The organism is Candidatus Nitrotoga sp. 1052, assembly GCF_927312905.1.
In the GTDB taxonomy this organism is placed as follows: Bacteria; Pseudomonadota; Gammaproteobacteria; order Burkholderiales; family Gallionellaceae; genus Nitrotoga.
Map to the genome: position 1 here is coordinate 1 of NZ_CAKMHQ010000078.1, position 51385 is coordinate 51385.

Consider the following 51385-nt stretch of genomic DNA (forward strand, 5'->3'; position numbering starts at 1 on the left):
ACCAGCGGACATTTCTACTTGGGAGAAACCGGACATTACTACTTTGGGCTAACATCAAATAATCTATATATTGTTTAATATGAATTATACTCTTACCATTCTCCGTCCCTGTATTCATTTGACTATCCAGATGATGGAAAGTGGATACCCGATCATACATAATAAGAATTTATATTTTGCCAGTTATTTTTTTGCGAATACTAATTTATGGGTTAAAATTATAATGCTGGAAACACTTAACTTAGGAGATAAAATAATGAAATTAAAGCTAGGGTTACCGATGGTTATGTTATTTGCATCAATCGGCTACGCCCATAATGTATTGGCGAACGATCACGAAATAAAAAAATCGCTGGAACAACGAGTTTATTTTATCGAACCAAAAGATGGCGCAGTAGTCGGCAACGAAGTAAAAGTTTTGATGGGTGTGCAAGGCATGGAGATCAAGCCTGCTGGCAACGTAGTAGAGAATACTGGACACCATCATTTGCTGATAGACGCATCGCAGCAGCTGAATGTCGGAGAAGCCGTTCCGACCGGAAGTGACAAGCATCTCCATTTCGGTAAAGGTCAAACGGAAACCTTGATCAAATTAGCTCCAGGTACGCATACGTTGACATTACAATTTGCTAATGGCGCGCATGTTTCTTATGGCGAAAAAATGCGTAGCACGATTAGCGTAACTGCAAAATAACACTGGTCTGCTCGTTCAAACGGCGGGTTCGAACCCCGCCGTTCATATCGCTTTGAACCTTACCGCGCTTCCCAGCATAGGGCGCTGCAACTCCGCTTGCGAGCGATGCAATTTGATAAATGCAGCCGCGTGCACCTATCATCGTTCCCGCCGCTGAAATCCCGCTTTGCTCTTCAGCTGTACCCATAAGGGCGTTGTACTATTCATTATGGTCCACACTGCCGACTGCAGCTCGCCGCTGCCGGGTATACAGTCCCTACACCCAGCGCAGTTCCTGGCTTAGTCACATAATCTGCAGCATTTTATGGTTGGCATTAATGCTTGTGAACGTTGGTAAGACTCCAACTGTGATGTTGATGCTCGGCCTTGTAAGCTAGCCAACCTCGGCAATCCGACCATCAGGATAACAATGGTGATCAGTACCTCGATCAAGCTGAAGCCAATATTTTTTTGCGATGAATCATCCGCATACTCCGTTCACTTGCTTATAAGCGCGCGGCATCCCGCTTAGTTCAATCTTGATGCAGCGAGCATTTGCAGTCAGCGATGTTGAGACGGCATCAAGCAAAAAAATAGGGGGGGACGTTGGGGACGTTATTCTGCCATTTTGAGCGTAAGTAACGCAGTTTGACGAGAGTAAATTCAAATTCAGTTAAGCGCAAGCTTCCCATGGTTGTTTTTACCACTTGGCGGTGGGGTCTTTGGGGCCGTCAACTCCCCAGCATTAATGAGCCATCACTGGTTTGTTGGCTGCTGCATGGGGTTGCTGTTATGATAAAACTTGGTGGGGTTATGATTCGAACGATTGCAAAACTGTAATGTTTGTGACTTCGGCGGGTGCCGACACCCCTAATGTAGTAAAATTCACATATGTCCTGGCATCCAGCAAGTGCTGTTTCTCGCGATTTGCTAAGTCCATCATGAATGATGGTGCGGCAGCACGAATGCCTTTGACGACATAATTTTGGTAGCCAGGTATAAGCAACAGCGGCAATTATGGCCATAATTAACATGGCGACTAACAGCTCAACCAAGCTGAATCCTTTGTTTGGCTTTCATTTCGTCCTCATTTTATTTAACCATAGTAAAGTACTCATCACTTGGATTTTTACATCCAACCGACTAGCGGAGCGGATGTTTTTACAAGTGGTACGTCGAGGCGGATTCAACCCGGATTGCTCGTCGGAAATAAACCTTTCTCAATTATCTGAGTTACAGCAATAGGAGTCATAGCTTGCTCGTCTAGTCAACTGAACAAAACAGAATGAAAAATGGAATGGCTTTAAACGTATATTTCTGGCAGCTTGACAGGTTTTTTGATTCTGAATTGTCGTAACAATTTTGATTGTTAATATTATTAACACGATTTTTAATATAACAATTAAATTGTAATCAATTAGTTATTATTCTATAAGGCTAACCGTTGGGAAATTTTTCAAGTGCACGCCAACAGTTTTATTATGTCAGGCATGATGGTGACCGTAGTCAGGGGCTGGATACTTGAATTCCGATTTTTTAATTATTGGAGGTGGAGTGGCCGGGTTGTCGACTGCGCAGCGTTTGCTGCAGCAAGGGGCGTTAGTGACCGTGCTGGAGCGCGGTGAGGTCGGCCAGGAAGCTTCTTGGGCAGGCGGCGGCATTTTGTCGCCACTGTGTCCGTGGAATTATCCCGATGAGGTTACGCGCCTGACCACCCGTGGCGCAGAACTGTTTTTGGCATGGGCAAAAGAATTGCATGCGGTTACTGGCATAGATCCGGAATATGAGACAAGCGGAATGCTGGTTTTGCCACCATTTGATGCGCAGGCGGCAGAGCAATGGTGCGCGGCGCATGGTGCTTATTCAATGCATCAAGTCCGTGCAACAGACTATAACCTGCTCGCGCAAGGTGATGCTCTGTATTTGCCGGAAGTCGCTCAGGTACGCAATCCCAGGTTATTGCACGCCTTGCGTCAGCATGTGGAATTGCTTGGGGGGCGTATCACCGAGCACTGTGCAGTAAGCGATATTGTGGTCAAAAATGGGCGAGTACAAACACTCATCACGTCCAGCGGCAAGTTTACCGCACAGAGCTATATCGTTACCGCCGGAGCGTGGAGCAAGGAAGTATTGGGACGACATGCGCTACTATTAGACATTAAGCCGATGCGCGGGCAGATGCTGTTGTTCAAGTTCGATGTGTCGCCGCTCCGTCATATCGTGTTGCAAGACGATTTGTATTTGATCCCGCGTCGCGATGGATATCTACTGATTGGTAGCACGCTGGAGGACGTAGGTTTTGACCAGCGCACCACCAGTGAGGCACGCGACATGTTGTGGCAACGTGCCCAAAAATTGTTGCCATCCCTGCGCGGCATGTCGTTGGTGCAACACTGGGCAGGTCTACGTCCTGCTTCGCCGCACAATATCCCCACCATCGGGCGGCACCCGCAGCTGGACAACCTTTACCTTAATAGCGGACATTTTCGTTATGGCGTGACCATGGCCCCGGCCAGCGTCGAAATTCTGTTAAATGAGATCACAGGTGCGCAACAACCATTCGATGTCACACCTTATCGGGCAGGGTGGGGCGCTTAAATAGGATTCCATCTTTATTATAAAAATACATTTTTAAAAAATATGCTTTGGAAGAGGTTAGTGTTTAATTTCACAAGTCAATAATAGTATTGCGCAGCTGGGCACCCTTGACTTCTCGCTTGTGCCAAACGAACGGCAATGCATTTTTATTGTACGTAGTCGTGAAGTTTTTAATGGCTTGCGTAAGCTTGTCGATACTCTCGAAGCTTGCTCCCTGCTATGATGAGACAAAGGGATTTCTGTTATGAACGCATTCATGCTGCAGCACGAACTCGCCATTCGCTTGGCCTGTTTCTTAGGAGTGTTCTGCAGCATGTCACTGTGGGAGCTTGCCGCGCCGCGGCGTCGGCTTACTGTGTCCAAGCTCTTGCGCTGGGCAAACAATCTTGCGCTGGTGGTGCTCAACAGCATTTTGTTGCGCGCGCTGTTTCCGGCTGCGGCGGTGGGGGTGGCAGCATTTGCCACCCAGCAGGGCTGGGGGCTGTTCAATTATTTCGCCGTCCCGTTGTGGATGGCCATGCTAGTCTCGGTCGTGTTTCTTGATTTCGTTATTTATCTCCAGCACGTGATGTTCCACGCCGTGCCGCTGCTGTGGCGCCTGCATCGCGTGCATCATGCCGATCTTGATATTGACGTAACGACGGGTACACGTTTTCACCCCATCGAGATCGTGCTGTCCATGCTTATCAAGGTTGCGGTAATTCTGGTGCTGGGCCCGCCCGTGGTGGCGGTAGTGATCTTCGAGGTGTTGCTCAACGCCACTTCCATGTTCAATCACGGCAATGTGCATATATCTCCGGCGCTGGACAGGGTGCTGCGCTTGCTTTTGGTGACGCCTGACATGCATCGCGTACACCATTCTATTGAGGAGGATGAAACCAATAGCAACTTCGCTTTTAATCTGTCTGCGTGGGATCGGCTCTTCGGCACCTACCGTGATCAACCGCGCGCGGGGCACGTGGGCATGACTATTGGCATTAGTACTTTTCGTGAGGCCAATCGCTGCGTTTGGCTGTGGGGCATCCTAGTGCTGCCATTCATCGGCAAGGTGACGGATTACGCCATCAATCGTCGGCGTTGGAAGAGTAACGATGCGTCATAAGGCGCGCTTTGTTCTGGCTTTTGCGTAGGCCACGGTGGTGCAGTCGAGTTACCACAAGCATTGCGGACATTATGTGTCAAATCAGTGCCAATTGCCGTAATCTTTATGATGGATATTCCTTCTTTGTGTAGTGGTAATATCATTACCACTTTGGTACCTAGATGCCGTTAGGGAAGCGGGAATATATTCCATAATTCCTCAGCGGAAATACGATAATCCTTCAGATTCATTTCATATTGGAAGAGGCTCGCGTTTGAGTTGATTGGGCGCTTAGGTTACAATATGCACCCTGCTTATTCGGCATAAGTTTAAGTAGCAGGAAATTCGCACACTCGTTCATGTTGGGGTGCCTGCAAGGGTCGATCTGACGAGTGGAAGACTTTAACCCTTAACACATGGAGTATTTATGGCTGTAATTATGCGTCAAATGCTGGAAGCGGGCGTCCATTTTGGACATCAAACTCGTTATTGGAATCCAAAAATGGCCCCTTTTATTTTCGGCCATCGCAACAAAATTCATATTATCAATCTAGAAAAAACCGTTGTTATGTATAACGACGCGTTGAAGTATGTGCGCAAGGTTGCTGCCAATAAGGGCACGATATTGTTTGTTGCGACTAAGCGTCAAGCGCGTGAAATTATTAAAGAAGAGGCTCTTCGTTGTGGCAGCCCTTTTGTTGATCACCGCTGGCTGGGCGGCATGCTCACTAATTTCAAGACGGTACAGCAATCCGTCAAGCGTCTGCATGAGCTGGAAGCTATGATGCTGGATAGCGTAGCCATGGAAAAAATTTCCAAGAAGGAAGGTCTGATGATGCAGCGCGAGCTGGAAAAGCTGGACCGAAGCCTTGGTGGCATCAAGAATATGCAGAATCTGCCTACTGCGATTTTTGTGATCGATGTTGGATACCAAAAAGGCGCCATCGTAGAAGCACAGAAATTGAATATTCCGGTGATTGGCGTGGTGGACACCAACCATAGCCCGCTAGGTGTGGATTATGTCATCCCGGGTAACGACGATTCCAGTCAGGCGATACGCCTGTATGCGCGCGGAATGGCCGACGCAGTGCTGGAAGGACGCGAACAGGCGCTTAACGAGATTGTGGCCCAGGTCGAAGAGCAGGCGGTGTAAGCATTTTTCGCTTGGCCAAAAGGGGCGAGAGCCCCTTTTTTTTAGGTTATGTTTTCAAGGAGTGGGAAATGGCGGAAATTACCGCAGGCATGGTGAAGGATCTGCGTGAGGCAACTGGTCTCGGCATGATGGATTGCAAGAAGGCGCTAGTTGAAACTAATGGCGACTTCAAGGCAGCTGAAGAACTGCTGCGCATTAAGAGTGGTGCCAAGGCTAGTAAGGCGGCTTCGCGTGTGGCGGCTGAAGGTTTGGTGAGTGCTTTTATTAGTGCTGATGGCAAAGTCGGTGCGCTGGTGGAAGTGAACTGCGAAACTGATTTTATGGCAAAGAATGATGACTTCATGGCATTTGCGAGTAATGTGGCGCAAGCCATTGCACAAAATAATCCAAGTGACACTGTGGCTCTGTCTTCAGTTGAATTGGCGGGTGGTGGTAGTGTGGAAGATGCGCGCAAGTCACTAATCATGAAGTTGGGTGAGAATGTCAGTGTGCGTCGTTTCGTGCGTTATAGCACAACGGGTAAGGTGGTGGCTTATTTGCACGGCAGCAAAATCGGTGTGCTTTTAGATATCAGCGGTGGTGACGATGCATTGGGTAAAGATTTGGCGATGCACATCGCTGCAAGCAAGCCGATTTGTGTTTCCAAAGAGCAAGTATCTCAGGAGTTGCTTGATACTGAACGCAAGGTATACACCGCACAAGCTGCGGAAAGCGGAAAGCCGGCCAACATTGTTGAAAAAATGGTGGAGGGACGTATTGCCAAGTACTTGGCCGAAGTTACTCTGTTGGGCCAACCTTTCGTGAAGGATACTGATATTTTGGTAGAAAAGTTATTGTCCACGCATGGTGTGAAGGTCAATGCGTTCCAGATGTTCGTGGTGGGTGAGGGTATAGAAAAGGCGGTAGTGGATTACGCTGCCGAAGTTGCTGCTGCCGCGAAGGTATAAGCAGATGCCAGCTGCTCCAGCATACAAGCGCATCCTGCTCAAGCTTTCCGGGGAAGCCCTGATGGGCGATGATAGCTATGGCATTAATCGTGCTGTGATTGAGCGCATCGTTAGCGAAATTGGCGAGGTGGTTGGGCTGGGTGTACAGGTGGCGGTGGTTATCGGCGGCGGCAATATATTCCGCGGAGTTGCGCCTGCCGCTGCCGGGATGGATCGCGCCACCGCCGACTATATGGGAATGTTGGCTACCGTGATGAACGCCATGGCCTTGCAAGATGCTATGAAGCGCTTCGGTTTGGATTGCCGTGTGCAGTCGGCCCTCAACCTGGAACAAGTGGCTGAACCATTTATACGAGGCAAGGCATTGCGCTATCTGGAGGATGGCAAAGTGGTGATATTTGCTGCCGGCACTGGAAATCCTTTTTTTACCACCGATACCGCCGCTGCCTTGCGTGGCGTGGAAATGGATGCGGAAGTTGTCATTAAGGCGACCAAGGTGGACGGGGTGTATACCGCCGACCCGAAACTGGATCCCGCCGCTATTCGTTATCAGAAATTGAGTTTTGATGAAGCAATTAACAAAAACCTTAAGGTAATGGATGCCACTGCATTGACCCTGTGCCGTGATCAGAGCTTACCGATCATTGTATTCAGCATCTTCAAGCATGACGCGCTGAAGCGCGTAGTGATGGGGCAGGATGAAGGGACGCTAGTACACTGTAATTGAAGGAGGAGAAATGTAATGATTTCTGATATCAAAAAAAATGCTGAACAGAAGATGAATAAGACGCTGGAAACGCTCAAGGTGGATTTTGGCAAGATTCGTACTGGTAGGGCACACACTGGTATTCTGGATCATGTGACTGTGGATTATTACGGCAGTCCTACACTGATTAGCCAAGTTGCTAATGTGACTCTGATTGATTCGCGCACCATCGGGGTACAACCGTGGGAAAAAAATATGATTGCCGCGGTGGAAAAAGCGATACGCGACGCTGATCTGGGACTGAACCCCGCGACCAATGGGGATTTAATCCGCGTACCCATGCCGATGTTGACCGAAGAGCGTCGCCGTGACTTGATCAAGGTAGTGCGTAGTGAGTCGGAGAGCGCTAAGGTGGCTATACGCAACATACGTCGCGATGCCAATGAGCATCTTAAGAGGTTGCTCAAAGATAAAGAAATCGGAGAGGACGATGAACGCCGTGGGCAGGATGAGGTACAGAAACTTACTGACCATTTCGTAGTAGAAGTAGACAAGCTGCTACAAATAAAAGAAATAGACCTGATGGCGGTTTAACTGCACTGCATATGGAGTGGTACACCATAAGAAGGCGAGCGCATTGTTCGCTTGTGCGACCAAAATGGTCGCTGTCCTCGCGAGATTGCTTCAGAGGTTCTTGATGGCGTTATTTCAAAGTCCCACTCGCACAGTCCCGGCTATCCCTCAAGTGCCACGCCATATTGCCATCATCATGGACGGTAATGGTCGCTGGGCGAAACAGCGCTTTCTGCCACGTATTGCCGGGCATCAACGCGGTGTGGAAACGGTACGCGAGATCGTGAAAGTCTGCCGCGAACTGGGAGTCGAATATCTGACCCTGTTTGCCTTTAGTAGTGAGAACTGGCGTCGCCCGGCAGACGAAGTTTCCTTTCTGATGCAGTTATTCCTGAAAATGCTTGAACGTGAAGTATTCAAGTTGCACGAAAATAACATTCGGCTAAAAATAATCGGTGATCGTAGCCGTTTCGATGCCAATCTTAATCAATGCATTTTGGACGCGGAACAATTGACTACAGGCAATGTTAGCTTGACGCTTACTGTTGCCGCCGACTACGGCGGACGCTGGGATATTATGCAAGCCATGCAGACGATGCTGCAAGCGCGCCCTGATCTGGCTGGCGGTTTTAATGAAGAAGACCTGGAAGCGTATCTTTCCATGCATTATGCGCCTGAGCCGGATTTATTTATCCGTACTGGCGGCGAACAACGCATCAGCAATTTCCTGCTCTGGCAACTGGCTTATACCGAGTTATATTTTACCGATACGCTATGGCCAGCCTTTAATGGCGAAGCATTGAAATTGGCTATCCAGTCTTACTATGCACGGGAGCGCCGCTTCGGTCGAACGAGTGAACAAGTTCGGAGCGAGCGAATGCAGGATGGGAAAACTAATGCTTAAGCAGCGTGTGATCACAGCCGTCATACTGCTGGCATTGTTCCTGTCAGCACTCTTTTTATTGCCCACTTTAGGGTGGGCTGCTCTGGTAATTATCATTGTGATGCAAGGATCATTGGAATGGGCGCACTTATCCAAACTGTCCAGAAAGACTGTCAATATTTATTTGTGGCTGACTCTGGTTGTGATGCTGGGTATCGTTTGGCTGGATACGCAATATCCCGGGCAGCTTGAGTCATTGCATTTGCTGATATATGGTATGTCGGCATTGTTATGGTTAATTGTGGTGCCACTTTGGCTGAAGGCCCGTTGGCAAGTGCGCCAACCGCTGTTGATGATGCTAACTGGTTGGACACTATTGATTCCGACTGGCTTGGCGATGATGGACTTGCGTATACAAAATCCCTGGTGGCTATTGGGAGTGATGGGGCTAGTATGGGTGGCAGACACAGCTGCTTATTTCAGTGGACGCAAATTTGGCAAGAACAAGCTTGCGCCCAATATTAGTCCCGGTAAGACTTGGGAAGGAGTATTCGGCGCACTGCTCGGAGTTACCGTGTATGTGTTGCTGATTGTTTGGACAAACGACCTTTTCACTAACTACGAAGCGCTGTCCGGCATGCTAATAGCGTCCTGGGGGTGGGTGGGCCTGGCAGTGATCGGTGATTTGTTCGAGTCGGCTATTAAGCGCCAAGCTGGAGTCAAGGACAGCAGCTCATTGCTTCCCGGTCATGGTGGCCTACTGGATCGCATTGATGCCCTGACCTCCACTTTGCCATTGGCTGCAATGGTGATTCTGCTCCAAAGGCTGGCATGAGAAGTATAAGCCATCTCACCATACTTGGTTCCACTGGTAGCATTGGGATCAGCACATTGGATGTAGTGGCGCGCCACCCTGAGCGCTACCGCATTATGGCACTCACTGCGCAGTGCCAAGACAATACTCTGTTTGAGCAATGCATTCGTTTTGCGCCACGCTATGCTGTATTGTTGGATGAGGGGGCAGCCATGCGTCTGGCGCAGCGTATCGCCGTAGCTGGCTTGGATGTGGAGGTTTTATGTGGTGTCGCGGCGCTGGAGCGGGTTGCGTCATTGCCGGAGGTGGATACGGTAATGGCAGCCATTGTCGGTGCAGCAGGGTTGCGTCCTACGCTGGCTGCTGCACGCGCAGGCAAGAAAATTCTGCTGGCGAACAAGGAAGCTCTGGTAATGGCGGGGCGAGTGTTCATGGATGTGGTACAAAAACACGGTGCCACTTTGTTGCCCATTGACAGTGAGCATAACGCCATCTTCCAGGCTTTGCCCCATAATTATTCCCGTCATCGCACGGATAGTTTAGCTGCCAGCGGGATAAGTAAAATTTTGCTCACTGCATCTGGCGGTCCTTTTCTCAATACTACTTTATCTGCATTACAACATGTCACGCCGGAACAGGCGTGTGCGCACCCTAATTGGGTAATGGGGCGCAAGATTTCGGTAGATTCCGCTACCATGATAAACAAGGGGCTGGAAGTCATTGAGGCACACTGGTTGTTCAACGCGCCAGCCGATGCGATTCAGGTCGTGGTGCATCCGCAAAGCATTATTCATTCGCTGGTGCAGTATGTGGATGGCTCGGTACTGGCGCAGCTGGGCAACCCGGACATGCGCACCCCGATTGCTTATGCGTTGGCTTATCCGGAACGCATTGAAGCTGGTGTCGAACCGTTGGATCTGCTCAGGGTAGCTACACTCGATTTTGTCGCGCCGGATTTTATTCGTTTCCCAGGCTTGGCTCTGGCCTATCAGGCTTTGCGCGCCGGCGGCACAGCACCTGCCGTGCTAAATGCAGCCAATGAAGTAGCCGTAGCCGCATTCCTGAACAAACAGATTCCTTTCCTTGCCATTCCACGTCTGATAGAAGATGTGCTAACTGGCTTGCCGGTAACCACGGTTAACACGCTGGAGGATGTGTTAAGTGCGGATGCCGCTGCACGCGCAGTAGCAAATGATTTAATGAAAAGTACGATTTGCTTATCATGATTACACTGCTGGCTTTCATTGTTGCTATAGCAATACTCGTAGTGATCCATGAGATGGGTCACTACTGGGTAGCACGATTGTGCGGAGTGAAGGTGTTGCGTTTTTCAGTCGGTTTCGGCAAGACAATTTACACCAAACGCTTTGAAAATAGTGAGACAGATTGGGTGATATCCGCTATTCCTTTAGGCGGTTATGTCAAGATGCTGGATGAGCGTGAAGGTGAGGTGGCAACGCATGAGCTGCATCTGGCATTTAATCGTCAGCCCGTGCTGCAGCGTATGGCTATCGTGGTGGCGGGGCCGGCGGCCAATCTGTTGTTGGCTATTATCCTATTTTGGGCGTTATTCATCTATGGCGTGCCGAGCCTTAAACCTGTGCTGGGCGAAGTATTACCGAATACCGCTGCAGCAGCAGCATCCATGCATGCGCAGGAAACCATCGTCAGCATTAATGAGCAAGCCATTCCGAGCTGGGAGCAAGTAAGCTGGGTATTATTGGATCTCGCTCTGCAAGGTGCTACCGAAGCACGCATAGAAGCGCGCACTGCACAAGGAGATATAGTTCGGCATGTGCTCAATTTAAAAGCGCTCACCTCTGGTGATATGGATGAAGATTTTTTACAATCTCTCGGTTTGCAACCTTATCAGCCGCTGGTGCGTCCCGTCATCGGAAAGTTGGTGGAAGGCGGGGTTGCCCAACGTGCAGGGTTACTCCCGGACGATAAAATTCTGCGTGTGGATGGGCAGAGCATAGAAGATTGGAAAGACTTGGTGAAGGCAGTGCGCGGTCATCCGGGACAGATACTGCAGTTGGAGATTGAACGAAGCGGCATGGTACTGGCTCTTGATCTCACACCTGAAGCAACCAGCGAAGCGAACATAACGGTAGGCAAGATTGGAGCTGCACCGCACATAGACCGGCGTGAGTTCGACGCCTTGTTGACTAAAGTGCATTATGCGCCGCTTGCAGCATTCGGACATGCCGTACGAAAAACTTGGGAAATTGCCAAGGTGAGTTTGAAGTCGCTGGGAAAAATGGTGGTAGGCGAAATGTCGCTGAAAAATCTGAGCGGGCCAATTACCATTGCCGATTATGCTGGACAGTCCGCACAGATGGGTGCGGTCGCGTACCTAAATTTCCTGGCGCTGATCAGTATTAGCCTCGGCGTGTTGAATTTGTTGCCCATCCCTTTATTGGATGGGGGGCATTTGCTGTATTATATGGCCGAGTTAATAAAGGGTAGTCCGATGTCCGAGAAGGCTTGGGGGGCCGGGCAAAAAATTGGTATTGCGCTGCTCGTTACCTTGATGGCTCTTGCGTTGTTTAACGACTTTAGCCGCCTGTTTTAGGTTGAAACAATACATGAAATTAAAAAATCTAGCGGGACTTATCCCGCTGTTATATGCCGCGTCCGCCATAGCCATCGAACCCTTCGTGGTTAAGGATATTCGTGTAGAAGGTATACAGCGTACTGAGGCAGGCACTGTATTTAGCTATTTACCGGTCAAGGTCGGTGACAAGCTGGATGATGAGCATGCTGCTGCGGCAATCCGTGCACTGTTCGCCACTGGCTTTTTCAAGGACGTGCGCCTTGAGATGCAACAGGGGGTGTTAATTGTACTGGTGCGCGAACGTCCGTCCATCGCCAGCATTGAAATTAACGGAGTGAAGGACTTTCCGAAAGACACGCTGCGCGACAATCTTAAGTCGGTGGGGCTGGCGGATGGTCGTATTTTCGACAAATCTGCCTTGGACAAAGCGGAGCAAGAACTCAAGCGTCAGTATGTAGCGCGCGGCAAATATGGGGTGAGTTTCAACACTACTGTCACCGAGTTAGAACGCAACCGTGTCGCTATTATCTTTAATGTGGTAGAGGGTGAAACTTCTAAAATAGGACAAATTAACATTATCGGTAACCAAGTTTTCAGCGAAAAAAAATTGAAGGGTTTGATGCAGCTTGATACTCCAAACTGGATAAGCTGGTTTACTAAAAATGATCAATACTCCAAGCAAAAACTGTCTGCTGATTTGGAAATTTTGCGTTCACTTTATCTTGACGCGGGCTATTTGGAGTTTTCCATAGACTCTACCCAAGTTTCTATCACACCGGACAAGAAGCACATTTACATCACCATTAATCTTAGCGAAGGCGCCAAGTACACAGTTTCTGATATTAAGGTATCTGGACCTGAGAATATCTTGCCGCATGTAGAGACGCGCAAACTGATTAAAATACAAGCGGGTGATGTGTTTTCTCGCAAGGAGCTGACCGACTCCAGCAAGAAAATAGGCGACCGCCTTGGCGAGGATGGTTACGCCTTCGCTAATGTCAATGCGGTACCGGATGTAGATAAAGAAAAGCATCAAGTGGGGTTCACCTTTGTGGTAGACCCTGGCTCGCGAGCCTATGTACGACACATCGACATTACAGGTAACACTAAAACTCGCGACGTTGTGATTCGACGTGAATTTCGTCAGATGGAGGGCGCGTGGTACTCCGCGTCTAAAATTAAGACATCCAAACAGAAGGTCGATCGCTTGGACTTCTTTAGTGAAGTAAATATTGAGACCATCCCGGTTCCTGGTACAAATGACCAGCTAGATGTTAGTCTGGCTGTTAAGGAAAAATCCACCGGGAACTTTTCGATCGGTGCCGGGATATCCAGTAACGTTGGTCTGGTGTTTACTGGATCGGTCACTCAACGAAATTTGTTCGGTACCGGCAACAATCTCTCTGCACAGATTAACACCGGCAGGGTTAACCAAGTGTATTCGGTATCTTATACCAACCCCTATTACACTGATAATGGAGTAAGCCGGGGTTTCGATATATATAAACGCAACGTGAACTCCACCTTCACGGCGATTAGCCCATACCTTTCCTCAACCATTGGTGGAGGAGTGCGTTTTGGCATACCAATCAGCGACTTCGAGAATACGCATTATGGTTTATCGGCGGAAAAAACTGAACTGACACTTACCGACGCCAGCTCGTCACAAATGAAAGAGTACGTCAGAATATTTGGACCTTCCACAAGTAACCTGACGGGTTCGGTGGGCTGGAGCCGGGATAACCGCGACAGTGCTATTTACACTACCGAGGGAACGACGCAGCGTGCATTTGTGGAAGTAACCGTGCCGATCTCCGATCAGCAGTATTACAAGCTCACCTATCAGAATCAGTGGTTCTATCCTATAAGTCAAAATTTTACTCTTATGCTAAATGGCGATGTGGGCTATGCGGATGGTTATAGCGACAAGCCGGTGCCATTCTTCAAGAATTTCTATGCTGGCGGGCCAGGTACAGTGCGTGGTTTTAAGCCATTTTCCTTGGGGCCGAAGGACAGTAATAATAACTCCTTGGGTGGCACGAGGCGCATAATCGGAAACGCTGAATTACTGTTTCCAGTGCCTGGAATGGGCAAGGACAGATCAGTGCGTATGAGTGCTTTTGTGGATGCGGGTGCGGTGTTTGGCCTAGGTATGTCAGGATCTGACAGCTTGCGTTACACTGTTGGCGTAGCTGTTACTTGGGTATCACCGATGGGTCCACTTAAAATTAGCGTGGGTGTGCCGCTAAACGACCAATTTGGTGACAAGTTACAACCATTCCAGTTCACGATGGGTTCGATGTTTTAAATTAAGTTAGGAGAAGAAAATGAAAATTTTGAGTATGAAGCTTATGCAGATATTGCTGTTGGTCGGCTGTACTCAAGCATTGGCGGCCGATTTTCGGGTCGGCATAGTGAATACCGAACGCATTTTGCGTGAATCTGTTCCTGCTGTGAAGGCCGAGAAAAAGATCGAGAAGGAGTTTTCTGGACGCGACCAGGAAATCAAGAAAGTCGCCAAGCAGGTGAAAGATGTCAAAACATTCATGGAAAAGGAAGGTCTGACCTTGCCAGATGCTGAGAAACGCAACAAAGAACGTGAACTGGCCAATCTCAACATGAATCTGCAACGCATGCAGCGTGGTTTCAGCGAAGATTTGAACCTGCGCAAGAATGAGGAAATGTCAGTGGTTCTGGAACATGCTAATAAGGCCATTCAAGCGCTTGCAGAAAAAGAAAAATATGACTTGATATTACAGGAGGCTGTATATCGCAACCCAAATATTGATATTACCGAAAAAGTCTTGAAATATATGGCAAATGATAAATAAAATTCTAAGTCCTGTTCAAATTGTATGAAGCGGGCAGATCATAGCCTTAAGGAAATTGCAGCGCGCTTTGGCGGTCGGCTGCTGGGAAATGCCGAGACAACCGTTAATCAAATAGCTACGCTGGAAAGCGCGCAGGCAGGCCAACTTACTTTTCTGGCAAGTGCAAAATATCGACCGCTCCTTGCTAATACCCGTGCCAGCGCAATAATCGTCGGTACAGCAGATGCGGAGACGACAGCACTACCACGCATCATTAGTGACAATCCTTATCTTTATTTTGCAAAGGTATCGGCGTTCCTGAATCCACTGGATTCGGTGGTTCCGGGCATCCATCCTAGTGCTGTGATTGAGGAAGGGGCTCAAATTGCCCCCAGTGCCTATATTGGTCCGAATGTGGTGATTGGCGCAGACTCCAGAATAGGAGCTGGTAGTGCGATTATGGCAGGATGCAGCATTGGTGCCAGGGTATCCATAGGGACCGATACTCGTCTATACCCGCGTGTGGTGGTATACAACAATTGCGTGCTTGGAAACAGGCTAATTGTGCACTCCGGTGTTGTGATTGGTGCAGATGGTTTTGGTCTGGCGATGGATGGAGGCCGTTGGCTAAAAATTCCGCAGATCGGAAGCGTAGTCATTGGTGATGATGTGGAAATCGGCGCGAATACCACTATTGATCGTGGCGCGCTGGATGACACGGTGATTGAGGAAGGAGTCAAGTTAGATAATCTAATTCAGATTGCGCACAATGTTCGCATTGGTGCACATACCGCCATTGCTGGATGTGTTGGCATTGCAGGTAGCGCGGTTATCGGGCGCCATTGTCGCATCGGTGGTGGAACCGGTATTTTGGGACATACACAGATATCGGATCATATCGAGATTTCTTCTTATACGATGATTGGAAAATCTATTCGGGAACCGGGTACCTATACTGGAATTTTCCCATTCAGTTCGCACAAAGTGTGGCAAAAAAATGCTGCTCAGCTGCGTCATCTGGATGAACTGGCAAATAAGATGAAAACCTTGCAGGATGAGGTTGAGACATTAAGGAAGGAACGTTCATGAGCACCGACACCCAGATGGACATCCATGAGGTTCTGGAATACTTGCCGCACCGTTATCCTTTTTTGCTAATTGATCGTGTACTGTCATACGAACCTGGCAAGGATATAGTGGCAGTGAAAAATGTCACGATCAATGAGCCTTTCTTTAGTGGGCATTTTCCGCACTACCCGGTCATGCCCGGAGTGTTGACTATCGAAGCGATGGCCCAGGCTGCGATTATCCTGGCATTCAAGACGTTAGATACCAAGCCGGACGACAAGTCAGTTTATTATTTTGTTGGTATTGATGGGGCGCGTTTCAAGAAGCCGGTAATTGCGGGTGACCAATTAATATTAAAGGCATCGTTCCTTCGTAATTTGCGCGGTCTGTGGAAGTTTTCTGCGACTGCAGAAGTCGACGGGCAGGTCGCAGCAGAGGCTCAGTTAATGTGTACTGTGCGTGAATTGTAATGCGTCATCCAACGGCTCTTATTCATCCAAATGCCAAATTGGCAAATTATGTTGAAGTGGGTGCGTATTCAATAATCGGCGAGCATGTCGAGATCGACGAAAACACTCAAATCGGCCCACATGTAGTGATCAGCGGACGTACCAGAATTGGCCAGAATAACCGAATTTTTCAATTTTGTTCACTAGGAGAAATTCCGCAAGACAAGAAATATGCTGGTGAGCCGACGCGACTGGAAATTGGTGATAACAATACCATACGCGAATTCTGCACCTTTAATATAGGCACCTCACAGGATGCTGGCGTGACGCGTATTGGGAACAATAACTGGATTATGGCTTATGTGCATTTGGCGCATGACTGTCAGATCGGAAGCCACACTATTTTTGCTAATAACGCAAGTCTGGCCGGGCATGTCAAGATTGCTGATTATGCAATACTGGGAGGTTTTTCCATGGTACACCAGTTCTGTCAAATTGGCATGCATGCAATTACTGGAATGGGAACAGTTATCTTGCAGGATGTTCCGCCTTATGTCACTGCCGCCGGCAACCCTGCTGCACCCCACGGTATTAATTCGGAAGGGTTGAAGCGGCGTGGTTTTTCAAGTGCAACGGTGATGGCGATTAAGCGCGCCTATAAGACCCTGTACAAATCCGGGTTGATGCTAGAGCAGGCTAAAGTTGCTATTGAAGAACAGGCAGCAGAATATCCAGATCTAAATGTACTGGTTGATTTCCTAGGTCGTTCGCAACGCGGCTTTATTCGTTAATCTCGTTACATGACACAGCAAGTGAAAGTGATCGGCATTGTTGCCGGTGAAGCTTCAGGTGATCTGCTCGCCAGTCATATGATGGAAGAGCTGAAACGGGCAGTGCCCGGTGTGAGATTCATCGGAATCGGTGGACCCAAGATGCAGGCAGTTGGTATGCATGTGTTATTCCCGCAGGAAAAACTTGCGGTGTTCGGTTATGTCGAAGTGCTGAAACATTATTGCGAAATAGCAAGTATACGTCGCAAGCTTCGAGCATATTTCTATGCTCATCCTCCAGATTTGTTCATTGGTATTGATGCGCCAGATTTTAATTTTGATCTAGAGTTGAAGCTCAAGGAACGCGGCATTCCCACCATACATTACGTTAGTCCATCTATTTGGGCATGGCGCGGCGACCGCATCCACAAGATTAAGCGTGCGATATCGCATATGCTGGCGTTATTTCCTTTTGAACCCCCGCTATATGAAAAAGCAGGCGTTGCAGTAACCTATGTCGGGCACCCTCTGGCCGATATGTTGCCAGAGGAACCCAATCGGGACGCAATGCGCAAGCTGATGAGTTTGCCTACTCAAATCAAAGTGTTTGCCTTCCTGCCAGGGAGCCGCCAGAGTGAAGTGCGAAATCTGGCTGTAACCTTTATTGATACCGCTAGAATTATTTTACAAAAACTGCCTGAATCAATCTTTCTTATACCATTGGCTACCATTGAAACGCGCCGTATTTTTGAGGAAATATTGAGGCATTGCGGGGGACAGGATTTGCCAATCAGGATCCAATTTGGTCATGCGCACGATGCGATAATCGCTGCAGATGTTGTGCTGGTTGCATCGGGTACCGCTACGCTCGAAGTTGCGCTACTCAAACGTCCCATGGTTATCACTTACAAGATGTCAGCCTTGTTATATTGGCTATTGAAACCCAAGGCATACCAACCATATTTCGGCCTTCCAAACATACTTGCAGGTAAATTTGTAGTGCCGGAGCTGTTGCAGAATGATGCAACACCGGAGAACCTTGCACAGGCGCTGCTAAACTGGTTATCTAACAAACAGGCAGTTACCGAACTAGAAGCAATCTTCACCAATATGTATTCCACGCTTAGGCAGGGTAATGCTCACAAGGCGGCGCAGGCTATCCTGCCATATCTGGGTATGCAAGAGGGCGTCAAGTGAAAAACAACCTGCTTATCTGTGGAGTGGATGAGTCCGGGCGCGGCCCGTTAGCAGGACCAGTCTATGCCGCTGCGGTAATATTGGACAACTGCCGACCAATAGAGGGACTGGACGATTCCAAGAAGCTCAGCGAGAAGCGTCGCAATTATCTTGCGTTGGAAATAAAGCAACATGCCTTGGCTTGGGCGATTGCAGAAGCTTCAGTCATAGAGATTGATTCAATCAATATTTTGCGTGCCAGTCTATTGGCTATGCGCCGTGCAATCGAAATGCTGCAAATCCGACCGCATGAGGTTTTGGTCGACGGCCTGTATTGCCCGGATACGGGGCTGCCGAGCCGTGCAATCGTGCGAGGGGATAGCAGTGTTGCGTCCATCTCGGCAGCCTCTATATTGGCCAAGACCGCGCGTGACGCATCCATGCTGTTGCTGCATGATATTTATCCACAATATGGTTTTGCCGCGCACAAGGGCTATCCCACCGAAGCACACCTGGCAGCATTAAGAATGCACGGCGTATCTGCCGAGCATAGAAGAAGTTTTCGACCCGTTCGGGAAATATTGCCGAAAATATGAGGTTAAGGTGGAACTTTTCAAACTTATCCATATTCTGGCGGTGGTAATTTGGGTCGGTGGTATGTTTTTTTCCTACATGGTACTGCGCCCTGGCGCTGCCGAAGTCTTGCAGCCACCAGAAAGACTGCGCCTGTGGGCTAAAGTATTTGCCCGTTTTTTTAATTGGGTGTGGTTGGCGGTGTTTCTGCTACTGGTAAGCGGTTTCTATATGATTCACCAGCTTGGCGGTATTGCTCATGTACCGCGTTATATTCATCTGATGTTGCTGTTTGGTATTGCAATGACACTAATTTTCATATATGTGTTTTTCGTCTGTAACATGCATTTTAATATCCAGATTGTGGCGCAGGATTGGCCCAAGGCAGGGGCGGTGCTGGCTACTATACGCAAGCTGGTAGGGTTAAATCTGGCTATCGGTTTGCTGACCATTGCTATAGTGATTTTGGGCAAAGCGATATAGCGCATGTAAATCCTATGTGAGAGTATAGAAAAGTTTAGCTATGAACCATCAGCAAAACTGGTAAGCGCGCTTCCACGACTATTGAATAATACTCTTTAAATTCGGCTTATTATTTTATTGTATTAGCTGAGGAATTAACATTCGACATGACATCTGTCGTTAAAATTATTCGCCATGAGTTTCGGGTAGAATAAACAACTTTATCAAATCCATTTAAAGGCATCTAATGTATAAAATCGCACCCAGTATTATTTCTGCCAATTTCGCCAAGCTCGGCGAAGAGATCATCAATGTCCTTGCCTCGGGGGGAGACATTATTCACCTAGAAGTAATGAATAAGCATTTCGTGCCAACATACAGAAATGGTTCGAAGGCATGCGCGGCTATTCGCCCTATTACTCAAGCGCCGATCGAGATACACCTGACGAGTGGGTACAATGTAGACAATTCATTGAATGACCTTGTACCGGAATATGCTAAGGCTGGCGCAAACATTATTACTTTTCATCCTGAAGCAGTTGATCGAGATGCATACAATCTACCGTCCTTTGAAAACATCGAGCGTATCGTTGATTTAATTCACGAAAACGGCTGCAAAGCAGGGTTGGCATTCAATGCAGGCACGCCTTTTAGCTATCTAGACCATGTTATAAGTAAGATCGACGTTGTCTTGATTATGTCTAAACAGACTGGCTTAATCAGTGGCCAGAAATTTATTCCGGAGGCGATTAATAAGGTGCGTACGGCACGCAAAAAAATCAATGATAGCGGGCGTAATATCATCCTGGAAGTCCACGGTGACGTGAATTTAGGTAACATCGCACAAATTGCTTTGGCTGGTGCCGATACTTTTGTGGTCGGTTCTGCTGTGTATGAAGCAGGCAATGAGACTGACCCAAATCGCTATGATTCCATTATCGCTGCCCTGCGCGCAGAGCTTGCCAAGGTTGGTTCATAAATGCTGCAAGTGCGTATCTTACGCAGAGTCTCGCTATTTTAATCAAATTAAACACGCCGTGTCCATGACAGTGTAACTAGCATGGCTCTGTCGTCGCATGTTGAGTGACATGCGACGATCCGCCGTGTCAATAATTTGGCTATTGGATGACTCGACTATGGTATTGGTTGGTAGTGAAATACGCGGTGGTAGGCGATGTGTATGATGGTTGATGCAGCATTCCGATGAAGAGTGATAGCAGTTAACTGCGCGATTTTTTCATTGCTTGCTGAGCCTCGCGTGAGGCATCGCGTTCTCGCTCGGTGTCTCGTTTGTCGTGTTGCTTTTTCCCTTTCGCAAGGCCGATATCCAATTTGACGAGACTGCCTTTAAAGTGCATGTTCAATGGCATAAGAGTGTAGCCAGCGCGCTGCACTTTGCTGATCAACTTATTGATTTCAGCTGCATGCAACAGTAGTTTGCGCGTGCGAACGGGGTCAGGATAGATATGCGTGGAAGCGGTAGTCAATGGGCTGATATGGGAGCCGAACAGATACAGGGCGCCATCTTTCACCGTAATATAGGCTTCCTTGAGATTGGCACGTCCGGCGCGGATTGCTTTGACTTCCCAACCTTCCAGCATGATGCCGGCCTCATAGCGGTCTTCGATGAAGTAGTCGTGGTATGCTTTTTTATTTTGGACTATGCTCATAATTTACATATTCTACCAGCTTTGCATGGACGTACTGCTAGAATGGCCTTAGTCGAGAAATCAGTACTGGTTCCCTACAGCGCGAAGCAGATGTTCGTTCTGGTGGATAATGTGGCGGATTATCCGCGGTTTTTGCCGTGGTGTGGCGGAGCCAGTGTTATCTCGATGGATGGAGATACCGTACATGCGACAGTACACATCAATTATCACCATATTAAGCAGAGTTTTACCACTGAGAATGTGCGTCAGTTTCCTCATCACATTGACATCACACTGAAAGATGGACCGTTCAAGCACCTTGACGGTGATTGGCATTTTATACCTCTTTCCGAATCTGCCTGTAAAATAGAGTTTAAGTTGCATTACGAATTTTCCAATAAGTTACTGGAAAAAGTGTTCGGCCCCATTTTTCATTTCATTGCCAATAGTTTTGTGGATGCTTTTGTTCATCGTGCAGAAAAGATTTATACAGGAAATGAGAGTCCAGATTAGTGTTGTAATATGCCTATTAGCCTATTAAATGGATATTCATCTGTGCGGCAAGACGAGATTACTTAGGGTTACTAAATGTTAGATTACGACCTGCATTGCCATTCAACTGTTTCGGACGGATTGCTGTCGCCCACTGATTTGGTTGCGCGCGCGGCAGAGCGGGGGGTGAAATTTCTTGCTTTGACTGACCATGACGATCTCTCTGGCTTGGCTGAGGCAGCTGCTGCCGCTGCACAGCACGGTATGCAATTTATCAACGGAGTCGAAATTTCTGTTACTTGGCGCAGCTACACCTTGCATATTATTGGTTTGCGTATTGATCCGGCATATGAACCGCTGGCGGAAGGCTTACGCAACATTCGCAGTGGGCGTGGAGCACGTGCGCAGCTGATGGCTGAGTCACTGGCCAAGAGCGGCATAAGCGGGGCGCTGGCAGGCGCTTATCAATATGCAGATAACCATGGCATTATTGGACGCACACACTTCGCACGTTTCTTGGTCGAGAGAGGCTACTGCAAGGATGTGCGTAGCGTGTTCAAGAATTATCTGGTTAAGGATAAACCTGGATATGTGTCGCATCAATGGGCTTCGTTGCCGGATGCAGTCACCTGGATATGCGGCAGCGGTGGTGTCGCCGTGTTGGCGCATCCAGGTCGTTATACTGTGGCACGCAAAGGTATGGGACAGAAGACCTTGCGCGAATTGCTGCGTGAATTTATCGATTTGGGCGGACAGGGGATAGAAGTAGTGTGTGGTAGCCACACGCCAGAGCAATATGCCGAGTTTGCCCGCTATGCTAATGAGTTTAATTTGCTGGCTTCGTGTGGTTCGGATTTTCATGGGCCAGGTGAAAGCTATCGGGATTTAGGGCGTTTGCCCGATTTCCCATTGGATTGCCGTCCCGTGTGGCTGGCGTGGGAAGGTGACCAATCTCCGTCTTCAGAAACTTTGCTCATCTCTTCAGGGGAGGAACGAGGAAAAGCAGAGAGAGTTAACCGCTGACCATGTCACAATTTTTCACTATTCACCCAACAAATCCACAGCCGCGACTGATTAAACAGGCCGCCGATTTAGTGCGCAATGGTTCGGTAATTGCCTACCCTACTGATTCCTGTTACGCCTTAGGTTGTCATCTTGGTGATAAGGAAGCAGTGGCACGCATCCGCCAAATACGCGGCGTGGATGATAAGCATCATATGACGATGGTTTGCCGAGACTTGTCCGAGCTGGCCCGCTATGCGCGGGTGAATAATGTGCAATTTCGACTGCTAAAAAACAATACACCGGGCAGTTATACATTTATCCTTGAAGCCACCAAGGAAGTTCCCAAGCGCCTGCAACATCCCAAACGCAGCACGATCGGTGTGCGCATCCCAGATCATCCGGTGGCGTTGGCGCTGCTGGAAGAACTGGGTGAGCCGCTGATAAGTTCTACCTTGATTTTGCCAAATGAGGAGTTTGCAATGAATGATGCCGAACAGATTCGCGACCTGTTACAGCATCAAATTGATCTGGTGGTGGATGGTGGCGCGGTGGGATTAGACCCGACCACGGTAATTGACCTAACCAAGGATACGCCTGTGGTGGTTCGGTTCGGCAAGGGTGATGTTTCACCATTTTTAATTGAGAAATAAATAATAAATGCAGATCGACCAATTGATACAAACCATTGCCATTGCAGCGATCCCGATTTTATTTGCAATTACCTTGCATGAGGCGGCGCATGGCTATGTGGCGCGGCATTTCGGTGACATGACGGCTTATCAGCAGGGGCGTATCAGCTTGAATCCCATCCGCCACATTGATCCTGTCGGCACTATCTTGCTACCGTTGCTGACGCTATGGATGGGTGGAATCTTGTTTGGTTGGGCCAAACCGGTGCCTGTAAACTTCGCCGCTCTGCGCCGTCCCAAGCAAGATATGCTTTGGGTGGCACTAGCCGGTCCGCTTGCTAACCTTTTCATGGCGCTAATCTGGGCGGTGCTGGCCAAGCTGGCATGGACATTACCGGCAAATTATTTCGCCGAGCCATTGTTGGAAATGGCGCAGATCGGAATTAAAATCAACATCGTGTTAATGGTGCTAAATTTGCTGCCGCTACCGCCTCTGGATGGTGGGCGCATGGCCGTCAGCCTGCTACCGCATCGACAGGCTTCCATTCTGGAGAGAGTTGAACCGTACGGTATGTTCATACTGATTTTTTTGGCGATTTCGCCTGTCCTCAGCTGGATATTGGGGCCGCCTGTAATCGGGCTTATCCAGTTAATTAATTCTATTTTTGGACTGTAAAGTAAAATTATGCATGTTGATCGAGTGTTATCAGGAATGAGGCCCACGGGTAGTCTGCACCTTGGGCATTACCATGGCGTGTTGAAAAACTGGGTGGAGATGCAGCAAGAATACGAGTGCTTTTTTTTTGTTGCTGACTGGCATGCGCTGACCACACATTACGATACCCCTCAGATTATTGAACAAAGTGTATGGGATATGGTCATTGACTGGCTGGCTGTGGGAGTTGATCCCGCCCGAGCCACGCTGTTCATTCAATCCAAGGTACCAGAGCACGCCGAGTTACATCTGTTGCTCTCCATGATTACGCCGCGGGGTTGGCTGGAACGTGTGCCGACCTATAAAGACCAGCAGGAGAAACTGACAGAGAAGGATTTAGGCACATACGGTTTCCTCGGCTATCCGCTATTGCAAAGTGCGGATATCCTCATTTACCGCGCTACCCAAGTGCCAGTAGGTGAAGATCAGGTACCACACATCGAGTTCACGCGCGAAATTGCACGTCGTTTCAACCACATTTACGGGCGCGAATCGGGTTTCGAGGAAAAAGCCAAAGCTGCCGTCAAGAAACTAGGGAGCAAAAAAGCAAAACTGTATGACGAGTTGCGTACTCGCTATCAGGAGCAAGGTGATGGCGAGGCGCTGCAATCGGCCAAATCACTACTCGACGAACAGCAGAGCCTAATAAGCATGGGCGACCGCGAGCGTCTGCTTGGCTATCTTGAAAGCGGTGGAAAAATGATTTTATTCGAGCCGCATGCCATGCTCACTGCGGCTTCGAAAATGCCCGGGCTGGACGGACAGAAAATGTCAAAATCTTACAACAACACAATCAGTCTGCGCGAGGACGAAGCAAGTGTAACCAAGAAAATTCGCACCATGCCGACCGACCCGGCGCGTGTACGTCGTACCGATGTGGGAAATCCGGATAAATGTCCGGTGTGGCAGTTACATCAGGTATATTCCAATGAAGATACCAAGCACTGGGTGCAACAAGGCTGTAGGAGCGCACGCATAGGCTGTATCGAATGCAAACAACCCGTGATAGATGCAGTGCTGGCTGAACAAAAACCCATGCGCGAGCGTGCTCAGCTCTATCTGGACGATCCCACGTTAGTGCGCAACATCATCTCTGATGGTTGCGAGAAAGCGCGCAAGCTGGCGGCCGAGACCATGCGTGACGTGCGTGAGGCGATGGGACTGAATTACAGCTAAACAGGGGGAGAGATAGACCTCTAACTTATAGGTGCTGGCATAACAGGTGAATACTTTGGAGCAGTTTCCAGGCAACACGCACGGCGTTCATATCCATGGCCAACCGCTGCTGGAGATGCCACATGACCTTTATATTCCGCCGGATGCTTTGGAAATTGTTCTTGAGACTTTCCAGGGACCGCTAGACTTGTTACTGTACCTGATTCGCAAGCACAATTTGGATGTGCTCGATATACCGATGGCACAGTTGACGCAGCAATACATGGTCTATATTGAGATCATGCAGCGCAACCGCTTGGAGTTGGCCGCCGAATATTTGCTGATGGCGGCGGTGCTGATTGAGATTAAATCACGCATGTTGTTGCCGCGGTCGTCCAAGCTTATGGATGCGGGAGAGGAAGATCCACGTGTCGAGCTGATGCGCCGCTTGCTGGAATACGAACAGATGAAGCTGGCCGCGCAGAAGCTGAACGAATTGCCGCAGGCCGGGCGTGATTTTGAGCTAGTTCAAGTCCTGATCGAACGTGTTGAAGAGCAGCGATTACCGAATATTACTGTGGAAGATTTACGCCAAGCCTGGCTCGCGCTGCTGGCGCGTGCAAAACTGAATACACACCACAGGGTGCGGCGCGAGGAGCTTTCGGTGCGCGAACAAATGACACGTGTGTTGCGCCAATTGCGGCACGGCCAGTTCGAAGCATTTGAGAATCTGTTTGAAGCGAGCGGTGGAATTGCACCACTAGTGGTGGCTTTTATCGCAATTCTGGAGTTGGCCAAAGAAACATTGGTCGAAATTACACAAACCGAATCATTGGGAAAAATTTATGTCCGGGCAAGCCGTAGCCTTACCTCTGAGTGAAGAAGCTGCTGCACAAATTGACGCGGTGCAACTCAAGAAAATATTAGAAGTTGCGTTGTTGACTACCCCAGAACCACTGTCACTCGCGGAGCTGAAAAAACTTAGCGATGCGCCGGTAGAAAATCATATTATAGAAAAAATGCTGGAACAATTGGCGCAGGAATATACAGGCAGCGGCGTGGAACTCAACCGCGTGGCGAACGGTTGGCGGTTTCGCGCATGTCCTGAGATGCAGCCTTATTTAGATCGCCTCAACCCGCAAAAACCGCCGCGCTATTCGCGCGCGGTTATGGAAACTCTCGCAATTATCGTTTACCGTCAACCCGTAACGCGTGGCGATATCGAAGAGATTCGCGGGGTAGCAGTATCCGCGCATATTTTGAAGACTCTGGAAGCGCGCGGATGGATAGATATAGTCGGCACGCGCGATACACCTGGTAAACCAGAATTGTTCGCTACCACCAAACAACTGCTGGACGACCTTAATCTGCGTTCGTTGCAGGAACTACCGCCGCTAGAAGAAATGAGCAGTCTGCTGGAGCACGATGAGGTATGAGTTTTAAGTGCAAGCTGAACCATGAAATACATCACTTCGCACAGCAATCCTTTCTTTAAAGAGCTGCTCAAGCTGGCCAGTTCAGCACGTCAACGCCAAAAGGCTCAGCAGACTTTATTAGAAGGCGCACATCTACTTCAAGCTTATCATGCATTTGGCAGCCAACAGCCTCAGCACCTGTTGGTGACGGAAGCGGCAGTGCAAAACCGCGAAGTGGCGGAGTTATTGAAAAAATTCCCTGATGTGCCGCTATCTCAATTGGACGATAGCTTGTTTGCTGAACTGTCCGAGCTAAAAACTCCCAGTTGTATTCTCGCTCTTATTGAAATACCTCAAATCTCAATCCCATCAGTGCATAGCAGCTTTTGTTTGCTGCTGGAAGACATCCAGGATCCTGGCAATCTTGGCTCCATATTGCGTACCGCTGCTGCAGCAGGTTGCGATGCAGTTTTTTTGTCCAAGAACTGCGCCGATGCATGGTCGCCCAAAGTGCTGCGTGCCGGGATGGGTGGACATTTTGTGTTAAGTATCCATGAATCAATTGATTTGCTCGCCATGGCTACTGCATTTCAAGGGAAGACTTTTGCTACTGTAGTGGGTGCAAAAAACAATCTGTATGACTGCGATCTTCGTGGCAACATTGCCTTTGCGATTGGAAATGAGGGAGCAGGGCTGTCTAAAAGTTTGCTGGCAGTAATCAGCCAGCACATCGCCATCCCTATGCCTGGGCGAAGTGAATCATTAAATGTTGCTGCGGCCACTGCTGTATGTCTGTTCGAAGCAGTGCGGCAACGCAGGTAATTATTTATCTCAAAACCATCAACAAATATCAAACAACTTATTGGTTGGAAATCTACTCCAGAAGAAGCTGAATGGATGTACTTTTCTGCCCATATTTTATGGAATTCAAATGTGCGGCTTGATTTGCTCAATTGGGATTGTTATAGTGAAAACGGTAAATAGCGCTTCTTAACGAAAGGAACTTTATAATGAACATGCTAGGAGCAACAACCTCAACAGTGGATATTTCCAAAGAAAAGCTAATGGACGACTTGAGAATAGTGGTTGCAGATGCGGAAGAACTGCTGAAGGCAACTGCCAATCAGACTGGGGAACGTATCGCGGCGGCACGCGCCAGGGCAGGAGAATCATTGCAAGCAGCCAAGACTCGGCTTTCCAATGCACAAGTGGCGGTTATGGAAAAAACCCGGGCTGTCGCCACGGCCACGGATGACTACGTACATGTTAATCCATGGCAAGCCATAGGAATTGCAGCAGCGGTCGGCATTCTCCTCGGCGCAGTTATTTCGCGTCGCTGAGTCCACTCATGGATCCTGAATCGCAGGATTCCGTTTCAGGTCGACAAATCGGGCTGTTTGGTTCACTGAAAACGCTGGCGGCCACATTGCTTGGGATAGGTTGCACGAGATTAGAGCTCCTTTCCAACGAAATAGAGGAACAACGGGTGTGGCTAAGCTCCATGCTGTTGTGGACTTTGATTACGCTGTTTTGTGCCGCTGTGGGTATCGTGCTGGTTACGATATTTCTGGTAGTTGTTTTTTGGAATACCCACCGTTTGTTGTCCTTGCTTATATTGGCGTTCTTGTTTCTGCTGGGAGCGATATTTTCTTCGCGGGTAGCACTTGGCAAAGCTCGAGCTAAACCCAAACTGTTTTCGACCAGCCTTGCGGAGTTGTCCAAAGACCATGAGCTGTTAGCCCCCCGTCTATATGAACGCGGAACTGATTAGATTAGCAGAACGCAAAGCCTCGCTGGTGGCCAGAATAGGGCGTCAGCGCATAGAACTGGCACAGGCTTTGGTGCCTTGGCACGGACCTTTGGCGATAGTAGACAAAGGCTTGCTGGCGGTACGCTTTCTTAAATGTCATCCAGTATTGCTGGCGGGATTAGCAATGGTTTCAGTTGTACTACGCCCAAAGTTTTCGACTAGATGGTTCCAGCGTGGGTGGATGGTATGGAAAATGGCGCTTACAATAAGGCGTAGACTGTCTGGCGTGTGAGCAAACACTCTTAGGATTCTGAGGAAAGCTCAAGAGCGGTTACGGTTTGGATCATTGATTCTTTGCTCGAATTCTATACGAACAGGACGGACGATACGACTTAATTTGCAGTGCAGCACATCCATCTTCCATAGATGACGTTAGATTGTTTTAAATCAGCTTCGCTCAGCCAACTGCGGGAGACGCGGTTATTTTGCTAGAAAATGAGTAATATTTATTATTCTGACTTCCATGCGCAAACTCGCACTGAACCTCACCCACAAGCATAAGCGTCAACTGCTTTCGATTAGCAAAATCGCTGCTATAGTTTTTCTCGTTTTTAGCGCGCTTCTTTTTTTTGTCGGACCACCAATCGTCAAATCATTTGTAGCCAAAAAAATTGGTGAGGAAATAGGACGCAAGGTGGATTTCGGCGCAGTCAATATTAACCCCTTTACGCTGTCAGCAACGATACGCAACATCGCCATCTACGAACCGGGTCAACAACAGGAAAAAACTCTCGCTATAGATGAACTTTACGTGGATATCTCACTGGCTAGCGTTAGCCATTTTGCACCAGTATTCAATGAAATTCGAGTTACACAACCAGTCGTGCGCGCCATCCGCATAGGAGAAAATAATTTCAATTTTTCAGACATAGTCAACAAAATTCTCGCCAAACCAAAATCTGGCGATGCGCCCGCACGTTTCTCACTAAACAACATTCACATCCATCAAGGCCGCATTGACTACGATGACCGTGTGCTGAAATCACATCACACCATTTCCGAGTTAGATCTGTTTATTCCATTTATTTCAAACCTGCCACACGATGTCGAGATTTTTATTTCCCCAGCTTTTAGCGCAAAGGTAAACGGCACGCCGCTTGCAATTATGGCTAAATCAAAGCCGTTTGCTACGTCTCGTGATACTTCAGTGCAGATCAACCTCGACGGCCTGTCGTTGCCGATGTATGTGCCATTTGTGCCAGTGCAGCTAAATTTTAAATTGGTTTCCGCCTTGCTGGATACGCGCCTGAATGTCGATTTTCAACAAAGCGGCGCCACGCAAAGCATCGTCATAAGTGGTGATGCCAGCGTCCGTAAATTGCAGCTGCAGGAAAAATCGGGAGTACCGTTGGTGCAATGGGACAAGCTATCGGTTGTGCTGGATCGCGTGGAGCCGTTTAACAATCTGGTGCGTTTGCGCGAAATAAAACTGGAAAGGCCGGATATGCAAGTGAAGCGGTTGCAGGATGGCTCGCTCAATCTTTTCCTTGCATTTGTGTTGCCCGCTACAGTTCAGAAAGACAATGCCAGCAACAGCGCAAGCACAACGCCAAGCAGCCAGCCTGCCACTGCCAAGTCCAAGCCATTTATCTTTTCGCTCGCCAGTGCCGAGATTATGAACGGGCGCATAAACTGGCAGGATGCCACTACCGACCCTGCGTTTGGGCCTGCCGCGCTGATGATCAAACGACTGGATGCAAGCCTGTCTAAATTCAGCACGGAAGGAAATACACCAGCAAATCTAAATGTTAAATTAGAAACCGATGCAGGTGAGATCTTGAGTCATCAGGGATCACTCATGCTCAACGGCAAATCTTTGCAAGGCGATCTGCAAATCACGGCTCTGCAACCACAACACTTGCGGCCATACTTTGCCACAGTTTTTGCCGCCGGACTGGAAGATACGCTGCTGGATGCCAAATTACCTTATCAACTGACTTGGCCGGAAACCGGCGTTAATCTGGTGCTCACCAATGCCAGTGCCCACCTGCGCAACCTGCAAGTGAAGCTGCCAAAAGAAAAGGACAGCAGCATCACTGCCAAAGACGTCACGTTTGATGGCTTTCAGATTGACCTCGTCAAACAAATCGCTGTGCTAGATGGCATAGTCGTTAATGCTGCCAAACTAAAAATCAAGCGCAACACAAAAGGTGAAATCGATTTAATGGCGATGCTTGCAGGTAATCGCCGTGCAACAAAAGAAACCACGACTAACCTTGGCACAACTGCCAAACCCAACGCTTGGGAGGCATCATTGAAGCAGCTGAAAGTCGAGCAGTCTGATATTCATTTCAGCGACTCAAAGGTGGCGCCCCAAAATGAGGGCAAGCCTGCAGTACAGCAACTAAGTAACATAGACCTTTTGCTTGAAAATATTGCCTTGGTGACGGGAGCTGCCACTTCAACTCCCTCGCCCTTGAACCTTAAGCTTAGCCACAATAAGCGGGGCAATTTGAATGCCAATGGCACCCTGACATTACGTCCGCTCGGCGTTAATCTTAAAATCGATAGCAAAAAGCTTGCTGTAACGGCATTCCAGCCTTATTTCGCAGATCAGATCAACGCCGTTTTTACCAATGGCAATCTAAGTACCAAGGGCAAGCTGATGGTGCAACTACATGAGCATCGACCGCTGCGCGCTAGCTATGTCGGCTCAATCAACTTGGCCGATATCCGGACTCTGGATAAAATCAGTGGCGATGATTTCCTGCGCTGGAAATCGTTGTACATCGGCAATATCAACACACAAATAAACACGCAGAAAAACCCGTTGGCAGTATCGCTTGGCAATATTGCGCTTTCTGACTTTTACGCACGGGTTATTGTCAATGCCGACGGGCATCTTAATCTACAGGATATCGCAACAAAAAATGGACAGGGACAATCCACTTCCACCAGCCTGACACAAACGGCGCCCTCGACAGACAATTCCTCGGAAGCTGCTGTTGTTGAATTACCTACACCAACCATTACTGCGTCAGCAAATTTGGCTGCGTCGAATGTATCTTCTGCCGTTGTCCCAGCGCAGACGGCAGGCGAAGCTCCAGCCATTAAAGATGCAAGTGTCAGACCATTGATACGCATTGGACAAATTACACTGCAAGGCGGCAATATCTATTTTTCCGACAATTTCATCAAGCCTAACTACAGTGCCAACCTGACTGCTCTGACCGGCTCGGTTTCAAAGGTTGCATCTGACGACCCCACACCAGCCGACCTCGTCATGAATGGAAAAATTGACGATGATGCCGCATTGGAAATAATCGGCAAGATCAACCCGCTTGGCGCTCAATTATTTCTTGACTTGGCCGCCAAAGCTCATGGTATCGAGCTGACTCGTTTGACACCCTATGCGGCAAAATATGCGGGCTATCCAATCACTAAAGGCAAGCTGTCAGTAGATGTTAAATATCACATTGAGAATGGCCAGCTGAATGCCAAGAACAAAATATTTCTCGACCAGTTAACCTTCGGCGAAAAGGTGGACAGCCCTGATGCGCTCAAATTGCCAGTGTTACTTGCGGTCGCACTGCTGAAAAATAGCCGTGGGGAAATCGACATTAACCTGCCGATTTCTGGTTCGCTATCCGACCCAAAATTCAGCATCGGCGGCATCATTTTCAAGGTCTTCATTAACCTTATAACCAAGGCCATTATCGCGCCGTTCTCGCTGCTGGCCTCTGCTTTTGGCGGCGGCGATGAACTGGCCTATGTGGAATTCGCCCCCGGTATAAGCAACCTGACGCCGGAGACACAGAGCAAGCTCGCCACATTGGCCAAAGCGCTTAATGATCGCCCTGCGCTTAAACTAGAAATAATCGGCCGTGTCGATCCTGTCACCGATCGTGATGGCGCCCGTCGTGTCTATGTCACGCAAAAAATAAAGGCGCAAAAAATCCGCAGTCTGAAATCTGATGGAGCTTCCGTCAACATTGAGGAGGTGACTGTCAGTCCTGAGGAGTATCCAAAATACCTGGAGCAGGCCTACAAGGCGGAAAAGTTTTCAAAACCGCGCAATTTTATCGGCTTACTAAAATCTCTGCCGCCGAAAGAAATGGAAAATTTGATGATCGTAAACGCACCGATCGGCGAAAATGAACAGAAGGCACTAGCTGAGCGCCGCGCATTATCGGTCAAGCGACATCTGGAAGAGCAGGGTAAAGTGGCGAACGAGCGAATGTTCCTAGTGGCACCCAAACTGACGGCAGAAGGCATCAAGGATCAGGGTAAGCATAGCCGTGTCGATTTCACGTTGAAGTGATATGTAAGTCTGGCCATAATGCCGGGCGGATTCAAGTGCTGGCTGCGGCCGGGATGACGGACAAGGACATAGCGCAGAAGCTTGACCTTGGTCGCCGAGTTGCAGCGCGCTGGCGGGCGCGCTTTCTCGCCGCTGGTGTCGATGGACAAGATGCGACGCGTGCAATCTCCTTTGAAATAGTGCTGGGAGAGCGTTTCAAGAATCGACCAATTTCCCTAAGTTTACTTTCTTCTCGTCCCGGGCGTGAGCAGACACCCACCAATAAACTCACCGCACGGGAGCGCGAACACCTGCTGAACGTCGTCAATTCGGATGAATTCGGCAGCCTGCCGCCCAGTCAGATTGTGCCGATACTGGCTGATCGTGGATAATTTATCGATTAGCAATCAATAACTTATATCGTAATTGTGGATGAAAATCAGCTCTGGCATCGCGGTGCCGAACGCCCTGCGCAACAGCAACGCCAGCCGCGTGCGCTCTTTGCTACCGCACCAAACGAGTAAGGTTAGATTGTGATCGCGAAGCGAGCCACAATCTGAACCGTTTGTTGTACAACCCTCACTTCCTGTCAACAGCTGCCCGTTAAGCCTGAAGAATCATATTTAAACAATGACTCGAACTTGTTGTAAATATAATTGCTCCACTTTTTTTCGAGCCCATGGCGTTCTGCGTAAAAATTTCAAGCTGGATTTTATGCTTGGATCGTGAGTGAAACATCGCACTGGCACAGCGGCGCCCATAGCTTCCCATCCCATGTTCTCGGATAGTTGTGTAATGATAGTTTCCAAGGTGATACCGTCCAAACTGGGAGTCTTTACTGTTTTTTTATTTGCATCCATATTCACATTTTACATGTGATAGCTGGACTTGAGCATTTACAATGGTATTCCTTTTTTCAGTATGTACTTGTCATGACAGACCCAGTTCGTCTCTCAAAACGCCTTGTTGAATTAATCTCCTGCTCACGCCGGGAGGCCGAACTTTATATTGTAGGTGGTTGGGTTATGGTCGATGGACAAGTTGTGGACAAACCGCAGTTCATGGTGTCGCAGCCGGAGAAAATCGAGCTCCACCCCGAAGCTAGTCTCGTTCCGGTTGCGCCAGTGACCATTTTGTTTCACCAACCGCCTGTCGCAGGCATGGATGCCAACTCAGCACAGCAACTTATTTGCGCCGATACGCGGGCGGTTGACGACCTATCCGGCATTCACATCAGCAAACAACACTTTGCTCGACTGCAGCAAGGCACACCGTTAGAGAAGAATGCTAGCGGCCTGTTAGTATTTACCCAGGATTTTCGAGTGGCACGCAAGCTGTTCGATGATGCAGCCACGATTGAGCAAGAATATATTGTGGAGATCGCTGGTGAACTGCCCCCCGATGGGCTCAAGAAACTCAACCACGGACTCAGTTTTAATGGTCGGGCACTGCTCCCGATCAAGGTCAGCTGGCAAAACGAAACACGGCTGCGCTTTGCCCTCAAAGGGGCGCAATCTGGCCAGATCGTACATATGTGTAAAAGTGTCGGGCTACAGGTGCTGGCCATGAAACGGATCCGGATCGGGCGAATTTCGATGGCCAAATTGCAGCCCGGGCTATGGCGTTATTTGATGCCGTATGAGCGGTTTTAACCCTGAATGTTGCAACAGCTGGCGTTTATTCTGTACGACTGATCCGATCAGAATGTCTGGTGTGGCTGTCTGGAGAATTGATCCACCTCCACAACCACTCAGCACTGTGGCGTATTTCGCGGCCTTTCACTTATACAAAGGCTAGACAACATCGACACTGGCGGCCGACCAAAGAGGCTGGCCAGTCGCTTCGAGATAGGTGAGGTAAGCCCGCAGGTCAAATTCCAGCTGATGATAATCTGGCTCCATATGCCGGCACAGTTGATAAAAGGCTTTGTTGTGCTCGCGTTCCTTGATGTGCGCAAGTTCGTGAACAACGATCATGCGCAAAAATTCAAGCGGCATCTCCTTGAACAATTCCGCTATGCGGATCTCACGCTTGGCCCTAAGTTTTGTGCCCTGTATTCGCGAAATGCTGGTGTGCGTGCCCAGTGCATGCTGAATGACATGCAGTTTGCCGTCGAACGCCACCTTGCTCAGCTGCCCGGCGTTGCGTAGATACTTGCCTTTGGCTTCCAGCACATAGTCATAGAGCGCCTTGTCAGAACGCACTGCGTGCGCATGCGGATACTTCTGCAGCAGCATGTTGGACAGCAGGTCTTGTTCGATAAGCCGCTGCACTTGCTCAGCCAGTGCTATAGGGTAGCCGGCAAGGTAACTTGGCGTAGATTTTGCGTGCATAGCGGCATGTCACGATATGGCAGATGGAGAGATTTTAGCGATATTCGTCCGTCTTTTTAACCGTGTCAGACAGCGTGCTTTTTTACCCACGCGACATAGTGGTCCATCCAGTTCTGGAGAAATTTTTTGCTGGCTGTACCGATGTCGCCGGCCTCGTCAAACAATCCATCCTTTACATGGGTAAATGCTTCGGGCTGTCCAAGCGTTGGCATATCCAAAGTTGCCAGAATGTTGCGCAAATGTTGTTGTGCCATGGCCGTGCCGTTGGCTCCGGGAGAAGCGCCCAACACACCAGCGGGTTTGCCCGCCCAAGCGCTTTGGCCATAGGGACGCGAAGCGTGGTCGATTGCATTCTTGAGCACTCCAGAGATAGAGCGGTTGTATTCGGGTGTTACAAACAGAATGCCTTGCGCCGCCGCAATTTCGCCTTTCAGCCGCTTGACGGACTGGGCCTGGTTCGCGTCGTCGTCCTGGTTGTAAAGCGGCAAGTCGCCGATTTGCAATTCTTTGAATGAGAAATCCGGTGGCGCCAATTTTACAATGGCGTTAGCTAGCTTGCGGTTGAATGAATCCTTACGAAGGCTACCAACGATAACGGCAATTTGGTATTGGTTCATGATGATCTCCTTTTAAATGATACAGATGAACTTAAGGGCGCCTCTAAAAATTTAAGTTTCTAGGTAAACAAGACACGAGTAAAAAATTTGAGCGCTGCGTATAGTTGATATGTAAGCGATAATTTTTTTGAGTAACGCCGTATTGTGACGAAAATTGTATTTTTAGATCGGTTCTCTCAGTTTCGCTTAGTATTATCTCCATCATGAAACGCATCGGCCAGAAATGCCATGCCCTCATCCCACGAAGCTTTGTCTGCTGCAGCGTTATAGGCCAACGGCAGTTTGAACTCTTGACCATATTTATCTGCGTCCGGATTGGTGAAGCTGTGCTTGGCGCCGGGATAAGTCACCGCTTTGTAAGTCACGCCCGCCTTCTCCATCTCCATCTTGAAGGCGGCGACCTGCGTAGCGGGAATCATCGGGTCGTCTTCGCCAGTGAAGGACGCGATTCGCGCCTTGACCTTGCCCGCCGCTGCCGGAGATTCTGTTCCCAGGCCACCGTGGAAGCTTATCACCGCCTTAAGAGGTTCACCGATGCGCGCCATGTTCAATACTACCGAACCACCAAAACAATAGCCGATGGCCGCGATGCGGTTTGAATCCACGGTCTTTTCCTTGCTGATCAGACTGTATGCGCTATCGAATCGGGCCTTGGCGAGGTCAGTGTTCTTTGCCACCTCGCTGGCAAACTTGCCTGCATCGTCCGGATGATGCGCCTGTTTGCCGTCGCCATACATATCAACTGCCAGCGCGGTGTAGCCACGTTCCGCCAACATACGAGCGCGTTTGCGCGCATATTCGTTGTGCCCCCACCATTCATGCACTACCAGAATGCCTGGACGCTTGCCTTTTATGGCATCGTCGTAAGCGATATAACCCTTGAGAATGGTACCGTTGGCGCTATAGGTCACTTCCTTACCTTGCACGGTAGCGTAAGACGCAGAAGTTGCAAACATCAGGCCCGCGAACAACAGAAATTTATTCATAATTCTCTCCAAAAAATTAGCTTGTTCAGTTTTTTCTTGAACCTCAAAATGGAACACGTCTGGCAGCGCGAATATGCCAATCACGCGGAAGCTAAAATCGATATCACTTCATACATCGTGTAATTCCGTAACTGTAATCGCTTACACTTGATAGTGGGCAATTTATAGCCCGAGGTCTTTAAGCAGAACAGAGCATCTAAAAGACCTACCGTTGTGTCAAAAATTACTTGACTACCACATTCTACCACTATAAGTCAATGAATATAAAGCCTGTATTATCCGATGAAGTTTGCAGAGCACTGGCTGGATTGGGACGTACTGAAGATGTTAAATTTTCTCCAGATGGTCGACGTCTTGCGATCGCCGGATTTAATTGCAACAAGATTCTCATACTAGAAGTAGATTTTGATTTTACTGATATTCATAAAAACGTGGTCATTAGCGATTTCGTGGAAATATCATCCCTTAGTTTGAAAAATCCGCATGGGCTCGCTTTCTTGGATGACAAAACTTTGATAGTGGCGAATCGCAAAGGAGGAGCATCAGTACTGAAGCTGCCTCCGCGTGGCGCGGTGAATAAGATAGTTGAACTACCAGAACTTGGAGTAATCCCGAGCAACCTGTGGCTTTATTCGCCCGGATCTGTATCTGCAATCAGTTTAAAAAATGGGCTGTATGATGTTCTGATCTGCAATAATTATGCTCATTACGTTTCTCGTCATATCTTGGATATGACTGAATCTTTAACAGTCAAACATAACGAAATTCTGTTGGCCAAGGGCCTGGACATTCCGGACGGGGTGTCGTTTAGCAACGATGGTCGCTGGATTGCAGTAAGCAACCATGGAAAACACTGTGTCTTTTTGTATGAGAATACTCCAGAACTAACACAAGATAGTGAACCATCAGGCATATTGCATGGTGCATCTTTCCCGCATGGCGTGCGGTTTATAGCGGAAGACCGATTCATTCTGGTCGCAGATGCTGGCGCTCCCTTTGTACATATCTACGAAAAGAGTGGTGACTGTTGGGCAGGTAGATTTGACCCAGTCAATTCGTTCAGAGTAATGAACGATGGGGTTTTTAAGCTGGGCCGAAATAACCTTCAGGAAGGAGGTCCCAAAGGTATCGACGTGAACGAAGACATGAATGTGCTCGTAACAACTTGTGAACATCAACCATTAGCATTTTTTGATCTTCATGAAGCGCTTAAAAGGAGGAGGGGGGTCGAATCTTGCCAAACATCGGTCCCGCCGAGGCGCCTGCAAGCTTGTCCCTGCGGTAGCGGAAAGCGCTATAAACACTGTTGTGGAGAGGTTGATACCCTCCCGAAACCGATTGCTTCTAGCTCGTTCCGTTCAATCATGGAGTCTGCGTTAGCTGCACAGCGCGCTAACGAGCTTGAGAGTGCAGAACGTCTATACCTGGAGGCGCTCGAGTTGAGGGGCGACGATCCCGATGCGCTGCATATGCTCGGGGTCGTTCTTTACTGCCGACACAGAGTTCGGGAGGCCTCAGGACTGATACGACGCGCAGGCATGGCAACCCAGTGGCAACTTCCAGGCATCCTCTTTAATTACGGCTTGGCACTGGGCAGTAGAATGCTGGGCCGTGACACGGCAAGGGGTGCCAAGCTGCGACAAGAATACGACTGCTGGTTTGTTACAAGACCTTATAGGTCGGGTTATGAACCCCTGGTAAGTGTTGTTATTCCTTCCTACAATCATGCTTCGTACATCGAACGTTCTTTAGAATCGGTATATGCGCAAACCTACCGTAATCTTGAATTAATCATAATTGATGACGCCTCAAGCGATGGGTCGCCTGACATTATTAGAGAAAAGCTGAGGAGTTGCCACCTGCCTCACCGATTTGTTGCTCGTGGCACCAACTTGGGTGCCCATGCGACGTTAAACGAGGCCATAGCTCTTGCTCAGGGAGAATTCATTAATCCGCTTAATTCAGATGATCTTTTCGAACCCGGACGAATCGCTGAAATGGTTGAGAAAGTCGCGCGAAGTGAATTTGAATGGGGGTTTTCAAAATGTATCTGCATGGATCCACGTAATCAGGTCATTACTCCCCTAAAAAATAATCGTGCTTACATTCTTTCCCGGATAGAGGAGAGTCTCTCCTCATCGGATACGATCGGTAGTGCCTTGCTGGGAGCGTTAAATCCAACTGTTTCGACAGGGAATCTTTTCTTTTCCAAATCGTTATATAAAAAACTGGGTGGATTTCGTGATTATCAATCGAATCACGACTGGGATTTCTGTCTGCGTGCTTTATGGTATGCCGAACCGCGCTTGGTATCGTCTAATTTGTATCGTTATCGGCTGCACGAAAATAATACTATTCGGAAGTCGCTACAGCGGAATCGCGAAGAGTACGGCAGATTGTTCGCTGATTACCACGACAAAGCTATAACTTCTTTGCCAGACAATGAGTTCGCTCCGGCCAAGGCCACCGCTGGATCAGCGTACCTGGCTAAAGTACTTGCCGCAGGCCAGATAAGTTTGCCTCAAAAAACCCTGACTGACCTAGATGATGAGCTTACGCGACAGGAGGATGACTCACTTCTCAAATCTGATATCGGTGTTGGAGAGGGGTTGAATCTTGTTGGCTATTTCAGGGGGGAGTCTGGTCTTGCCGAGAGTGTGCGCACCATGGCGGCAACCTGTCATGCCAAAGATATACAAGTCAACATTCAGGACGCTGGCGTGATAATGGAGGGCAGACAAAGCAACCGAAGTATGGATCGCTTCCTTACCAGCGATAATGATCAACGGACAACACTTTTTTACATGAACCCCGATCAGCTCGAATCCGTATGGCGACGATATTTCGAGCGAGGAGACCTCCGGGAGCGTCGAGTGATCAGCTACTGGCATTGGGAAATTGATAAGTTTCCGAAAAAATGGCAACCGGCACTCGAGTTAGTCGATGAGATTTGGGTTGCAAGCGAGTTCGTGGAACAGCTCGTCAAACGTGTCACAGATAAACCCGTTGTCCGAATTCCTCACGCAATAGATGTGAAGATTTCGCGACCGTATTCGCGTACTGAATTTGCGCTCCCGGATGATCGTTTTCTGTTTCTATTCAATTTCGATTTTTATTCTTTCGCAGACAGAAAAAATCCTTGGGCTACGATTGAGGCTTTCAGACGTGCTTTCCCGATTTTTGAAGACAGTGTAGGTCTGGTTATCAAATGCCACCATGGAGAGAGGCACTTAGAAAAATTTATCTTACTTCAAAAACTTGCTGAGCAGGATCCCCGCATTACCATTCTTGATTGCCTTCTTTCCCGTGAAGAGATGTATGGGCTGCAAAGTGTTTGCGATGCCTATGTTTCGCTGCATCGTTCCGAAGGGTTCGGCTTGGGAATGGCTGAATGCATGGCCCTGGGCAAGCCGGTTATAGGCACCGGCTACTCGGGTAATCTAGAATTCATGGATAGCGAAAACAGCTGTCTCGTCAATCACACCCTGATACCCGTAAAACCGGGTCAATTCATTTATTACGAGCCCGGTTGGATGTGGGCTGATCCAGATGTGGATCATGCCGCGGAGTATATGATTCGGTTGTTCGAGGATCCCGACTATCGCCAACGTATTTCAGCTCGCGCGGCAGCCGATATGTCGGCTCGATATAATCACCAAATAGTCGGAAAAATCATCAAGGATCGACTAGATCATTTAAATAAACGGTGACAAGCTTGAAAATCAGGGAAGGCATCGTTAAACTGCGTGACCTTCTTAAAACTTAGAGGGCAGAGTCCTACCAAGCTTAGTAACAGACTCTAAAAAAACTCAAAAAATATGGCACGCGAAGAACCAGCATTCAAACTCAAAATTACCAATCTCTCTTTATTTGTACTCTATGTCAACACAACCGACATGGTTCAACTAAAAAATCAGTTGGATACGCGTTTTAATAAAACGCAGGATTTTTTCTCCAATACGCCTGTGGCTCTTGATCTCTCTGCTATCGCGAATAGCAATATTTCACCAGACTTTGCCGGCCTTATTTCATTCATGCTGGATCACGGCATGCATGCCACTGGTGTTGTGGGCGGGTCCGCTGAACAGCGTGAAGCCGCCGTACAATCAGGCTTGGGACTCTTCCCTGACACGATTGTCAAACCCGCAGTAAAGACGGCACCGATTTCCACGACAGCCTCGGGCATTACTCCTGATGCAGAAAAAGACAGTCAGCCCGAATTGGGATTGGCGATAGAAACTGCAGCGGGCGAACCCAATAGCAGCAACATCCTTGACTCAGATACCCAACTTCAAAAACCAGCTTCCCAAGTACTGCCCACTTTCCGTCCGACCATGATAATCAACAAACCAGTTCGCACTGGTCAGAGAATCTATGCCGAAGGTGCCAATCTGGTTGTACTGGGCGTAGTCAATGCAGGCGCCGAACTGATTGCTGACGGAGATATTCACATTTACGCCCCGCTGCGCGGTCGTGCGATCGCGGGTGCTCAAGGCAACGAGAATGCGCGTATTTTCATACATAGCCTGGAGGCAGAATTAATTTCCATTGCTGGCTGTTTCAAGGTATTCGAGAACGGCATTCCCGAAAATTTGCGCGGCAAACCCGTTCAGGTGCATCTGGATGGCTCTGATCTGATTATCGAGCCCTTGCTTAGCTAAAGGAATTCTTTAGTATCCTCATTTACAGGTAAAATACACCTAATTTTGTTCAGGAATATAAACGTGTCTAAAGTTATTGTAGTTACTTCAGGAAAAGGTGGTGTAGGTAAAACCACGACCAGTGCCAGCTTCTCTAGCGGCCTCGCCCTACGGGGAAACAAAACGGTTGTCATCGACTTCGATGTGGGTTTGCGCAACCTGGATCTCATCATGGGCTGCGAGCGCCGTGTGGTGTATGACATCATCAACGTCATCAACGGCGAAGTGTCCCTTAAACAGGCACTCATCAAAGACAAGAACTGCGACAACCTATACATTCTCCCCGCATCCCAGACACGGGACAAAGATGCACTCAACCTGGAAGGCGTTGAGCGCATTCTTAACGAGCTAAAGGAAAGTTTTGACTACATCGTATGTGACTCCCCGGCAGGCATCGAATCAGGCGCATTCACCGCAATGTATTTTGCCGATGAGGCTTTGGTAGTAACTAATCCGGAAGTCTCGTCGGTGCGGGATTCGGATCGCATTCTCGGGATTCTCGCAGCCAAATCCAAACGTGCTGTGGATGGTCTCGATCCAGTGAAAGAACACTTACTGGTTACTCGCTACGATCCCAAGCGGGTTGAGGCTGGGGAAATGTTGTCGGTTACTGACATCCAGGAAATCTTGCGCATTCCCTTGATTGGCGTGATTCCCGAATCGGAATCAGTGCTCCAGGCCTCCAATGCTGGCACCCCAGCTATCCATTTGGATAAGAGCGACGTGGCTGACGCCTACCGAGATGTAGTGGGGCGCTTCATGGGCGATGAAGGATTGCCTATGCGTTTCGTTAGCGTAGAAAAAAAGGGGTTTTTCAAACGACTGCTGGGAGGCCGCTGAGATGTCCATGATTGCTGGCTTAATCGGCTACCTGCGTGGTAACGAAAAAAAAACTGCCGTCGTCGCTAAAGAACGGTTACAGATTATTCTAGCCCACGAACGTGCCGGTAGGGGAGCACCCACTCCAGATTACTTACCTGCACTCCAAGAAGAACTCATGGTTGTGATTGCAAAATACATTCATATAGATCGTGAATCAATCAATGTTCAATTAGAAAAGCACGGCGATTATGATGTACTTGAGCTTAACATTACATTGCCGGACAAAATGCGCAACAACCGATGAGTATTCTTCTGGGCTTGCAGTTGCAGTATTCATAAACGCCACCCTTCTCCTTTCTTCCCGCATCACTGAGAGGAAAGCCAGGGTATAACGTTGCCCCGGCTTGCGTTGGACCTCATTAGTGCTTATCGCCAACTGAGTCCTTGATTGTCTGGGCACGCTCCAGATGGGCGGCAAGGGCGGTGCGAACCTTTACCAGTAGGGCTTTCAGCTCTTCATTCTTCACGTTGGGTACCAACTTGGTGTCAGCCACATCAATGATATTTTGTTGAAGCTTGATTTCCGTATCGATATAGGCTTTGTCGAATTTCGTGCTGCTGAGACTCTTCAGCTTATCGAGGTCAGTTTTGCCGTCAGCTTTCAGGCTCTTGCTGACGGTGTTATCCTCCGGGGTCATGTTAAGCTTGGCGGTGAGGTCCTTCACCTGTTTGTTGACGTCAGTGTGCTCGTTGACCATGCGGCGTGCGAATGCGAGCACATCTTTGTTTGATGCTTTCTTTTTCGCGAGCTTGCCATTTTCAATATCAACCTGATTGGCGGTCACAACAACGTGGGCGATTTCCGCATCACTGAGTTCGCCCTTAACATCGGGCTCGGCCATGACAAATGGGGGAAACATCAGCGCGACTGCAAACACGAATACTTTTTTCATTCCAATCTCCTTATTGATGGTTAGTTATGCCGCGTTTAGCGGCAAGATATGCCGAGCGCTTACTTGGCCAAAAACTAATCAAAAGTTCTGGCCCCGCCATGATGGCGAGGTAGCTGACAGTTTTCTGTTCGCTAGCATACAAAGCCCCCTCTAAATTAATGCGAATATCTAACCCATTCATCCTATGCCATGATGAAATCGTCTTTTGGAATGCATTACTTCAAAGTATGTAAAAAACGTTGCTTTAACCATCCTCCAATTCTTCTATAATTTAACATAATATACATTATGCGAAGTACGTAAAATAGTAACAATTAATATTATCAAAGCGTTGAAAAATAGCGTTAAGGTGTTTAATGAGATTTTAAACAAAAGGAAAAATCATGGACTTATTCGGGGAAATTTCAGTAACTGACTCTGATATAGAATTATGGCTTGATAGCATATTGGCCACCTATATTAATCGATCGAACGCTGCGAGCATGAAGCTTCCAGATCATCAAGCGAGCTGAGTTAATGTAATTTTTTTCAGAGTGCAAAGGCGTAGCCTCCCCGTAGGAGCGTCGCGAATGCGTCGTAGTGCCTTAGAAAAGTTAGATCCGAGAGTGATTCCGAAATCAGCGTAACACTTCCGGCAGATCGCTTTTGATTTGTTTGCTATTTTTGTATTGATGCACCCGAAGGGATAAAGCTGGGTGCTGGCAAACTAAAATATTATTATCTTAGCCCTTCTTGTTTTTTGCAGAACTTGCAAGTATTTTTGAATTAAAATCATTTAATGCTTTAGACAACGATTCCTCGTTGTCAGAAATACCTTTTAACGTATTTTGACAAAACTCAATCAAAGTAGATGTAGGTAGGATTGCCTGAAATGTAATTTGGCGAAGCTCCTTGCCTGTTTTTTCATCTAGACCTACAGTTGAGTGAAATTGAATTTTCGAGACAGGTACGCCAATCATAACCGCCATTCCCTCAGCGAATATTTGCTGTGCAGATTGCGCAGACTCGGGGATTATAGTGAAGTTTGGTTCTACTTTTTTCGCACTCATCATACTATCCTCATATTCTGTTAACTAAATATTGTCAAATATGAACTCTGTTGGGTGTCTATCGGAATCCTTGTTAAGCCCATATTAGTTGCTGATGCGTTTATCACGGCACAGCCGTGAGCAGTTATCATGCCTTGGATTGACCCGTAATACACGTTACGCGTAGCACTGATTTCGGCAATTCTCTCTACTGTCTGAGCAACTAATGTTCTTATGAAACTTGCCGCAGATAATACAGAAATCATATATAGATTTAGGCTAACTCCTTCGAGATTTGCTTGATTCCATAAATGGGAATGAAGCCACTTCGGCATTCGAAGTGTCACTCGCCCACTAAAATCCTGTTCTGCATTTTGCACATATGGCAATGGGAAGGGTCTAGCGTCCTCATTGGCAGCCTCATAAAGTGACTCAATAGCATCTACGGCTAATTCATAAGCTGCCGAATAGCTATCTTCAAAAGCAACTACATCAGGCAACTCAGTAACAGTTCCTTTATAAATGTAGTCTTCGCCACTTTTTATTCGACGAACGACTATCCCATATGAGTGAGGGTCAATAACTTCAGTTGTAATGCGTTTTGATGTCATTTTCTAACCTTTCTAGTACTTCAATAATAGTATCGATGTACCATTTTTTGACCTGGGCATCTTTTCCGTGTCCGCAGTCATAGTTGCTACCGAAAAAATCAGGGATAGAAGGATGGCTAAAAGTTTTATGGTTCCCCTTTTTCCCATCGCGCACTATAAATCCAAGAGCCTTAAGAATAGCCTTAACTTCACTGCATCTAAGGTTGCCAGCCGAATTTCGCAACTTTCCTAAAGCGGCATCATAATCTAATTTTGCCAATTTCGCACCATATATAGTGTCACAACCCACAATAGACAAGAGCGGTTACCAGTGTAAACGGCAAGAAAGGCCGTTTTCGGAATCCTGCATATGCAAAATCCAACATATTCACCATGTAGACAACTAGCAATAGTGTTGAGGTAAGCTTTGATAGCCAGTTTCGAATCATTGCCCGCGAGGATTGCCTGTCACTGGTCGTTATCTCTGAGACGCCGGCGACTCGGCCGCGAATCGAGTATTCAGGCCTTGAGTTCGCCGATACCAGTGTCATTCGGATGACATCGTGTGGGTTAAGCAACAGTGGCTGGACAAGAACGACGCCTTCAGCTATGTCGATCTTTGGCTCTAACGACGTTGGTGTAGTCGCCCCAAGCTGGACCTTTACTACCCCAGACGGGCTAGTTACAGCAATTTTAAGAGGTCCTTCGAAATCTGTGGCAAGAATTGGTCTTGATCCAGTGTTCGAAAGTTCAAGCACAGAGACATACGGATTGCCCAATATTTTTCCATCGATAGACACCTGCAACCCTTCCAGCTTACCTAATCCTTGTGGCTGTATCTCTACAACGATTTCCTAGATTTTTTTGTGTGCCAATAACGCTTTGCACACTGAGCAGAATTTTCAAAATCTTTATGTATATACTTGGTCAAATACCCGCTTAATTTGTCAGACTTTCAAACTGCCCCCTTGCTACCCTAGCGCTTCGAAGATGTCCTTGAGAAACCATAATCATGGCTTGCGTTCGATTTGTGGTAACCAACCAGTTATACCCTCTCCGCCATACGCTCCACGGGAGTATTCATCCCGCTTGCGCCTGTTGAAGTCTAAATCCCAGTCCGTAAAGACTCGAAAAGAGGTGGTGTCAACCGGCTGGGATTTCATATTTGATACTTTTGAGTAAAGGTCCATAGCGCCTAATGGGGCAAATGGCTTCAATAGATAATCAACCGCATCTTCTCTTTTGCCAATGCTATTGGATTTCTGCGATTTGGCAGTAATAGGTTTAGAAGCAAAGATCACATTAGCTGAGACTTGTTGAACATAATTTTCACTGCCCTGCCCTGATATGACTGAGATGCCGGTTTTAGGAGTGATAACTGTATTGTAGAAAACATGTATAGCGCGTGGAATATCATTATGTGGCTGAATTCGAATCGCATCCCCATGGCCATTGACGAAAAGGTTGTTATACAAGGCAATGTTCCCTTCCCCCTGAAAGAGCGCTTCGGTAGGGTTTTGATAGAAGAAATTGCCATAGATTTCATAAGTATCTTTCGATCCATTTCCTTTCACGGGCCAGTGTCCCACGAGCACATTAGGCCGCGCTAATGGCCCGGTAGCTGCGCCCTTCTCCTTGCTAAATACGTTGTGGCGGATGATTGTAACGCTCGGCTCGCTGGGCATACCCGGAATCTCCGGTCGCGCATTCTGATGCTTGATTTGCAAGTTGTAGCCAATAGTGTCAACGATTAAATTGTGCTCAATCAATCCTCCCACAAATGGTGCGTTGCCGTCGGAGTTGCCGAGATAAATTCCGGTGCCGGCACCCCAAATTGTGTTACTTCGGATAACCCAGTTCCACGCGGGACACTTTGTCGAAATGCCCACAGTTTGCTGGTTATTGCCATGACCCTTGATAACCAGATTTTCCAGCGTGATGTGGTGAGCCCAGTCAGCGTGTCCTTCGCATTTAACGCCGTCCACAGCCATGCCCTGCCCATCAAGTTCCAAATTACGGATAACAATGTAACTGGCGTTAATGATGCTAATCGTATTGTTTCCAGGCCTTGCCAAAAAAACAGGTAAAGGACCATTGGACGGGCCCATTATGATGACCGGATTGTCCTTATTCCCGTGCAGCCGATGCACAGGCAAACCTTTTTTGTAAATGCCGGGCTGTAGCAAAAGAGTATCGCCTGGTTCCAGCCGCGAAAGCAATTCACGATAGTTATCGGCGTCAGCTGTAACGATGCTGGCGGCCTGTAATATTGGACTGAACAGGAGCAAGAGAAGAAAAACTATGCGTCGCAAGGAAATACAAAACATATCTTGATTTATTACGAAATATTGATGAGAATGACAGAGTAGCAGATGCAGTTTGCGTTAAAGCAATTTGATTGCTGACCGCGCAAAGTGCTTGTATTTAAATCAACTCATATGAAATTTAAGTTCATGTTCACATAGTATTATGCTTTTGCATGGAAAATGATTTATTGGCCACTCGCCCTGCCCTTGCACCTACGGCTACACCTATTTTTTTATTCCGTCATGGGCAGGTAGGTCTCCTGCCACCGAAATTTTGTTTTCATTAGCCGTGCCCTGAGCGGCGCGCCGCATTCTGTCATTGATTGCAACCCACTCTTGCGTAGAGGGAGGTGCTTCAGCCAAAAGACGATCGAAACGGGCGTGGTCAATACGGTGCAGCGTCGCATAGAGCTCGCGCCCATATTCATCAGCCAGCAGAGGCATCTGAAAACTTGTTATTCCACCACTGCCTACACGCTTGCTATTATCGCTCAGATTAAGAACCGCCACTTTATAGCCCAGATTAGCCAGTTGATGTGCCCGGCGCCACAATTCGTCTGCCGGATGGATTTCAATTGGAGTTGTGGGGGCATAGTGTGAGGCCAGCATGCCGGAAGCATGCACCTTAGAAGCAGCCGGTTGAGCCAGCAAGATTTTCTTATTGAGTGTGTCTTCAATAGCTTCGACGGAAAGCCCGCCGGGCCGCAATAACACAGCCTCTCCATGCGCTAAGCTTACGATGGTGGATTCCACACCGATACGGCATGGGCCTCCATCCAGAATCATACCCACCCTGGATCCCAGTTTGTCATGCACGTGTTGCGCTGTAGTTGGGCTTACCTGTCCAAAACGATTGGCCGATGGGGCTGCAATTCCGCCGCCGAACGCACGCAGCAGAGCGGTCGCGACTGGGTGGTCTGGCACACGCAGACCTACGGTGTCTTGCCCGCCGGTGACCTCATTCGGCACTTGGCTGGATCGTTGCAGGATCAAGGTCAGTGGACCCGGCCAAAATGTTTCTGCAAGTCGCCATGCAGCGTCGGGGATACTCTGCGCCCAAGCTGGTAGTTGGGAAGCTGCGGCAATATGAACGATTAGAGGATGATAGTTTGGTCGGCCCTTGATCTCAAAAATCTTTCGCACTGCAAGTGGATTGGAAGCATCCGCCCCCAATCCGTAGACAGTCTCCGTGGGAAAAGCCACCGTCTCGCCTGCCCGTAGTAATGCTGCGGCAGCTTGTATCTCGTCATTCGGGATAGTATAGGAATTCACAGTGTTTTGTTTTCATCCTGCATTCGGTCGGCTTGCCCCAGTTCCGCCGACGACTCATCGCCCGAATAGGGATAACGTACATGGCCCAAACGAATTAGGAACACTGCCAGCGTCAGCATCAGGATAGAGCCAGTTATTGCGAGCATGCGCCAGTCATCCAAGGCTTTCATGTCCAAGATCAGGTAGCGCGCAAGTGCCACCATGCCGATGTAAAGTGGGAAACGCACTGGCAGCTTGCCTGAGTTGTAATACAGCCCGACCATGGCGAGCACTTCCAGGTAGAGGAAAAGCAGTAACAGGTCGGTAAGTGTCACTTGTACTGCCCGTACCATAGTCATGGTCTCGCTCGCCATGGCGAACACTGTGGCAATGGCGATGACTAGCAAGCCGATATGTTCGACCAGAGAAAGAAGTCCCTGGTTGAATCTTTTAATGGTTGTTTTTTTCAATCCGTTAGCACCTCAATGATGTAAAACGTGAACTTAAAATATGGGTAATTTAGTTTTTAACAACTTGACTTTACAGACCCATTTTCTATGGCCTGACCTTTACGATGGATGAATGTGCGGCGCTCACAAAATACTTCCGATAACTGAAGGTAACAACTGATGGCAAGAAAAAATGTTCTGGTTAAAGGGCACTTCTAAAAATCCAATTTTCGTCACAATACGGCGTTACTCGAAAAAAATTATCGCTTACATATCAAGTATATGCCACGCTCAAATTTCTTACTCGTGCCTTGTCTTGCCTAGAAACTTGAATTTTTAGAGGCGCCCTAAAGTGCATCTAAAACACTAGCAGTGCATTGTAGCGCACTTGGCCGGGGTGACGACGGCGCTGTGCGCCAGGCCGCTTTGACTGTCCACGCCAATGTGCAGCTTCATGCCAAAGTACCACTGTTGCCCCTTGCGAGTCTGGTGCATTTCAGGATCGCGTTTCTTCTCGATGTTCTTGGTTGAGCTGGGGGCCGCGATGAGGGTGGCATCGACAATCGTGCCGGTCTTGAGTGTCATGCCGCTGCCTTGGAGTACGCGTCCGACATCGGCGAAGAGTTGCTCATTGAGGTTGTGCCTCTCCAGCAGTCGGAAATCGGTAATGGCTGTGGTCAGGCGATCAATCTGACCAATACGGCGATCCATGGCGGAAAGCAGTAATGCACCCAGGTCAGAGGATATCTCCCCGCCTGTGAAGTCGGCGCGGATCGTGTAGCCAGCAGCGGGAGGAAATTGGAGTTGTTCTGGGGCAAAATTAGTAGCAGGGCGAGTACAAACAGTTATTTTTTACGAGACTGTTTTTATAAAAAACATATTATATCAAATAGTTATTTTGTTATTCACCCTTTCTATGCAAAATTCAGGCTAAATACTCTATACACACGAACTCAAAAATAAACGACGAAAATTTGTTGTAGTAGCACGTCCCACCTCTGAAAGAGAAATGCCACGCAATTTGGCTATTTCTTCAGCTACATGCTTAACATAAGCAGGCTGGTTGAGTTTGCCGCGATATGGCACCGGGGCGAGATAGGGTGAGTCAGTTTCAATCAATATGCGCTCAAGTGGAATATGCCGTGCAACTTCTTTCAGCAAAATAGCATTCTTGAAAGTGACGATACCGGAAAAAGAAATGTAGAAGTTCATCTCAATAGCTGCTTGGGCTACTTCCAGGCTTTCGGTAAAACAGTGCATGACGCCGCCAATCTCGGCAGCGCCTTCTTCAGCCATAAGACGCAGGGTGTCCTGAGCCGCCTCACGGGTGTGAATAATGAGAGGTTTGCGGCACTCGCGCGCAGCGCGAATATGTGTGCGGAAGCGCGCACGCTGCCACTCCAGATCACCTTTTAATCGAAAATAATCGAGGCCGGTTTCCCCGATAGCAATGACTTTAGGGTGTCGTGCCAGCTGTACCAGCAGCGCTTGCGTTGGCTCGGTAGCTGATTCGTGGTCTGGGTGCACGCCAACAGAAGCATAGATATGCTCATATTGCTCCGCGAGCAGTTTAATTTGAGGAAAGTCTTCTAAATTTACCGAAACGCACAGCGCGTGAGAAATTTCATTCTGGCGCATGTTTGTCAGAACTTCATCGAAGATTGCGGTTAGTTCCGGAAAATTGATATGGCAATGCGAATCTATAAACATAAGGTGTTATTTAGTAATAAGGTTTTATGGCGCTCTTGGTGATCATCCAGCGTCATCTATCAGCTCCCAACATCATGTGCCGGTAAGATAACAGAATGGATTCAAATAATAGCTTGGGATTCAAAGGATGCAACGCCTCGCGTTTTGCGATTATTAACTCATTTTGATAACGCAGCAGATCGAACATGGCAATGTTACTGGATAATTTTTTTATTAAATCATTAAGATGGTCGTGATATCTAACCTTTCCCGTGAGCTTTGCGCTGCCTAGATCGTAGCACCACTGCTGCAACCAATGGATGACATGAAGCGGTTCTGTGCGTTGCAACTGTTCGGCCAAAGCAAACACATCGAACTTGGCAGGTTGTCTGATTTCTTGCAAAAAAAGGTTGTACTCTCCTTCCTCTATAGCTTCTTCAGCCAGGCTTGCCGCTAGTAACGGGGCAAATCCGGCCCGTGCCAACATCGCTACTGGATTGGCATATTTCTGCTGTTGCAGCCAGGTAGAGCTGGCCTCGAGTGATGGCATTGGGGCCGCGAGAGTCAGGCAACGGCTTACGATGGTGGGTAGCAATTGCTGTGGTTTATGGCTAACCAAAATTATCAACATCCGGTCGGGTGGCTCCTCCAGCGTTTTGAGCAATGCATTCGCTGCATTGGCATTCATTGCTTCCGCGGGATGAATCAGCACTACACGATGGCCACCCTGATGTGTGGATAGATTGATGAAATTCGCGAGCGAGCGCACTTGATGAACAGAAATCTCTTTGCTAGGTTTTTTCCCTTTCTTCTGTTGTTCGTCGAGTACTTCTTCAGCGATTCTCTTTGTCCAACTCTTCAATATCAAAGATGCTTGAGAATCACTGGATTCCTGCATTTCGATCGACTGTGCGCCCGATAGCAGCAAACGAAAATCAGGATGAGTACCTTGTTCAAACCAGTGACAGTACGTGCAATCTTGGCAAGCCAATTTGCTACCAAGTGATTTTTTGCATAGCAAAGAGCGGGCGAGATTCATGGCGAAATTTAACTTGCCTATTCCTTGCGGCCCTTTCAATAAGATTGCATGCGGCAAACGTGCATGCAATCCGATCCAGCGTTGCCAAAGTTCATCTTGCCATGCGTACAGTTCATTCATTAACAAATTACATTATTCAAAAATAATAGAAGTAAATCACTTACGGGCACCTCTAAAAATCCAATTTTCGTCACAATACGGCGTTACTCGAAAAAAATT

53 protein-coding genes and 4 pseudogenes are annotated in these 51385 nt (G+C 48.2%); 38 read left to right on the forward strand and 19 right to left on the reverse strand.

Going from position 1 to position 51385, the window contains the following annotated elements:
- Positions 1–256 precede the first annotated feature (256 nt).
- The gene (locus tag MJ768_RS13585) at positions 257–694 is read left to right on the forward strand and encodes a DUF4399 domain-containing protein (protein ID WP_239292480.1); all 438 of its coding nucleotides are present in this window, start codon (positions 257–259) and stop codon (positions 692–694) included.
- Positions 695–973: 279 nt separating this feature from the next.
- Here the strand turns inward: MJ768_RS13585 and MJ768_RS13590 are convergent, their stop codons facing one another.
- The 3 genes and pseudogenes from MJ768_RS13590 to MJ768_RS15530 all read right to left on the reverse strand — a co-directional run.
- The gene (locus MJ768_RS13590; RefSeq protein WP_256449868.1) at positions 974–1138 is read right to left on the reverse strand and encodes a type IV pilus modification PilV family protein; all 165 of its coding nucleotides are present in this window, start codon (positions 1136–1138) and stop codon (positions 974–976) included.
- Positions 1139–1484: 346 nt separating this feature from the next.
- Complete coding sequence (locus MJ768_RS15525) at positions 1485–1688, reverse strand: type IV pilin protein (RefSeq protein ID WP_445083004.1); 204 nt, start codon at positions 1686–1688, stop codon at positions 1485–1487.
- Positions 1678–1737: pseudogene (locus MJ768_RS15530) on the reverse strand (prepilin-type N-terminal cleavage/methylation domain-containing protein); the annotation flags it as partial. The gene MJ768_RS15525 and the pseudogene MJ768_RS15530, both read right to left, overlap by 11 nt.
- A 457-nt stretch (positions 1738–2194) precedes the next feature.
- On the opposite strand from MJ768_RS15530, the gene thiO reads away from it, so the two are divergent.
- Positions 2195–3271, forward strand: a complete 1077-nt coding sequence (gene thiO / locus MJ768_RS13595; RefSeq protein WP_239292483.1) for a glycine oxidase ThiO — start codon at positions 2195–2197, stop codon at positions 3269–3271.
- A 70-nt stretch (positions 3272–3341) separates the two neighbouring features.
- On the opposite strand, the pseudogene MJ768_RS13600 reads toward thiO, so the two are convergent.
- A pseudogene (locus MJ768_RS13600) lies at positions 3342–3482 on the reverse strand (IS630 family transposase); the annotation flags it as partial.
- 33 nt (positions 3483–3515) lie between these two features.
- Between MJ768_RS13600 and MJ768_RS13605 the strand changes: the two are divergent.
- From MJ768_RS13605 to MJ768_RS13690, 18 genes are all read left to right on the forward strand, one after another.
- Positions 3516–4373: a sterol desaturase family protein gene (locus MJ768_RS13605; RefSeq protein WP_239292485.1), complete on the forward strand. Its 858-nt coding sequence runs from the start codon at positions 3516–3518 to the stop codon at positions 4371–4373.
- A 406-nt stretch (positions 4374–4779) separates the two neighbouring features.
- Positions 4780–5505 carry a 30S ribosomal protein S2 gene (rpsB, locus tag MJ768_RS13610; protein ID WP_239292487.1) on the forward strand — a complete coding sequence of 242 codons (726 nt, stop codon included), beginning with the start codon at positions 4780–4782 and terminating at the stop codon, positions 5503–5505.
- A gap of 68 nt (positions 5506–5573) precedes the next feature.
- Complete coding sequence (gene tsf, locus MJ768_RS13615) at positions 5574–6452, forward strand: translation elongation factor Ts (protein WP_239292489.1); 879 nt, start codon at positions 5574–5576, stop codon at positions 6450–6452.
- A 4-nt stretch (positions 6453–6456) separates the two neighbouring features.
- Positions 6457–7179, forward strand: coding sequence for a UMP kinase (pyrH, locus tag MJ768_RS13620; protein ID WP_239292491.1), 723 nt, complete (start codon positions 6457–6459; stop codon positions 7177–7179).
- Between the two features lie 15 nt (positions 7180–7194).
- A complete protein-coding gene (gene frr, locus MJ768_RS13625) occupies positions 7195–7752 on the forward strand; it encodes a ribosome recycling factor (protein WP_239292493.1) in 558 nt (185 codons plus the stop codon).
- 103 nt (positions 7753–7855) lie between these two features.
- Positions 7856–8635, forward strand: a complete 780-nt coding sequence (uppS, locus tag MJ768_RS13630; RefSeq protein WP_239292495.1) for a polyprenyl diphosphate synthase — start codon at positions 7856–7858, stop codon at positions 8633–8635.
- Positions 8628–9449, forward strand: a complete 822-nt coding sequence (locus MJ768_RS13635) for a phosphatidate cytidylyltransferase (RefSeq protein WP_239292497.1) — start codon at positions 8628–8630, stop codon at positions 9447–9449. Before uppS ends, MJ768_RS13635 begins: the two co-directional genes overlap by 8 nt.
- The gene (ispC, locus tag MJ768_RS13640) at positions 9446–10654 is read left to right on the forward strand and encodes a 1-deoxy-D-xylulose-5-phosphate reductoisomerase (protein ID WP_239292499.1); all 1209 of its coding nucleotides are present in this window, start codon (positions 9446–9448) and stop codon (positions 10652–10654) included. Before MJ768_RS13635 ends, ispC begins: the two co-directional genes overlap by 4 nt.
- Positions 10651–12003: an RIP metalloprotease RseP gene (rseP, locus tag MJ768_RS13645; RefSeq protein ID WP_239292500.1), complete on the forward strand. Its 1353-nt coding sequence runs from the start codon at positions 10651–10653 to the stop codon at positions 12001–12003. Before ispC ends, rseP begins: the two co-directional genes overlap by 4 nt.
- A gap of 13 nt (positions 12004–12016) precedes the next feature.
- Positions 12017–14293: an outer membrane protein assembly factor BamA gene (bamA, locus tag MJ768_RS13650; RefSeq protein ID WP_239292501.1), complete on the forward strand. Its 2277-nt coding sequence runs from the start codon at positions 12017–12019 to the stop codon at positions 14291–14293.
- A gap of 19 nt (positions 14294–14312) precedes the next feature.
- Positions 14313–14816, forward strand: coding sequence for an OmpH family outer membrane protein (locus MJ768_RS13655; protein WP_239292502.1), 504 nt, complete (start codon positions 14313–14315; stop codon positions 14814–14816).
- A 24-nt stretch (positions 14817–14840) separates the two neighbouring features.
- Positions 14841–15884 carry a UDP-3-O-(3-hydroxymyristoyl)glucosamine N-acyltransferase gene (lpxD, locus tag MJ768_RS13660; protein ID WP_239292503.1) on the forward strand — a complete coding sequence of 348 codons (1044 nt, stop codon included), beginning with the start codon at positions 14841–14843 and terminating at the stop codon, positions 15882–15884.
- Complete coding sequence (gene fabZ, locus MJ768_RS13665; RefSeq protein WP_239292504.1) at positions 15881–16333, forward strand: 3-hydroxyacyl-ACP dehydratase FabZ; 453 nt, start codon at positions 15881–15883, stop codon at positions 16331–16333. The genes lpxD and fabZ overlap by 4 nt, the downstream gene beginning before the upstream one ends.
- Positions 16327–17103, forward strand: a complete 777-nt coding sequence (gene lpxA / locus MJ768_RS13670) for an acyl-ACP--UDP-N-acetylglucosamine O-acyltransferase (RefSeq protein WP_239292550.1) — start codon at positions 16327–16329, stop codon at positions 17101–17103. The genes fabZ and lpxA overlap by 7 nt, the downstream gene beginning before the upstream one ends.
- A gap of 9 nt (positions 17104–17112) precedes the next feature.
- A complete protein-coding gene (gene lpxB, locus MJ768_RS13675) occupies positions 17113–18279 on the forward strand; it encodes a lipid-A-disaccharide synthase (protein WP_239292505.1) in 1167 nt (388 codons plus the stop codon).
- On the forward strand, positions 18276–18854 hold the full coding sequence (gene rnhB / locus MJ768_RS13680) for a ribonuclease HII (RefSeq protein WP_239292506.1): 579 nt from the start codon (positions 18276–18278) through the stop codon (positions 18852–18854). Before lpxB ends, rnhB begins: the two co-directional genes overlap by 4 nt.
- A 7-nt stretch (positions 18855–18861) precedes the next feature.
- On the forward strand, positions 18862–19314 hold the full coding sequence (locus tag MJ768_RS13685) for a CopD family protein (protein WP_239292507.1): 453 nt from the start codon (positions 18862–18864) through the stop codon (positions 19312–19314).
- A gap of 226 nt (positions 19315–19540) precedes the next feature.
- Positions 19541–20272, forward strand: a complete 732-nt coding sequence (locus MJ768_RS13690; protein ID WP_239292508.1) for a ribulose-phosphate 3-epimerase — start codon at positions 19541–19543, stop codon at positions 20270–20272.
- 241 nt (positions 20273–20513) lie between these two features.
- On the opposite strand, the gene smpB is transcribed toward MJ768_RS13690, so the two are convergent.
- The gene (smpB, locus tag MJ768_RS13695) at positions 20514–20963 is read right to left on the reverse strand and encodes an SsrA-binding protein SmpB (protein ID WP_239292510.1); all 450 of its coding nucleotides are present in this window, start codon (positions 20961–20963) and stop codon (positions 20514–20516) included.
- 42 nt (positions 20964–21005) lie between these two features.
- Here smpB and MJ768_RS13700 point away from each other — a divergent pair, with 42 nt between their 5' ends.
- From MJ768_RS13700 to MJ768_RS15540, 13 genes and pseudogenes are all read left to right on the forward strand, one after another.
- Entirely contained in the window at positions 21006–21455 is a 450-nt protein-coding gene (locus tag MJ768_RS13700; RefSeq protein WP_239292512.1) for a type II toxin-antitoxin system RatA family toxin, read from the forward strand.
- A gap of 75 nt (positions 21456–21530) precedes the next feature.
- Positions 21531–22457 carry a 3',5'-nucleoside bisphosphate phosphatase gene (locus MJ768_RS13705; RefSeq protein ID WP_239292514.1) on the forward strand — a complete coding sequence of 309 codons (927 nt, stop codon included), beginning with the start codon at positions 21531–21533 and terminating at the stop codon, positions 22455–22457.
- 2 nt (positions 22458–22459) lie between these two features.
- On the forward strand, positions 22460–23089 hold the full coding sequence (locus MJ768_RS13710) for an L-threonylcarbamoyladenylate synthase (protein ID WP_239292516.1): 630 nt from the start codon (positions 22460–22462) through the stop codon (positions 23087–23089).
- Between the two features lie 7 nt (positions 23090–23096).
- A complete protein-coding gene (locus MJ768_RS13715) occupies positions 23097–23744 on the forward strand; it encodes a site-2 protease family protein (RefSeq protein ID WP_239292518.1) in 648 nt (215 codons plus the stop codon).
- 9 nt (positions 23745–23753) lie between these two features.
- Complete coding sequence (locus MJ768_RS13720) at positions 23754–24959, forward strand: tryptophan--tRNA ligase (RefSeq protein WP_239292520.1); 1206 nt, start codon at positions 23754–23756, stop codon at positions 24957–24959.
- Between the two features lie 115 nt (positions 24960–25074).
- On the forward strand, positions 25075–25818 hold the full coding sequence (locus MJ768_RS13725; RefSeq protein ID WP_239292552.1) for a segregation and condensation protein A: 744 nt from the start codon (positions 25075–25077) through the stop codon (positions 25816–25818).
- Entirely contained in the window at positions 25784–26374 is a 591-nt protein-coding gene (gene scpB, locus MJ768_RS13730; protein ID WP_239292522.1) for an SMC-Scp complex subunit ScpB, read from the forward strand. Before MJ768_RS13725 ends, scpB begins: the two co-directional genes overlap by 35 nt.
- Before the next feature lie 21 nt (positions 26375–26395).
- Entirely contained in the window at positions 26396–27175 is a 780-nt protein-coding gene (locus MJ768_RS13735) for a TrmH family RNA methyltransferase (RefSeq protein ID WP_239292524.1), read from the forward strand.
- A gap of 188 nt (positions 27176–27363) precedes the next feature.
- The gene (locus tag MJ768_RS13740; RefSeq protein WP_239292525.1) at positions 27364–27693 is read left to right on the forward strand and encodes a DUF883 family protein; all 330 of its coding nucleotides are present in this window, start codon (positions 27364–27366) and stop codon (positions 27691–27693) included.
- A gap of 8 nt (positions 27694–27701) precedes the next feature.
- Complete coding sequence (locus MJ768_RS13745) at positions 27702–28124, forward strand: phage holin family protein (RefSeq protein WP_239292526.1); 423 nt, start codon at positions 27702–27704, stop codon at positions 28122–28124.
- Entirely contained in the window at positions 28105–28395 is a 291-nt protein-coding gene (locus tag MJ768_RS15535) for a YqjK-like family protein (RefSeq protein ID WP_445083005.1), read from the forward strand. The genes MJ768_RS13745 and MJ768_RS15535 overlap by 20 nt, the downstream gene beginning before the upstream one ends.
- 231 nt (positions 28396–28626) lie before the next feature.
- Positions 28627–32424: a DUF748 domain-containing protein gene (locus tag MJ768_RS13750; protein WP_239292527.1), complete on the forward strand. Its 3798-nt coding sequence runs from the start codon at positions 28627–28629 to the stop codon at positions 32422–32424.
- A gap of 35 nt (positions 32425–32459) precedes the next feature.
- Positions 32460–32558: pseudogene (locus MJ768_RS15540) on the forward strand (helix-turn-helix domain-containing protein); the annotation flags it as partial.
- A 468-nt stretch (positions 32559–33026) separates the two neighbouring features.
- Here the strand turns inward: MJ768_RS15540 and MJ768_RS13760 are convergent.
- Positions 33027–33263, reverse strand: a complete 237-nt coding sequence (locus MJ768_RS13760; protein WP_239292529.1) for a VF530 family protein — start codon at positions 33261–33263, stop codon at positions 33027–33029.
- Between the two features lie 72 nt (positions 33264–33335).
- Between MJ768_RS13760 and MJ768_RS13765 the strand changes: the two genes are divergently transcribed.
- On the forward strand, positions 33336–34055 hold the full coding sequence (locus tag MJ768_RS13765; protein ID WP_239292530.1) for an rRNA pseudouridine synthase: 720 nt from the start codon (positions 33336–33338) through the stop codon (positions 34053–34055).
- A gap of 141 nt (positions 34056–34196) precedes the next feature.
- Here the strand turns inward: MJ768_RS13765 and MJ768_RS13770 are convergent, their stop codons facing one another.
- The 3 genes from MJ768_RS13770 to MJ768_RS13780 form a co-directional block, all read right to left on the reverse strand.
- Positions 34197–34736 (reverse strand): YgjP-like metallopeptidase domain-containing protein, encoded by a 540-nt coding sequence (locus MJ768_RS13770; protein ID WP_239292531.1) that lies wholly within the window; start codon positions 34734–34736, stop codon positions 34197–34199.
- A gap of 65 nt (positions 34737–34801) precedes the next feature.
- A complete protein-coding gene (locus tag MJ768_RS13775) occupies positions 34802–35353 on the reverse strand; it encodes an NADPH-dependent FMN reductase (RefSeq protein WP_239292532.1) in 552 nt (183 codons plus the stop codon).
- Between the two features lie 176 nt (positions 35354–35529).
- Complete coding sequence (locus tag MJ768_RS13780; RefSeq protein WP_239292533.1) at positions 35530–36339, reverse strand: dienelactone hydrolase family protein; 810 nt, start codon at positions 36337–36339, stop codon at positions 35530–35532.
- 257 nt (positions 36340–36596) lie between these two features.
- On the opposite strand from MJ768_RS13780, the gene MJ768_RS13785 reads away from it, so the two are divergent.
- The 4 genes from MJ768_RS13785 (at position 36597) to minE (ending at position 42165) form a co-directional block, all read left to right on the forward strand.
- Positions 36597–40049 carry a glycosyltransferase gene (locus MJ768_RS13785; protein WP_239292534.1) on the forward strand — a complete coding sequence of 1151 codons (3453 nt, stop codon included), beginning with the start codon at positions 36597–36599 and terminating at the stop codon, positions 40047–40049.
- 108 nt (positions 40050–40157) lie between these two features.
- Entirely contained in the window at positions 40158–41000 is an 843-nt protein-coding gene (minC, locus tag MJ768_RS13790; RefSeq protein ID WP_239292536.1) for a septum site-determining protein MinC, read from the forward strand.
- Positions 41001–41063: 63 nt separating this feature from the next.
- Entirely contained in the window at positions 41064–41879 is an 816-nt protein-coding gene (gene minD / locus MJ768_RS13795; protein WP_239292537.1) for a septum site-determining protein MinD, read from the forward strand.
- Between the two features lies 1 nt (position 41880).
- On the forward strand, positions 41881–42165 hold the full coding sequence (minE, locus tag MJ768_RS13800; protein WP_239292539.1) for a cell division topological specificity factor MinE: 285 nt from the start codon (positions 41881–41883) through the stop codon (positions 42163–42165).
- A gap of 115 nt (positions 42166–42280) precedes the next feature.
- Here the strand turns inward: minE and MJ768_RS13805 are convergent, their stop codons facing one another.
- The 10 genes and pseudogenes from MJ768_RS13805 to holB form a co-directional block, all read right to left on the reverse strand.
- Positions 42281–42814, reverse strand: coding sequence for a DUF4142 domain-containing protein (locus MJ768_RS13805; protein ID WP_239292541.1), 534 nt, complete (start codon positions 42812–42814; stop codon positions 42281–42283).
- Positions 42815–43536: 722 nt separating this feature from the next.
- Positions 43537–43866 (reverse strand): hypothetical protein, encoded by a 330-nt coding sequence (locus MJ768_RS13810; protein ID WP_239292542.1) that lies wholly within the window; start codon positions 43864–43866, stop codon positions 43537–43539.
- A 17-nt stretch (positions 43867–43883) separates the two neighbouring features.
- Positions 43884–44453 (reverse strand): toxin-antitoxin system HicB family antitoxin, encoded by a 570-nt coding sequence (locus MJ768_RS13815; RefSeq protein ID WP_239292543.1) that lies wholly within the window; start codon positions 44451–44453, stop codon positions 43884–43886.
- Complete coding sequence (locus MJ768_RS13820; protein WP_239292544.1) at positions 44428–44712, reverse strand: hypothetical protein; 285 nt, start codon at positions 44710–44712, stop codon at positions 44428–44430. Before MJ768_RS13820 ends, MJ768_RS13815 begins: the two co-directional genes overlap by 26 nt.
- A gap of 730 nt (positions 44713–45442) precedes the next feature.
- A complete protein-coding gene (locus tag MJ768_RS13825; protein ID WP_239292545.1) occupies positions 45443–46759 on the reverse strand; it encodes a hypothetical protein in 1317 nt (438 codons plus the stop codon).
- A 204-nt stretch (positions 46760–46963) separates the two neighbouring features.
- A complete protein-coding gene (locus MJ768_RS13830) occupies positions 46964–48010 on the reverse strand; it encodes an L-threonylcarbamoyladenylate synthase (RefSeq protein WP_239292546.1) in 1047 nt (348 codons plus the stop codon).
- Positions 48007–48459, reverse strand: coding sequence for a phosphate-starvation-inducible protein PsiE (locus MJ768_RS13835; RefSeq protein ID WP_239292547.1), 453 nt, complete (start codon positions 48457–48459; stop codon positions 48007–48009). The genes MJ768_RS13830 and MJ768_RS13835 overlap by 4 nt, the downstream gene beginning before the upstream one ends.
- Before the next feature lie 360 nt (positions 48460–48819).
- Positions 48820–49113 (reverse strand): annotated as a pseudogene (locus tag MJ768_RS13840) (transposase); the annotation flags it as partial.
- 264 nt (positions 49114–49377) lie between these two features.
- Positions 49378–50148, reverse strand: coding sequence for a TatD family hydrolase (locus tag MJ768_RS13845; RefSeq protein WP_239292548.1), 771 nt, complete (start codon positions 50146–50148; stop codon positions 49378–49380).
- Between the two features lie 52 nt (positions 50149–50200).
- The gene (gene holB / locus MJ768_RS13850; protein WP_239292549.1) at positions 50201–51286 is read right to left on the reverse strand and encodes a DNA polymerase III subunit delta'; all 1086 of its coding nucleotides are present in this window, start codon (positions 51284–51286) and stop codon (positions 50201–50203) included.
- Positions 51287–51385 lie beyond the last annotated feature (99 nt).

Excerpts from the sequence above, each read along its gene's own strand:
- holB (WP_239292549.1), bottom strand. The coding sequence starts at position 51,286 with ATGAATGAACTGTACGCATGGCAAGATGAACTTTGGCAACGCTGGATC.
- MJ768_RS13815 (WP_239292543.1), bottom strand. The coding sequence starts at position 44,453 with ATGACATCAAAACGCATTACAACTGAAGTTATTGACCCTCACTCATAT.
- scpB (WP_239292522.1), top strand. The coding sequence starts at position 25,784 with ATGTCCGGGCAAGCCGTAGCCTTACCTCTGAGTGAAGAAGCTGCTGCA.
- MJ768_RS13825 (WP_239292545.1), bottom strand. The coding sequence starts at position 46,759 with ATGTTTTGTATTTCCTTGCGACGCATAGTTTTTCTTCTCTTGCTCCTG.
- rseP (WP_239292500.1), top strand. The coding sequence starts at position 10,651 with ATGATTACACTGCTGGCTTTCATTGTTGCTATAGCAATACTCGTAGTG.
- ispC (WP_239292499.1), top strand. The coding sequence starts at position 9,446 with ATGAGAAGTATAAGCCATCTCACCATACTTGGTTCCACTGGTAGCATT.
- MJ768_RS13740 (WP_239292525.1), top strand. The coding sequence starts at position 27,364 with ATGAACATGCTAGGAGCAACAACCTCAACAGTGGATATTTCCAAAGAA.
- MJ768_RS13775 (WP_239292532.1), bottom strand. The coding sequence starts at position 35,353 with ATGAACCAATACCAAATTGCCGTTATCGTTGGTAGCCTTCGTAAGGAT.
- MJ768_RS13805 (WP_239292541.1), bottom strand. The coding sequence starts at position 42,814 with ATGAAAAAAGTATTCGTGTTTGCAGTCGCGCTGATGTTTCCCCCATTT.
- MJ768_RS15535 (WP_445083005.1), top strand. The coding sequence starts at position 28,105 with ATGAACGCGGAACTGATTAGATTAGCAGAACGCAAAGCCTCGCTGGTG.
- MJ768_RS13700 (WP_239292512.1), top strand. The coding sequence starts at position 21,006 with ATGGCCTTAGTCGAGAAATCAGTACTGGTTCCCTACAGCGCGAAGCAG.
- minC (WP_239292536.1), top strand. The coding sequence starts at position 40,158 with ATGGCACGCGAAGAACCAGCATTCAAACTCAAAATTACCAATCTCTCT.
- MJ768_RS13765 (WP_239292530.1), top strand. The coding sequence starts at position 33,336 with ATGACAGACCCAGTTCGTCTCTCAAAACGCCTTGTTGAATTAATCTCC.
- MJ768_RS13720 (WP_239292520.1), top strand. The coding sequence starts at position 23,754 with ATGCATGTTGATCGAGTGTTATCAGGAATGAGGCCCACGGGTAGTCTG.
- MJ768_RS13735 (WP_239292524.1), top strand. The coding sequence starts at position 26,396 with ATGAAATACATCACTTCGCACAGCAATCCTTTCTTTAAAGAGCTGCTC.
- MJ768_RS13585 (WP_239292480.1), top strand. The coding sequence starts at position 257 with ATGAAATTAAAGCTAGGGTTACCGATGGTTATGTTATTTGCATCAATC.
- fabZ (WP_239292504.1), top strand. The coding sequence starts at position 15,881 with ATGAGCACCGACACCCAGATGGACATCCATGAGGTTCTGGAATACTTG.
- uppS (WP_239292495.1), top strand. The coding sequence starts at position 7,856 with ATGGCGTTATTTCAAAGTCCCACTCGCACAGTCCCGGCTATCCCTCAA.
- minE (WP_239292539.1), top strand. The coding sequence starts at position 41,881 with ATGTCCATGATTGCTGGCTTAATCGGCTACCTGCGTGGTAACGAAAAA.
- MJ768_RS13655 (WP_239292502.1), top strand. The coding sequence starts at position 14,313 with ATGAAAATTTTGAGTATGAAGCTTATGCAGATATTGCTGTTGGTCGGC.
- MJ768_RS13780 (WP_239292533.1), bottom strand. The coding sequence starts at position 36,339 with ATGAATAAATTTCTGTTGTTCGCGGGCCTGATGTTTGCAACTTCTGCG.
- pyrH (WP_239292491.1), top strand. The coding sequence starts at position 6,457 with ATGCCAGCTGCTCCAGCATACAAGCGCATCCTGCTCAAGCTTTCCGGG.
- rpsB (WP_239292487.1), top strand. The coding sequence starts at position 4,780 with ATGGCTGTAATTATGCGTCAAATGCTGGAAGCGGGCGTCCATTTTGGA.
- frr (WP_239292493.1), top strand. The coding sequence starts at position 7,195 with ATGATTTCTGATATCAAAAAAAATGCTGAACAGAAGATGAATAAGACG.
- MJ768_RS13750 (WP_239292527.1), top strand. The coding sequence starts at position 28,627 with ATGCGCAAACTCGCACTGAACCTCACCCACAAGCATAAGCGTCAACTG.
- bamA (WP_239292501.1), top strand. The coding sequence starts at position 12,017 with ATGAAATTAAAAAATCTAGCGGGACTTATCCCGCTGTTATATGCCGCG.
- lpxD (WP_239292503.1), top strand. The coding sequence starts at position 14,841 with ATGAAGCGGGCAGATCATAGCCTTAAGGAAATTGCAGCGCGCTTTGGC.
- MJ768_RS13605 (WP_239292485.1), top strand. The coding sequence starts at position 3,516 with ATGAACGCATTCATGCTGCAGCACGAACTCGCCATTCGCTTGGCCTGT.
- MJ768_RS13810 (WP_239292542.1), bottom strand. The coding sequence starts at position 43,866 with ATGATGAGTGCGAAAAAAGTAGAACCAAACTTCACTATAATCCCCGAG.
- smpB (WP_239292510.1), bottom strand. The coding sequence starts at position 20,963 with ATGAGCATAGTCCAAAATAAAAAAGCATACCACGACTACTTCATCGAA.
- MJ768_RS13760 (WP_239292529.1), bottom strand. The coding sequence starts at position 33,263 with ATGGATGCAAATAAAAAAACAGTAAAGACTCCCAGTTTGGACGGTATC.
- MJ768_RS13785 (WP_239292534.1), top strand. The coding sequence starts at position 36,597 with ATGAATATAAAGCCTGTATTATCCGATGAAGTTTGCAGAGCACTGGCT.
- lpxB (WP_239292505.1), top strand. The coding sequence starts at position 17,113 with ATGACACAGCAAGTGAAAGTGATCGGCATTGTTGCCGGTGAAGCTTCA.
- MJ768_RS13845 (WP_239292548.1), bottom strand. The coding sequence starts at position 50,148 with ATGTTTATAGATTCGCATTGCCATATCAATTTTCCGGAACTAACCGCA.
- tsf (WP_239292489.1), top strand. The coding sequence starts at position 5,574 with ATGGCGGAAATTACCGCAGGCATGGTGAAGGATCTGCGTGAGGCAACT.
- MJ768_RS13725 (WP_239292552.1), top strand. The coding sequence starts at position 25,075 with ATGCCACATGACCTTTATATTCCGCCGGATGCTTTGGAAATTGTTCTT.
- MJ768_RS13705 (WP_239292514.1), top strand. The coding sequence starts at position 21,531 with ATGTTAGATTACGACCTGCATTGCCATTCAACTGTTTCGGACGGATTG.
- MJ768_RS13690 (WP_239292508.1), top strand. The coding sequence starts at position 19,541 with ATGTATAAAATCGCACCCAGTATTATTTCTGCCAATTTCGCCAAGCTC.
- MJ768_RS13770 (WP_239292531.1), bottom strand. The coding sequence starts at position 34,736 with ATGCACGCAAAATCTACGCCAAGTTACCTTGCCGGCTACCCTATAGCA.
- MJ768_RS13635 (WP_239292497.1), top strand. The coding sequence starts at position 8,628 with ATGCTTAAGCAGCGTGTGATCACAGCCGTCATACTGCTGGCATTGTTC.
- MJ768_RS13710 (WP_239292516.1), top strand. The coding sequence starts at position 22,460 with ATGTCACAATTTTTCACTATTCACCCAACAAATCCACAGCCGCGACTG.
- MJ768_RS13745 (WP_239292526.1), top strand. The coding sequence starts at position 27,702 with ATGGATCCTGAATCGCAGGATTCCGTTTCAGGTCGACAAATCGGGCTG.
- MJ768_RS13715 (WP_239292518.1), top strand. The coding sequence starts at position 23,097 with ATGCAGATCGACCAATTGATACAAACCATTGCCATTGCAGCGATCCCG.